The sequence below is a fragment of the [Chlorobium] sp. 445 genome (assembly GCA_002763895.1).
Classification (GTDB): domain Bacteria; phylum Bacteroidota; class Chlorobiia; order Chlorobiales; family Thermochlorobacteraceae; genus Thermochlorobacter.
On the sequence record NSLH01000015.1, the window covers coordinates 1 to 57671 of the forward strand.

43 protein-coding genes, 1 other RNA gene and 8 pseudogenes (1 of these 52 running past the window's edge) are annotated in these 57671 nt (G+C 45.7%); 26 read left to right on the forward strand and 26 right to left on the reverse strand.

Annotated elements, in window-relative coordinates:
* Window positions 1-92 precede the first annotated feature (92 nt).
* Window positions 93-953 (forward strand): annotated as a pseudogene (gene metX / locus CMR00_07405) (homoserine O-acetyltransferase).
* A gap of 254 nt (window positions 954-1207) precedes the next feature.
* Here the strand turns inward: metX and CMR00_07410 are convergent.
* Window positions 1208-1396, reverse strand: a complete 189-nt coding sequence (locus CMR00_07410; GenBank protein ID PIO47927.1) for a hypothetical protein — start codon at window positions 1394-1396, stop codon at window positions 1208-1210.
* Between the two features lie 59 nt (window positions 1397-1455).
* On the opposite strand from CMR00_07410, the gene CMR00_07415 reads away from it, so the two are divergent.
* From CMR00_07415 to CMR00_07425, 3 genes and pseudogenes are all read left to right on the forward strand, one after another.
* Complete coding sequence (locus tag CMR00_07415) at window positions 1456-3867, forward strand: ribonucleoside-diphosphate reductase subunit alpha (protein ID PIO47928.1); 2412 nt, start codon at window positions 1456-1458, stop codon at window positions 3865-3867.
* A 143-nt stretch (window positions 3868-4010) separates the two neighbouring features.
* Window positions 4011-5378: a DNA methyltransferase gene (locus CMR00_07420; GenBank protein ID PIO47929.1), complete on the forward strand. Its 1368-nt coding sequence runs from the start codon at window positions 4011-4013 to the stop codon at window positions 5376-5378.
* A gap of 13 nt (window positions 5379-5391) precedes the next feature.
* Window positions 5392-6398 (forward strand): annotated as a pseudogene (locus CMR00_07425) (ribonucleoside-diphosphate reductase).
* Window positions 6399-6475: 77 nt separating this feature from the next.
* On the opposite strand, the gene CMR00_07430 reads toward CMR00_07425, so the two are convergent.
* From CMR00_07430 to CMR00_07445, 4 genes are all read right to left on the reverse strand, one after another.
* A complete protein-coding gene (locus CMR00_07430; GenBank protein PIO47930.1) occupies window positions 6476-7939 on the reverse strand; it encodes a hypothetical protein in 1464 nt (487 codons plus the stop codon).
* 72 nt (window positions 7940-8011) lie between these two features.
* Complete coding sequence (locus CMR00_07435; protein ID PIO47931.1) at window positions 8012-9730, reverse strand: hypothetical protein; 1719 nt, start codon at window positions 9728-9730, stop codon at window positions 8012-8014.
* Window positions 9731-9778: 48 nt separating this feature from the next.
* Window positions 9779-10375, reverse strand: coding sequence for a hypothetical protein (locus CMR00_07440; protein PIO47932.1), 597 nt, complete (start codon window positions 10373-10375; stop codon window positions 9779-9781).
* A 20-nt stretch (window positions 10376-10395) separates the two neighbouring features.
* Complete coding sequence (locus CMR00_07445) at window positions 10396-10914, reverse strand: two-component system response regulator (protein ID PIO47933.1); 519 nt, start codon at window positions 10912-10914, stop codon at window positions 10396-10398.
* A gap of 109 nt (window positions 10915-11023) precedes the next feature.
* Here CMR00_07445 and CMR00_07450 point away from each other — a divergent pair, with 109 nt between their 5' ends.
* The 3 genes from CMR00_07450 to CMR00_07460 all read left to right on the forward strand — a co-directional run bounded on the left by CMR00_07450 (window position 11024) and on the right by CMR00_07460 (window position 12898).
* The gene (locus tag CMR00_07450) at window positions 11024-11503 is read left to right on the forward strand and encodes a hypothetical protein (GenBank protein ID PIO47934.1); all 480 of its coding nucleotides are present in this window, start codon (window positions 11024-11026) and stop codon (window positions 11501-11503) included.
* A complete protein-coding gene (locus CMR00_07455; protein ID PIO47935.1) occupies window positions 11500-12066 on the forward strand; it encodes a hypothetical protein in 567 nt (188 codons plus the stop codon). The genes CMR00_07450 and CMR00_07455 overlap by 4 nt, the downstream gene beginning before the upstream one ends.
* Before the next feature lie 76 nt (window positions 12067-12142).
* Window positions 12143-12898 carry a superoxide dismutase gene (locus CMR00_07460; GenBank protein ID PIO47936.1) on the forward strand — a complete coding sequence of 252 codons (756 nt, stop codon included), beginning with the start codon at window positions 12143-12145 and terminating at the stop codon, window positions 12896-12898.
* 61 nt (window positions 12899-12959) lie between these two features.
* Here the strand turns inward: CMR00_07460 and CMR00_07465 are convergent.
* Window positions 12960-14794, reverse strand: a pseudogene (locus CMR00_07465) (AMP-dependent synthetase).
* Between the two features lie 249 nt (window positions 14795-15043).
* Here CMR00_07465 and CMR00_07470 point away from each other — a divergent pair.
* The gene (locus tag CMR00_07470) at window positions 15044-16216 is read left to right on the forward strand and encodes a hypothetical protein (GenBank protein ID PIO47937.1); all 1173 of its coding nucleotides are present in this window, start codon (window positions 15044-15046) and stop codon (window positions 16214-16216) included.
* Window positions 16150-17667: a hypothetical protein gene (locus CMR00_07475; protein PIO47938.1), complete on the forward strand. Its 1518-nt coding sequence runs from the start codon at window positions 16150-16152 to the stop codon at window positions 17665-17667. The genes CMR00_07470 and CMR00_07475 overlap by 67 nt, the downstream gene beginning before the upstream one ends.
* Window positions 17668-17707: 40 nt before the next feature.
* Here the strand turns inward: CMR00_07475 and CMR00_07480 are convergent, their stop codons facing one another.
* Complete coding sequence (locus tag CMR00_07480) at window positions 17708-18685, reverse strand: peptide ABC transporter ATP-binding protein (GenBank protein ID PIO47939.1); 978 nt, start codon at window positions 18683-18685, stop codon at window positions 17708-17710.
* Window positions 18686-18913: 228 nt separating this feature from the next.
* On the opposite strand from CMR00_07480, the gene CMR00_07485 reads away from it, so the two are divergent.
* A complete protein-coding gene (locus CMR00_07485) occupies window positions 18914-20293 on the forward strand; it encodes a dicarboxylate/amino acid:cation symporter (GenBank protein PIO47940.1) in 1380 nt (459 codons plus the stop codon).
* A gap of 89 nt (window positions 20294-20382) precedes the next feature.
* Complete coding sequence (gene rfbD / locus CMR00_07490; protein ID PIO47941.1) at window positions 20383-21297, forward strand: dTDP-4-dehydrorhamnose reductase; 915 nt, start codon at window positions 20383-20385, stop codon at window positions 21295-21297.
* 8 nt (window positions 21298-21305) lie between these two features.
* Here rfbD and CMR00_07495 read toward each other — a convergent pair whose 3' ends face one another.
* Complete coding sequence (locus tag CMR00_07495) at window positions 21306-21812, reverse strand: hypothetical protein (GenBank protein ID PIO47942.1); 507 nt, start codon at window positions 21810-21812, stop codon at window positions 21306-21308.
* On the opposite strand from CMR00_07495, the gene CMR00_07500 reads away from it, so the two are divergent.
* Both CMR00_07500 and CMR00_07505 read left to right on the forward strand, forming a co-directional pair.
* The gene (locus CMR00_07500) at window positions 21805-23064 is read left to right on the forward strand and encodes a hypothetical protein (protein ID PIO47943.1); all 1260 of its coding nucleotides are present in this window, start codon (window positions 21805-21807) and stop codon (window positions 23062-23064) included. The two genes, CMR00_07495 and CMR00_07500, sit on opposite strands and share 8 nt — an antisense overlap.
* Window positions 23052-23615, forward strand: coding sequence for a hypothetical protein (locus CMR00_07505; protein ID PIO47944.1), 564 nt, complete (start codon window positions 23052-23054; stop codon window positions 23613-23615). Before CMR00_07500 ends, CMR00_07505 begins: the two co-directional genes overlap by 13 nt.
* Window positions 23616-23722: 107 nt before the next feature.
* On the opposite strand, the gene CMR00_07510 is transcribed toward CMR00_07505, so the two are convergent.
* Window positions 23723-24160, reverse strand: a complete 438-nt coding sequence (locus CMR00_07510) for a DUF4440 domain-containing protein (protein PIO47945.1) — start codon at window positions 24158-24160, stop codon at window positions 23723-23725.
* A 22-nt stretch (window positions 24161-24182) separates the two neighbouring features.
* Between CMR00_07510 and CMR00_07515 the strand changes: the two genes are divergently transcribed.
* Window positions 24183-24590 carry a 6-O-methylguanine DNA methyltransferase gene (locus CMR00_07515; GenBank protein ID PIO47971.1) on the forward strand — a complete coding sequence of 136 codons (408 nt, stop codon included), beginning with the start codon at window positions 24183-24185 and terminating at the stop codon, window positions 24588-24590.
* Window positions 24591-24633: 43 nt separating this feature from the next.
* Here CMR00_07515 and CMR00_07520 read toward each other — a convergent pair whose 3' ends face one another.
* From CMR00_07520 to ffs, 4 genes and pseudogenes are all read right to left on the reverse strand, one after another.
* Window positions 24634-24840, reverse strand: coding sequence for a histone H1 (locus CMR00_07520; GenBank protein PIO47946.1), 207 nt, complete (start codon window positions 24838-24840; stop codon window positions 24634-24636).
* Between the two features lie 31 nt (window positions 24841-24871).
* Window positions 24872-25543: a fructose-6-phosphate aldolase gene (gene fsa, locus CMR00_07525; protein ID PIO47947.1), complete on the reverse strand. Its 672-nt coding sequence runs from the start codon at window positions 25541-25543 to the stop codon at window positions 24872-24874.
* A 52-nt stretch (window positions 25544-25595) separates the two neighbouring features.
* Window positions 25596-26653: pseudogene (locus tag CMR00_07530) on the reverse strand (deoxyhypusine synthase).
* 74 nt (window positions 26654-26727) lie between these two features.
* An RNA gene (gene ffs / locus CMR00_07535) (signal recognition particle sRNA small type) lies at window positions 26728-26827 on the reverse strand.
* A gap of 363 nt (window positions 26828-27190) precedes the next feature.
* Between ffs and CMR00_07540 the strand changes: the two genes are divergently transcribed.
* Together CMR00_07540 and CMR00_07545 are read left to right on the forward strand one after the other, a co-directional pair.
* Complete coding sequence (locus CMR00_07540) at window positions 27191-28663, forward strand: potassium/proton antiporter (protein PIO47948.1); 1473 nt, start codon at window positions 27191-27193, stop codon at window positions 28661-28663.
* Between the two features lie 103 nt (window positions 28664-28766).
* The gene (locus CMR00_07545) at window positions 28767-29978 is read left to right on the forward strand and encodes a tetracycline resistance MFS efflux pump (GenBank protein PIO47949.1); all 1212 of its coding nucleotides are present in this window, start codon (window positions 28767-28769) and stop codon (window positions 29976-29978) included.
* A gap of 3 nt (window positions 29979-29981) precedes the next feature.
* Here the strand turns inward: CMR00_07545 and CMR00_07550 are convergent, their stop codons facing one another.
* The 3 genes from CMR00_07550 to CMR00_07560 all read right to left on the reverse strand — a co-directional run bounded on the left by CMR00_07550 (window position 29982) and on the right by CMR00_07560 (window position 32285).
* Window positions 29982-30896, reverse strand: a complete 915-nt coding sequence (locus CMR00_07550; protein PIO47950.1) for a universal stress protein UspA — start codon at window positions 30894-30896, stop codon at window positions 29982-29984.
* Window positions 30897-31043: 147 nt separating this feature from the next.
* Window positions 31044-31643: an alkylhydroperoxidase gene (locus CMR00_07555; protein ID PIO47951.1), complete on the reverse strand. Its 600-nt coding sequence runs from the start codon at window positions 31641-31643 to the stop codon at window positions 31044-31046.
* Between the two features lie 75 nt (window positions 31644-31718).
* Entirely contained in the window at window positions 31719-32285 is a 567-nt protein-coding gene (locus CMR00_07560; GenBank protein PIO47952.1) for an alkyl hydroperoxide reductase, read from the reverse strand.
* A gap of 279 nt (window positions 32286-32564) precedes the next feature.
* Here CMR00_07560 and CMR00_07565 point away from each other — a divergent pair, with 279 nt between their 5' ends.
* Window positions 32565-33158, forward strand: a complete 594-nt coding sequence (locus CMR00_07565; GenBank protein PIO47953.1) for an NUDIX hydrolase — start codon at window positions 32565-32567, stop codon at window positions 33156-33158.
* Here the strand turns inward: CMR00_07565 and prmC are convergent.
* Window positions 33155-34045 carry a protein-(glutamine-N5) methyltransferase, release factor-specific gene (prmC, locus tag CMR00_07570; GenBank protein ID PIO47972.1) on the reverse strand — a complete coding sequence of 297 codons (891 nt, stop codon included), beginning with the start codon at window positions 34043-34045 and terminating at the stop codon, window positions 33155-33157. The two genes, CMR00_07565 and prmC, sit on opposite strands and share 4 nt — an antisense overlap.
* 244 nt (window positions 34046-34289) lie before the next feature.
* Between prmC and CMR00_07575 the strand changes: the two genes are divergently transcribed.
* On the forward strand, window positions 34290-34958 hold the full coding sequence (locus CMR00_07575) for a hypothetical protein (protein PIO47954.1): 669 nt from the start codon (window positions 34290-34292) through the stop codon (window positions 34956-34958).
* A gap of 4 nt (window positions 34959-34962) precedes the next feature.
* Here the strand turns inward: CMR00_07575 and CMR00_07580 are convergent, their stop codons facing one another.
* Entirely contained in the window at window positions 34963-38418 is a 3456-nt protein-coding gene (locus tag CMR00_07580; GenBank protein PIO47955.1) for a hypothetical protein, read from the reverse strand.
* Here CMR00_07580 and CMR00_07585 point away from each other — a divergent pair.
* The 3 genes from CMR00_07585 to hisN are packed head-to-tail and all read left to right on the forward strand — an operon-like array spanning window position 38391 to window position 40382.
* Complete coding sequence (locus CMR00_07585; protein PIO47956.1) at window positions 38391-38645, forward strand: hypothetical protein; 255 nt, start codon at window positions 38391-38393, stop codon at window positions 38643-38645. The two genes, CMR00_07580 and CMR00_07585, sit on opposite strands and share 28 nt — an antisense overlap.
* The gene (gene rfaE1, locus CMR00_07590; GenBank protein ID PIO47957.1) at window positions 38605-39594 is read left to right on the forward strand and encodes a D-glycero-beta-D-manno-heptose-7-phosphate kinase; all 990 of its coding nucleotides are present in this window, start codon (window positions 38605-38607) and stop codon (window positions 39592-39594) included. Before CMR00_07585 ends, rfaE1 begins: the two co-directional genes overlap by 41 nt.
* Before the next feature lie 17 nt (window positions 39595-39611).
* Window positions 39612-40382, forward strand: a complete 771-nt coding sequence (gene hisN / locus CMR00_07595) for a histidinol-phosphatase (GenBank protein PIO47958.1) — start codon at window positions 39612-39614, stop codon at window positions 40380-40382.
* Window positions 40383-40409: 27 nt separating this feature from the next.
* Here the strand turns inward: hisN and CMR00_07600 are convergent.
* The 5 genes and pseudogenes from CMR00_07600 to CMR00_07620 all read right to left on the reverse strand — a co-directional run bounded on the left by CMR00_07600 (window position 40410) and on the right by CMR00_07620 (window position 46898).
* Window positions 40410-41287 (reverse strand): annotated as a pseudogene (locus CMR00_07600) (capsular biosynthesis protein).
* A gap of 51 nt (window positions 41288-41338) precedes the next feature.
* Window positions 41339-42331: pseudogene (locus CMR00_07605) on the reverse strand (hypothetical protein).
* Window positions 42332-42948: 617 nt separating this feature from the next.
* Window positions 42949-44013, reverse strand: coding sequence for a hypothetical protein (locus tag CMR00_07610; GenBank protein ID PIO47959.1), 1065 nt, complete (start codon window positions 44011-44013; stop codon window positions 42949-42951).
* A 19-nt stretch (window positions 44014-44032) separates the two neighbouring features.
* Window positions 44033-45091: a glycosyl hydrolase gene (locus tag CMR00_07615; GenBank protein ID PIO47960.1), complete on the reverse strand. Its 1059-nt coding sequence runs from the start codon at window positions 45089-45091 to the stop codon at window positions 44033-44035.
* 47 nt (window positions 45092-45138) lie between these two features.
* Window positions 45139-46898: pseudogene (locus CMR00_07620) on the reverse strand (sodium:proline symporter).
* 303 nt (window positions 46899-47201) lie between these two features.
* Between CMR00_07620 and CMR00_07625 the strand changes: the two are divergent.
* The 3 genes and pseudogenes from CMR00_07625 to CMR00_07635 all read left to right on the forward strand — a co-directional run bounded on the left by CMR00_07625 (window position 47202) and on the right by CMR00_07635 (window position 51246).
* A complete protein-coding gene (locus tag CMR00_07625; protein ID PIO47961.1) occupies window positions 47202-48242 on the forward strand; it encodes a D-alanine--D-alanine ligase in 1041 nt (346 codons plus the stop codon).
* Between the two features lie 47 nt (window positions 48243-48289).
* Window positions 48290-49858 carry a hypothetical protein gene (locus tag CMR00_07630; protein PIO47962.1) on the forward strand — a complete coding sequence of 523 codons (1569 nt, stop codon included), beginning with the start codon at window positions 48290-48292 and terminating at the stop codon, window positions 49856-49858.
* 24 nt (window positions 49859-49882) lie between these two features.
* Window positions 49883-51246, forward strand: a pseudogene (locus tag CMR00_07635) (DNA-binding response regulator).
* Window positions 51247-51339: 93 nt separating this feature from the next.
* On the opposite strand, the gene CMR00_07640 reads toward CMR00_07635, so the two are convergent.
* From CMR00_07640 to CMR00_07650, 3 genes are all read right to left on the reverse strand, one after another.
* The gene (locus CMR00_07640; protein ID PIO47963.1) at window positions 51340-52677 is read right to left on the reverse strand and encodes a hypothetical protein; all 1338 of its coding nucleotides are present in this window, start codon (window positions 52675-52677) and stop codon (window positions 51340-51342) included.
* Window positions 52678-52771: 94 nt separating this feature from the next.
* Window positions 52772-54634, reverse strand: a complete 1863-nt coding sequence (locus CMR00_07645; GenBank protein PIO47964.1) for an aminopeptidase — start codon at window positions 54632-54634, stop codon at window positions 52772-52774.
* Between the two features lie 57 nt (window positions 54635-54691).
* Complete coding sequence (locus CMR00_07650) at window positions 54692-55288, reverse strand: 3-methyladenine DNA glycosylase (GenBank protein PIO47965.1); 597 nt, start codon at window positions 55286-55288, stop codon at window positions 54692-54694.
* 207 nt (window positions 55289-55495) lie between these two features.
* On the opposite strand from CMR00_07650, the gene CMR00_07655 reads away from it, so the two are divergent.
* Both CMR00_07655 and CMR00_07660 read left to right on the forward strand, forming a co-directional pair.
* Window positions 55496-55969 carry a hypothetical protein gene (locus CMR00_07655; GenBank protein ID PIO47966.1) on the forward strand — a complete coding sequence of 158 codons (474 nt, stop codon included), beginning with the start codon at window positions 55496-55498 and terminating at the stop codon, window positions 55967-55969.
* A 165-nt stretch (window positions 55970-56134) separates the two neighbouring features.
* Window positions 56135-57671, forward strand: the 5' portion of a protein-coding gene (locus CMR00_07660; GenBank protein ID PIO47967.1) for an excinuclease ABC subunit B. Its footprint extends 518 nt past the window's final position; only the first 1537 of its 2055 coding nucleotides appear in the window; its start codon is at window positions 56135-56137; its stop codon lies off the right edge, out of view.

The following is a 57671-nucleotide window of genomic DNA, read 5'->3' on the forward strand; positions in this document are numbered from 1 at the left end:
TTGTCACGGTCTTACAGGCTCTGCAGATGCAGATGAGTGGTGGGCGCCACTTTTTGGAGAAGGTCGCGCATTTTGATGCTTCAAAAGATTTTATTGTCGCCAGCAATGTGCTTGGGGGATGTTACGGTACAACAGGCGCCACCAGTCTCAACCCACACACTGGCACATGGTATGGTGCACAGTTTCCGCTTGTTACGATTCGTGATATGGTTGCAGCACAAGCCTTGCTCATTGCTGCACTTGGCATCAAGCAACTCAAGCTCGTGATTGGTGGCTCTATGGGTGGCATGCAAGTCTTGGAGTGGGCTGTGATGTTTCCCGACAAAGTCAAAGCCCTTTGCCCGATTGCTGTCTCTGGTCGGCACTCTGCGTGGTGCATTGCCATTAGCGAAGCCGAACGCCATGCAATTTACGCTGATGCACGCTGGCAGAACGGCAACTACTCACCTGATGATCCACCGATAGCCGGGCTTGCTGCTGCGCGCATGATGGCAATGATTTCCTACCGAAGCAAAGTCAGTTTCGATATCAAATTCTCGCGTGCGCTGCAATCTCCTGATGCCGATATGTTTGCTGTTGAAAGCTATTTGCGCTATCAAGGCAAAAAGTTCATTGAGCGCTTTGATGCAAATACCTACATCACACTCACCAAAGCTATGGATACGCACGACCTTGCACGCGGTCGCGGTGATTACGAACAGATTCTTCGCTCGATTCCACAGCCCACACTTGTCGTTACCATTCCCTCCGACATTCTCTATCTGCCTGAAGAACAAGCTGAACTTGCGCGTTACATTCCTTGCGCTGAACTTGCCACACTTCACTCGCCACATGGACACGATGCATTCCTCATTGATATGGATCAACTCAATGAGCTTGTCGTAGCTTTTCTCAAAAAACTCGAATCTGGCTATCCTCTGCGCCGCTGCGATGATGACGATCTTGCCTCGTAGCACGGGCATTTCTCACCTGCTCTCTTTTTCTCAAAATGAGAAAATCTCTTAACTGTCCTTGAATTCTGAGAAAATCTTTCTCAAAGTGAAATAGACTTTATTCTGTTATACTTCTTTCAAAAAAATCTTCGAGAAAATTGCGTCGTTTTTTTGCGATACTCCCTACATGCTCCTAAATTATTGTTATTGTTGCATCACACTACGCTTGCCTGTGCTTTTGATGTTCGGACCACATGCTCACGGCACGCAGCAGTCTACGTCATTGCAAGCGTCACTAACACAAAGGCATATGACTTGGCTCGTGCTTTGCACGCAGTCGTTTTTTGAAGTCCAATAGGCTTTTGCGGGAGGCTTTTTTCTTTTTGTTGCTGCGTTATGCTGTTGTTGTAACAAAGTCTGAGACACAGTGCAATAAAGTCAATAAATAATATCGAGTTGATCATGTCGCCATTTGTGCGGCACCTCAATCATCACATAGCACAAGACCTAGGAGGACTTGCTCATGTATGTTGTCAAACGCGATGGTTCGCACGAAGAAGTTAAAATTGAAAAAATTCTGCATGCAGTCTCACGTGCTTGTCGTGGCATTGAGAATGTGGTTGCACTTGAAATAGCAAAGCGTACTATCAACGGTTTGCATGAAGGGAGTACTACAGAAGAGCTTGATAATCTTTCAATTGAGACGGCGGTCATGCTGACGGTTGAGGAGCCGAACTATTCGAAAGTTGCGGCGCGCATGCTTGCCGAGACCATTCGCAAAGAAGCTGGGCGCGATGAAGCCTTCCGTGATTACATCAAAACAGCTGATGAACTTGGCTTGATTGATAGCCGAGTGCGTGTCCTTGCCGAAGAGGATTTTGAGACGATTGAGTATGCAATTGTCCATGACCGTGACGATTTGTTTGAATACTTTGGCTTGCGAACAATTTATGACCGATACCTTTTGCGCCACCCCAAAACGCGCAAAGTTATTGAGCGTCCGCAATGGATGTTTATGCGCGTTGCGCTGGGCTTATCGAACAGCATCACGGAAGCCATTGAGTTTTACGATATCATCTCGAACTTTCTTTACATGCCCTCGACGCCGACGCTTTTTAATTCAGGCACGCGCCATGCACAGATGAGTTCATGCTACCTTTTGACGATTGGCGAAGACAGTCTGGAAGGCATCTACAAAGCCTATGCGGATTGTGCGCAGCTCTCGAAGTGGTCGGGCGGCATTGGCATTGATTGGACGCCGGTTCGTGCGTCAGGTGCGCTCATCAAAGGCACAAACGGTAAATCCAACGGCATTATTCCCTTTCTCAAAGTGATGGATTCGAGTGTTCATGCGGTCAATCAAGGCGGCAAGCGCAAAGGTGCCGCTGCGATTTATCTTCAGCCCTGGCACGCCGATATTGAAGCTTTCCTTGAACTGCGCAACAACACAGGTGCCGAAGAGCGGCGCACGCATAATCTTAACCTTGCACTTTGGGTACCCGACCTTTTTATGAAGCGCGTCGAAGCCGATGCACATTGGTCGCTCTTTTCACCGAGCGATGTGCCCGAACTTCTGAACACCTACGGCGATGAATTTGAGCGCTGCTATGAGCGCTACGAAGCGGAAGGCAAAGCCATGAAACAAGTCGCTGCACGCGCACTTTACGGCAGAATGATGCAAACACTTGCCGAAACCGGCAATGGCTGGATGTGCTTCAAAGACACTTCAAACAGACGCTCCGCACAAACCGGCAAGCCGGGCAACATCATCCACAGCTCCAACCTTTGCACGGAGATTTTGGAAGTCACCTCACAAGACGAAACTGCCGTCTGCAATCTTGGCAGTGTGAATTTGAGTGCATTTGTGCACAGCGATGACACTTTTGATTTCAACGGCTTGCGCAAAGTGGTACGCATTGCCACGAAGTTTTTGGATCGCGTGATTGATATCAATTTCTATCCGACCAAAGAAGCGGCAGCTTCAAATCGACGCTGGCGACCGGTCGGCTTAGGACTGATGGGCTTGCAAGATGTGTTCTTCAAAATGCGTTTGCCCTTCGATTCACCTGAAGCTAAAGCGCTCTCGAATCGCATCTCCGAAGTGATTTATTATGAAGCGCTCAGCACCTCCATGAAGTTAGCCGAAGCGTTTGGAGCATTTCCCGCCTTCAAGGAAACCAAGTATGTCGATGGTAAGCTCGCCGTGCATCTTGCCAAAGATTATGGTATTACGCCAACCTTACACGAAGATTGGGACACACTCGCTGAAGACATTAAAGTTAAAGGTTTGCGCAATTCGCTGCTCATCGCAATTGCTCCAACGGCGACCATTGCTTCTATTGTTGGCTGCTACGAATGTATTGAGCCGCAAATCTCAAATCTTTTTAAGCGTGAGACACTCTCGGGCGAGTTTTTACAAATCAACCGCTATCTCGTTGCAGACCTCAAACGCTTAGGGCTTTGGACACCACAAATTCGCGCCGCTATCATCGAAGGCGAAGGCTCGATTCAACACATTGAGCAGATTCCTGAAGAAGTGCGCAGGCTCTACAAAACCGTGTGGGAGATTTCTCAAAAAGCCTTGATTGATATGGCTTCGGAGCGTTCAGCTTTTATTTGCCAATCGCAATCGCTGAATCTTTTCATGGAATCGCCCACGATCGGCAAGCTCTCCTCGATGTACATGTATGCTTGGAAAAAAGGCTTGAAGACAACTTACTACCTGCGTTCACGCGCCAAAACGCGCATTCAGAAAACCACGGTTGCCAGTGCAAAAGACACTTCACCGATTCAGGAAGTTGCCACAGTGCTTGCCAACGCGGTTGCAACTGGTGGATTCAGTTCTGGCAACGGGCATACATTTTCGGAAAATAACGCTAAAGATGCGGTGTCTTGCTCGCTTGAAAATCCTGATTCATGTGAATCTTGTCAATAATTGCAGCACAGCCTTTTCCATTAGGACTTGAGAAACGCGGTTCAGTGATGCCGATGATTTTGTAGCACTTCTGTAGCACTTCATGATGGCGTTTGTATGCAAGCGGCAGACTGCACGACAAAACATACAGCAAAATTATTTTTATGTCTCATCATGGTGTGTCATTCAATTCACAAATAGCGGCATCTGAGCTGTCATTCAGAAAGGATTTTGGCATTTTCTTTACGCCTGCTTGGGTTGTAGATTTTATGATTAGTCTCATTAGCAGTGAAAAATTCAGGAGTCAGCACCTTTCAATCTTGGAGCCAGCTTGCGGTGATGCACAGTTTTTGCGGGGCTTAAAGCGAAATAAAGTGGCTTTGTACAACAAGGCACAAAAAACTGGCGTTGAAATCAATAAAAGTGTGTATGTGCCTCTTAGAGAAGATGAAATTAAGATTGTTTTCGCTGATTTTCTGCTCTGGGAACCCGGTCAAAAATTTGATCTTATTCTGGGTAATCCACCTTACGGTATCCCGAGTTTATCTAAGCACTATGCTATCAAGGTAGATGACAGCACAAAAGCAAGGTATAAGCAACTTTTTAGTACATGGTATGGAAAATACAACATCTATGGTGCATTTATTGAAAAATCTATTGAGCTACTAAAAGAACAAGGTGAGCTTATTTTTATTACGCCTGCTTCTTTTCTTTTTCTTGATGAGTTTAAGAAGTTGCGTGAATTTCTCGCACGACATGGTGAGACAGTTATCATCTACTTAGGTGATAAGGTTTTCAAGCCTGAGGCAGATATTGCTGCTGCTGTCTTGAAGTTTGTGAACCGTAAGAAACATGCTGGACATCTTTCACTTGGCGAGTATGTTCATCAAAAAATTATTCCGCACCGACACAAAACAAACTGGCAAGGTGAAATTATCACATTTAGAAGTGCCTTTACTGATGCTCTAAAAGAGCATTGCAGTTTTTCGCTTGGGGATCTATTTGACGTTCGCATTTCACCACGGACGCCAGAAATCAAGAAAAATTCATACATTATTTGCAGTAAAAAGCAAATAGACAAAAATTATTTACCGATTTTAAACAGTCGGAATTTACAAGTCGGTAAAATTATTTATGAACCGCTTACATCGTGCTGGATTCACAAAAACAAAACAGGCACACTACGAGCTTATTTTAACAAACCGCATATTGTTGTCGGCTTAGGCTTTCGTGGCGAGCGTCAGATTGCTGCAGCTTTTGATGCACGGGCTTATCCATGGATGGGCGATGTCTATCATCTTATTGCAAAAGAGTGTTTTACTGACATAGAGCTAAGTCCTCAAGATATTGTGCAGTATCTAAATTCTGCAACTGTTCGCAGGTATATTATGGACACTTTTCGGGAAGTAACTTATCATTTAAGCATAACACAACTCAAGCAGATTCCTTTGCCTAAAACTTTTAAGGCACTGCAGCAATTGCTGCATCTTTCTCATTGCCATACGTATCACTCTCAATTAACAGTTAGTTAAAAATTAAAAAGCCATGATTTTATCACCTGATCTTGATCTGACACTGCGCCCAATGAAATACCCACAATTCTTCAAGCTCTATAAAGATTCTATTAAAAACATTTGGACAACGGATGAACTAGATTTTTCACTCGACTATGAGCATTTGCGCGATAAAGTCTCCCCCAAAGAAGCGCATCTGATTAAGCGTCTTGTTGCATTCTTTGCAACAGCTGATAACATTGTTGGACATAATCTTGTCCTGAATCTTTACAAGCATGTCAATTCACCTGAATATCGCATGTTCTTAGGCAAGGTTCTTTTTGATGAAATGCAGCATGTTGAAACTTACCTTTTGCTTGTCGATAGTTACATTCCTGACATTCGCGAGCGACAGGAAGCCTTTGCAGCGTATCAAAATGTGCCGTCCGTAAAACTCAAAGCTGATTTTTGCTTTAAGTATATGGATTCTATTGAGCATCTTGATAAACTCGACACCGACGAGAAGAAGCGACAATTTTTGGAAAATTTAATATGCTTTGCAGCATGCATTGAGGGACTATTTTTCTTCGGCTCGTTTGCTTATGTGTATTTTTTGCGTCATCGAGCTTACTGCCTGGTCTTGCTGCTGCTACAAATTGGATTTTTCGTGATGAAACGATGCACATTCAAGGTGCCATGGAGGTTGTGCATGTCATTCGCGCTGAATATCCTCATCTTTTCGACAGCGCGCTCGAGAGCCGCATACATCGCATGCTCGATGAAGCCATTGCGGTTGAAATGAATTTCTGTGACGACTGCTTGCATCACGGCATCACGGGCATCTCGCCATCTATGATGCGTGATTACTTGGGCTACTGTGCTGACCAACGCTTGGAGCAACTCGGTTATGAAAAAAAGTACAAAACTAAAAATCCATTTCCGTTTATGGTGCTCCAAGATGTTCAGCCGCTTACGAATTTCTTTGAAAAGCGTGTAACAGAATATCAAAAGGGCTTTGATGCCAGTGCGAAAGCCATTAGCTTTGATGAAGAATTTTAAGCACAGTAAGCCCCTTTAATAGCTGACACCTTGAACTGCCATGCACTTGTTCTTCGAAGGGAATAGCATCAGGCAGTTCAGGTATTTTCTGATTCTGTACGACCTCGCTTTAGCAGTGCAGCGATTTTTTTTAGGCTCTCGATTTCGTATTCGCTGTGGCGGCCTTGCCTTGTTCTCGTATCAGTTTGTGTGGGCTCAGTTCGTTGTGATTTTGGTTGTTTCAAATACAGTTGTCTTTGACGCAAGCCATGCTCCACACGGCGACGAAATTCTTCTACAGCAATCAGCAAACTTTCACGCAATTTGCTAACATCCCAAGGTTTTTGAATATGCCGAAAAATTTGTCCTTCATTGACCAGACGTACAATATCCTCAAGGTCGGTGTACCCTGTCATTAAAATTTTTGGCACCAGCGGAGCAATGCGATGGGCTGCAATAAGAAAATCTACACCACTCATGCCGGGCATGCGCTGATCTGAAAGTAATACAGAAATAAGAGCATTAGATTCGAGTACATCAAGTGCTGTACGCGCATCATTACAAGCAATCACATTAAATTCATCTGAGAGCAAATCTGTGAGTGCAGTTAGCACGCGCTTTTCATCATCCACTACTAAGACTTTTGGTTTTCCACTTCGTCCATAAAACACTTCACGGAAGTTACGTAAGTCTTCTAACTCTTCGTTCATCAACGATAGCGATAGCGTTGGCGTTACTGCTTCAGTTGTTTCATTTTTTTCATTTTCACTTTCGGCAAGTGTTTTTTCTAAGAGCGCTATATGCTCATTGAGCTTTGCGAAAAATTCTTCTTCAAAACTCTGGTATTTTTCAACTTCTGCAATGGTTTCTGGTTTGAATGTTGCAAAAAACTCTTCTTCAAACGATGCATATTGTTTCTTACTTTCTTCTGTCTGATTCGATGATGTCTGTGCACTTTGCTGCGTTTTACTTTTATTTACGGACTCTGCATGTGTATCATTTTTTACTATTTTTTCTAATTCGGTTTGCTCCGCATTCGATGGTGTATGCTCTCTTTGTGATGGTTTATCGTTCGGCTGCATTAACCTCTCGCCTGATTTTGACGCAATTGGCGTAACTGGCTCTTTTGTCAATGTAGCTTTGTTCTGTTCACGCAGCATGTTTTGGTTTAGCTTTTGCTTGCGTAACACAAAGGATGCTGCAGCAAGAGAAACAATTGATTTTAGCGTTTCTGGCTGCCATGGTTTGCGTACATAGCGGAAAATTTCTCCCAAATTCACCGAATCTAAGACTGCATCGAGGTCGGTGTATCCTGTCAGAAGAATTCGCATCGTGTCTGGGAGAATTTGTTTGATTTGTTTTAGCAAGTCGACTCCCTTCATTGTCGGCATGCGCTGATCGCTAATCACCACTGCTAAATCCGGGTTTTGTATGGCAAAGTTCAGGGCATCTTCACCACTTCTTGCGGTTATCACAATAAAATCATTATCGAAAAGTTGATGCAATGATTCTAAAATCTGCGGTTCATCATCGACAATCAACATTTTCAGTTTATTCATCATGCCAGATGCCTTATTTTGGTGATGTGAAGTCTTAAGTCGAGATTTTAATCACGAATATCTTACAACATTTCATTATGCATTTTGCATAACTTGAGTCTGTACAGTCTCGTTAGGCTTTATGAAGTCTTGAGCAGGAATTCGAATAATAAATGTTGTACCTTTTCCACTTTCTGTTTCAAAGAAAATTTTTCCGTTATGCTTCTGAATGATGCTGTAAGCGATGGCGAGTCCTAAACCCGTACCTTTTCCAACAGGTTTTGTTGTAAAGAAAGGATCAAAAATTTTATTCTGAATTTCTTTTGGAATGCCCGGTCCATTGTCAGAAATTCGCACTTCAATTTCTGAATTAATCAGTGCAGTGGAGATATGAATTTTTGCATTAGATTTACCTTCTAAGGCATGTACTGCATTTTGCAGGAGATTTAAGAAGACTTGATTAAGCTGTGCGGGATAGCATTCAATCATTGGCAGATTAGCGTAGTCTGTTGTTACTTGAATATCGTTTTGCCTGAGTTGCGGTGCAAGCATTGCTAAACTCCCTTTTAAGCCTTCATGAATATCTGCTTTTTTCATTTCAGCTTCATCGAGGCGTGAGAAATTACGCATACTTCGCACAAGATTTGCCATTTGCTCCAAGCCTGACTGTGAAGCCGCAAGTAATCGCATCACACGCTCCTGTGCTTCATCGAGTTCGGCAATCGTGCCACATGGAGATTCAGCAACAGCTTGCATTTCTTGTACAGCTGCATCAAACTGATCCTCATAAATCAACTCTTGAGCTTTTAATGCCTTGCGTAAGGTATCAGCAAGTTCTATAAAACGCTCGCGCACCAGTACCACATTTGTATTAATATAACCGATTGGTGTATTAAGTTCATGCGCTACACCTGCAACCATTTGACCAAGTGAACTCATCTTTTCGTTTTGAATAAGGTATGCTTGTGTTTCACGCAATTTCTTCAAATTGCTTTCAAGTTCACGATTAAGTTTTTCAATTGTAAGTTTTTCCGTGTTAATCAATTCATTTTGCTCTTTGATTTTTTGATTTTGCTCCAATATCTGCCTTGTACGCTCTTGAATTACCTTATCTTGCGCTCGCAGCGACACTGAAAGTCGAAACACCATCGCTAAAAACACCAGAAAACTTAAAAGTAGCGCACCAATTTGAAATCTTTGCAAAATATTAATTCTGTCTTCAGACAAAAAACCTAAGGTTACAATAAAGTTTCGGTTATACTCTGCAATTTTATTTTTGAGATGCATTAAAATTGGATCGGATACTTTGACAAAGAGCATGGTATCTAATTTTCCTGCTTCAATTGCCGCAGCAAATGTATTGAAGTTTTTCTCAACGGTTTGCCACTCTTTTTGAATCTCTTCAAGTATTTCTTTCAACGCCGGGTCAGTTACAGCTTCAATTTGCAATGTTTTGCCATCGATTTCCAGCGTATCTCCAACACTTAGTGCATTTGTATATCGGACGAATCTGTGCGTGGCTTGCACAGCTTGCTCAAGCCGCCTAATTACATCTTTACCTTCCATATAAAGTTCGTAGTTAGCTTTCTCGAGATGCTCGACAACGCTGACCCAGCTTTTCTGCTGCTGCGTGGCACAAAAAATTTGTTGTGCATCTTGCTGACTTTGCCGAGATAGCAAAATGCTAATCACAAAGGCTGACGCAACAAGGCAAAAGAAGATAATCGCATAGACAATTAATTCGCCATATCGCATAAGCTGAATGCCCCTTGTGTCACCGATGTATATTTTGTTTTGAGATAATGAAGTCTGCATAACTCGAGCATCTTGAGTTGTAAGCTACAGACAGCGCATTTGCCATCTTTACAATTTTTTCTTGCGCACTTCGCCTAGCATTCTAAGTTTATTTGCAAGTTCTGTATTAGCTTGATTATTAGCTTGATTCTGCTCTGGATGTCCTTCGTTGTTTTGGCTCACGGTGCTCTGCGCCTCTGACTCTTGGTTAAATAGCATACGGCCAAACTGTTCTCGTTCAGCAAGATATGTCACCAATCTTTCTTTGTAGAGTTCTACTGCCTCTGCAATTGTAGCCTTGAGTTTGCGTGAATCCCAAGGTTTCTGAATGTAACGATGAATTTGCCCTTCGTTGATAAGGCGTACCACATCTTCTACATCCGTGTAAGCAGTGATAAGAATTTTTGGAATAAGCGGCGCAATGTGGCTCACTTCAATCAAAAAGTCTGTGCCTGTTTTGCTGGGCATGCGCTGGTCGCTAATTAGTGCTGCAATCAAGACATTGGCTTCTAAGAGTTTCATAGCCTCATCTGCACTCCGGCTGGTCAAAACTTCATAGCGATCGCCCAACAGTTCCGCAAGTGAGTTCAGTACAGAGGGTTCATCATCAACCACGAGCAACGTCGCTTTGCCTGACTTCCCTTCTAAGAGTTTCTCGGGTGGAATGCCTTGCTTTAAGCGCTCATTTACCTTTTGAAAAAACGTTCTTCTGCATCTTGCTTTTTTCGAAGCTCTTGCAGTACAGTTGGCGGCAAGAACAGACGTTTTGGCATAGCTTCACGTGGTTTTGGTGGCGTTTTACTTAGCACTTCTGTAATTCTTTCTTTACTCAAATAGGTATTTTCTGCAAGAGACAAAATCGCGGTGAGATTCTCCACATCCCACGGTTTTCTCACATAGCGAAAGACTTCTCCGACATTGACCGAGTCTAAAATGGAATCAACATCCGCAAAGCCTGTGAGCAGAATTCTCATGGTGCGCGGAGAAAGTTCCCGTACAGCACGTAACACTTCTACCCCTTTCATGCCCGGCATACGCTGGTCGCTCATCACAATCGCAATACTTTGATTCCTTACAATTTCCAGCGCTTCCTCGCCACTTGTTGCCGTGAAGACCTTGTATTTTCTGCCGAACAGTTCTTTGAGCGACTCTAAAATGCTAGGGTCATCATCGACAAAGAGTACAGAGAGTTTTTCATTCTGCATTGTTGTTCCTTTTTGTTGATGCGTTTTTGCTTTCTCTTTTGGCTAACTTTTAGCTACGTGTCATAAGCTCGGCGCATCAACACTTTAAAAAATTTTGCCGAATCTAACCGTGATTCGCATCGTACATCGCTTCATGAAGATTTTTATGTGCCTTCTGCTTCTTGCGCTTTCATTTGGCGCAGTTTTGCAACGCGCACCAGATGGCATCTTGGGCGAGTGGCAGTTAGAACCCGCTTACCGTCATCATACGGGGGCTCCTATCTACCTTCGTCTCAAAGAATCTTTACAACGTGATACCATCATTATGATTGACTCCATTAAACTCAAAGATGGCACGATGTTTCGCCAAGAGCTACGCTTGCCACTTTCGCTCTTGGAGCACTCCCCCGAGCACTTAGAAGTGGTCAAATGGTATTCACGCCCAACTTGGCTCCATGTTGAATACTATCAGAAAATCAGTAAACCCGAGCATCTGGCACTCACATTAGATTTTGAGCTTGAAGACGGTCGCTTGCGCCTTCGTAAAACTCGCCGAGAATTTGGCATTGATGAAACCGAAGTATTTTACTACATACCCTTCAAACGATGAACATGCGTCTTGTTATCTTTTTGTTTTTCTTTTTGCTTCCGTGCCCAGTGCACAATTTTCATGTGAGTTACACCAAAATTGCCGTTGAGCAAAATATCGCTGTTATGAATGTACGGTTCTTTACAGATGACTTGGAGCTTGCGCTTCAACGCCGCTTCAATCTTACAGACTTCAAACTTTCTGCAACGCCGCTCTGCGATTCACTTTATCTTTTATACTTCAATCAGCACTTTGAACTCCACAATAATGGCAGTGTCATTCGCCCGACTCTACTCTCCAGTGGCATTGATAAAGATATGTGGTGGTATCAACTGCAATTCTCAAGTCCCCAGCCGATGCAACATCTTTCTATCAAGAACACCCTTCTCTTTGATGTCTTTGATGATCAAAAAATATCGTTCAGATTATGCACTTTCCCTCTGAAAAAATGGAATCCTTCTACTTTATTCACGGCGCAGAGCGCTATCAATTTTCTTGCCCATAATTGCTCAGCTATTTTCACCACTGGACACGGCGCAGCAAAATCAATTTTGTCTCCTGTTTTGTGGAACAAAGTAGCTTGAAGTTAAATTTTAGTCTTGTAGATTTTCTGGTTTGCGACAAATTCTAACAATTTCTTAACCTAACAGCTTACTCTGTATGTCTCGTTCATCCTCTCGCCGTGATTTTTTGAAAACTGCTTCTTTAGCTTCAGCTGGTGCTGTGCTTGCAGGCTTACCTGTGCTTCGTGCCGATGCTGCACCCGCCTTGCATGCTCTTTACCTCTATGAACAAATTGTCGATGGCAGTGGAAAATATGTCTTGCCCGACTTGCCTTATGCTAAAGATGCACTTGAGCCTGTTATTGACAAAGCCACTGTAGAGCTACATCACGATAAACATCATGCAGCTTATGTTGCTGGCGCAAACAAAGCCGAGACTGAACTGCAAAAAGCACGTGAGGCCGGCGATTTTTCTCTTGTCAAGCATTGGTCGCGCGAACTGGCATTTCATGGCTCTGGACATATCTTGCACAGCATCTATTGGACAAACCTTACTTCACCTGCAAAGAGCGGCAAACCCAAAGGGGATCTAGAAAAAGCCATTGCTAGCGATTTTGGCAACTACGACAAGTTCAAAGCGCAACTTGCCAATGCTTCCATTTCAGTTGAAGCCTCAGGCTGGGGCGTCTTGGCTTATCAGCCTTTTGCAAAACGCCTGACTATTTTACAGTGCGAAAAACATCAAGACCTGACAACATGGGGCGCCGTGCCGCTTCTTGTAATTGATGTCTGGGAGCATGCCTACTACCTCAAATACCAAAACAAGCGTGCCGATTATGTCAATGCGCTCTTTTCTCTCATCAATTGGGAGAATGTTAGCGAGCGCTATGAGCTAGCACGCAAACTCGCTTAATTGGTACTGATTGACGCACATCAAAAGTCGTCTGCACGGGCGACTTTTGATGTGTTCACGCTCACTCCGTTTCGTAGACCACGCTCTTGTAGATTTCTTCCAACTCGTTTTTGAACTTTTCTTCGACGATTTTACGCTTGACTTTCAATGTTGGGGTCATCTCGCCGGCTTCAATCGTAAAGGGTTCAGGTGCCAGAATGAAGCGCCGCACTTTTTCATGACTTGCAAGTTCGCGTGAAATTTTTTGAGGTGCTCATCAAAGATTTTCTTTACTTCTTGCTTTTGCAACAAATCTTTGTTCGATTCAAATGGGATTTGGTTTTTCTCAGCAAACGCACGCACGGCATCAAAGTTTGGCACGATGACCGCCGTTAGAAATGGGCGCTTTTCACCTAACACCACGACTTGGTCGACAAACGGGCTATTTTGAATCATGTTCTCAATCGGCAGCGGCGCAATGTTCTTTCCACCTGAATTGACAATGATATGCTTTTTGCGGTCCGTAATTTTCAGGTAGCCATCTTCATCGATTTCCCCAATGTCGCCCGTGTGAAACCAACCGTCAGGCTCAATGGCTTCGCGCGTAGCGGCTTCATCACGCCAGTAGCCTTTCATGATGTTCGGACCACGCAACAGAATCTCCCCATCCGGCGCAATTTTTTGCTCCACATTTTTGATTGGCGGTCCAACTTTGCCGAACTTGATTTTCTCGATTCGGTTCACATGCGTTACAGGTGAGGTTTCGGTCAAGCCATATCCTTCAAGAATCGTAATGCCAATTGCTTCAAAGAATTCTCCTGTTTCTTTAGGCAAGGCGGCACCCCCCGAGACGAAATAACGAATACGCCCGCCAAATTTTTCTCGGACTTTGCTAAAGACAAGTTTGTCAGCAATTGCGCGTTGCAGCGCCAGCAGCGGTGAGACTTTACCTTCACGCTTAGCTTTGGCAAACTTTTGCCCTACATCAATTGCCCAGAGGAAAATCTTCTTGCGTGAAGCTGGACCGGCATCTAAATTTTTGTAGAGTGTCGACTTGATGCGCTCAAACAAACGCGGCACCGTTATCACAATCGTAGGCTTTGCTTCCGTAATGTTGAGACTGACCGTCTCAATGCTTTCCGCATAGTAGATTTCTGCTCCACACGCAAACATCACATAGTAGCCCGCCGTGCGTTCATAGGAATGACAAAGCGGTAAGAACGATAAGGCACGATCGCTACTATCAATCGGCAAACATGAGACACTGGACTTGATGTTTTCACAAATGTTTCGATGGGTCAGCATCACCCCCTTTGGCAAGCCTGTTGTACCGCTGGTGTAAATCAGCGTTGCCACATCATGCTCATCAATCTTTTCCAAGTGTTTAGACCAGTCGGGCATTTTTTCAGCAAAGGCTTTTCCAATACGCTGTGCTTCTTCGAGTTCAATCTCATCAGGCTCTTTTGATTCAATTGCTGTCATTGAGATCACATGCGAGAGCGAAGGGACATCTTTTTTGATTTTGCGAATTTTGTTGAGTTGCAAACCCGTAGAGACCACAATAGCTTTCGCTTCTGAATTTTGCAGAATGTAGGCAATTTGATTCGGCGGCAATGTCGGATACAACGGCACATCAATCGCACCTAGTTTGAGAATTGCCATATCAGCGACAACCCATGCAGGACGATTTTCCGAAAGAATGCTGACTCGATCGCCTTTACGAACACCGATGCTGTGCAAATACGCTGCAAATGCTTCTACCTGATCTTTGAGTTCATCATGCAAAATGCCTTGATATCGCCCATCAACTTTGCGCAGTAAGGCGTACCGATCGCGTCGCCCTTTGTAATGAGCAAACACGCCCTCAAACATTTCGGGCAGGGTCTTGAAGTTCGGATTGATAAGACTGTTTTCCATAGTTTTGCTGCTTTGTCAAGGTTAGTGTTTCACGCTGCGGGCTCGTTGATTTTCCTACATTTTCTGTATTTAGAAAAAATCGTGAAAAATAAAAAGCTGGTGTCTGTGTGCGGCGGAATTTGAGCAGCAGGACAAGCGCCTTCAGTCGAGCAAACTCCGTCCTTGCATAACGCTATGTTTTAGCCCTTTTTACATGGCTTCCTTCACATCCGAAAAGCAATTGCTCCAAAGCATTGTATATTTTCAGAAATGACCCAAGTAATTATGCAGGACGTGCGCATTTTAGTGCTCAACACATCTGCTTCAGAGCGCAGCGACCTCACGCAGGTCTGGCAAGCCACAGGTCGATCAATTGTCGCAAAAGAAGTGCGCACACGTGATGCGTTCTTAGAGGCACTTGCCTCAGAGCCTCCTGACTTAGTCGTCAATCTTTGTCTTTTCCCCGAACTCGATGGTCTTGCTGCCTTGCAACTGGCACAAGATGCTAATCTGAAAGCGCCTTTCGTGATTGTGGGCGAAAAACGTGGTACAGGTGCAGAAGAATGTCTAGCTGCTGGCGCAACCGCTTTCTTTGCAAAAGGCGAAGAAGGACAGCTCGCTGAGTTTATCAGACAGCTCAACAGCGACCAGCCAATGCCATCTAGTACTGCACAAACACCTCTATGCAATGTCGTGCTGTGGATAGAACCTCTGGCACTGCGCTTGAGAGTAGAAAAAATGCTACTGAAATTAAACGAGGTAAAGCTGGTGCCCTTTCCGTATAACACGCTTAGCCCCGTTCATACCCCTGACTTACTTTTTGCCTCACTCAATGAGCTCACACCTGCCATACCCAGCGATTGGTCCAATAAGCCCCTGCTGCTGCTTGTCAGCGAAGAACGCGAAGCCGAAGCGATAGAACTTGTTAGGCAAGGCGCACTGGGCTACATCTTGCTTGAACATCTTTCAGAGCCACGTCTGCACATCGCAATACATCAAGCCCTGCGACAGACGACCTTGCAAAATCAATACATTGACAAAATCAGCACGCTGCAGCAAACCCTGACAGACCTGCAAAGCCGACTCAATGCCACAGAGTCCGCACTAAAAAGACGAACAGCGCCACTCCGACTCCTTGAAAAAACACTCGCAGAGCAAGAACTCACTATTGCAGAACGCACAAAAGCACACGAGGAACATCTACTTAGCTTGCAGCAAACCCTGACAGACCTGCAAAGCCGACTCAATGCCACAGAGTCCGCACTAAAAGACGAACAGCGCCACTCCGACTCCTTGAAAAAACACTCGCAGAGCAAGAACTCACTATTGCAGAACGCACAAAAGCACACGAGGAACTTCAGCTCTGGTACAACGACTTGCAGTTGCATGCAAAGCGTTCTCGAGAACTGCTCGAGCACTCAAGCAGCCTTATTTTGCTTTTAGATGCAGATGCCATCATTACTGAGGCGCTTTCTTCTGCCGCAGAGCGTCTCCTTGGTTACTTGCGTAGCGAACTTGTTGGCAGGTCAGTTTTTGAGTTTGTGTTTGCTGACGATAGAGCCATAGCCGAAGCATTCTTTGCACAACAAGTTGCAGCCCCAGACGCTATACCACCAATGAAAGTGCGCATGGTGCGCAAAGATGGTCAGCCAATTCATGTGGAAATGGCTAGCCACAATCTCTTGCGCAATGAAAGCGTTGGTGCGATTCTTCTTAACGTGAGTGATGCTACAGCGTATGCACAGCTTGAGCAGCAGTTGCACACTGCTAAAAACGATTTTGATGCTCGCCTTACTGAACGCACACACGAGCTTTCCGAGCTCACTCAAAAATTGCAAGAAGAAACACAAGCACGCGCACATCTTGAAGATGCGTTGCAGCGAAGCCAAGATGATTTATGGAAGCTTTTCCGACTTAGCCCATTTGCTCTTGTGCTTTGCCGTGCCGACAATGGCTACACGCTTAATGTCAATCCGGCTTTTACGACACTTTCTGGTATGGCTTGTGAAGATACTTTGGGAAAACCTATAGATGCGTTGGGCATTGGTCTTAGTGCTGAACATCTTCGCGCTGTCGTTTCATTGCCGCCTGAGGCTGACACGCTTAAGCGTTTGAATTTTGAAGCAGATTTTCACACCAAAAGTGGTGAAGTGAAAAATGTAGCGCTAACGCTGCAGCCGGTTCAGTTAGCTCAAGAGCTCTGTATTTTGATTTTTGTGCAAGACCTGACGGCACATAAGCAAGCAGAAAACTTGCTCAAGCAATCGCTAACTGAAAAAGCAAGTGTGCTTGCAGACATTTATCATCAGGTCAGCAATGATTTGCAGGTCGTCTCAAGTTTGCTTTATCTGCAATCGCTCAAAGTGCACGATGCACAAGCCAGAGAGATTTTCCGAGAAAGTCAAAACCGCGTCAAGTCTCTTGCGTTGCTCTACGAGCAATTATGCCACACCCCAACTTCCTCGAAAGTGAACTTTGCTGAGTATCTGCACAATCTGGCTAGCGTACTTGCGGAGTCTTACAGCACATCTGCTGTGATTGAAGTGCAACCGAGCAATGAGCGTTTAGATTTGAGCATTGATTCTGCCGTGCCTGCTGGGTTAATTGTTACCGAATTGGTAACCAATAGCCTCAAATATGCTTTCCCTGAATCATGGCATTCTGCAGACGCACTTCAAAAAATCTCTATCTACACACACCAAAGCAGCGATGGCGAAATCACCCTGACGGTGCGTGATAATGGCATCGGATTAGACCACACTCAATCTATTGAGGCTCCGAAAACCTTAGGCTTGCGCTTGGTGAAGATGCTCACCGAACAACTTCACGGCAGGCTTGAAGCACTTTCAGAGGCGGGGGCAATTTTTCACATTCGCTTTCGTGATAAATCTTAAGTGTAAGTTATCCTCTCACTTGTCAAGTTACACTTAACACTCAGGCAGTTAAGCGCTGTGTATGCCAGCAGGCAGCAAAGTGTGCGGGCTCATATTCGACCAGCGAGGGCTTTTCGTTGCGACACTCCTCTGTAGCAAACGGACAGCGCATCCAGAAGTGACAGCCTTTTGGAAAATCTGTTGCGGGCGGCACGGTGCCTTCAATCACATGCAGTCGCTCTTGGCGCGCGCCTAAACGCGGAATTGACTTGAACAAGCCTTGTGTGTAAGGATGCAGCGGATTTTCAAAAATGTGCTCTACCGAGCCATACTCCACAATTTTTGAGGCATACATCACTGCCACTTTATCACTGACTTCTGCAATCACTCCTAAGTCGTGCGTGATCATAATGACGCCCATTGCCAGCTTATCTTGCAGGTCTGCAATGAGTTCCAAGATTTGTGCTTGAACAGTTACATCGAGTGCAGTAGTCGGTTCATCTGCGATGAGCAATTCTGGGTTGCACGAGAGCGCAATTGCAATCATGACACGCTGGCGCATGCCGCCCGAGAGTTGGTGCGGATATTCACGCGCGCGTTGTTCAGGCGCAGGAATACCCACACGTTTCAGCATCTCTATGGCTTTGTCGCGTGCATCTTTTGCAGAAAGCTTTTGGTGCAATTGCACGACTTCAGCAATCTGCTCGCCACATGTAAAGACAGGATTGAGCGATGTCATCGGCTCTTGAAAGATCATAGAGAGACGATTGCCGCGTATCTTGCGCATCTCTTCGTCCGAGAGTGCTAATAAATTTTTGCCATTGAAGCGAATCTCACCGCCTGCTATCACGCCCGGCGGTGTGGGCACAAGTCGCATAATCGAGAGTGCGCTAACCGATTTGCCGCAGCCCGACTCACCCACTAAGCCCAGTGTCTCGTTTTTATCGACACTGTAACTTACATCATCGACAGCTTTTGCCAGCCCGTCATCCGTCTGAAAGTATGTGCGAAGCGATTCTACCTCAAGAAGTTTAGGCATGGTATTATGTGTTCATCGCCGCACAAAATGCAAAAGTTTTAGCTAGAGAGGAAATTGCATCCAGCACACAGTGAAAGATTCGAGCAAAGCTATGTTGCAGAAGTTACTCCTGATAAGCGATTTGAGCTGCATTAAACTTTTTGAGCAAAAGTGTTATACTTCAAATTCGTGTCAGAAAAAATCATTTGGCAAACAACACCGCTTTGACGCGGGCAGATTAAAAGCACCATGTCGGCATCACTGCATCAAGGAGCGCGTAAAGGACTTGCGCTGCATACACAAATTTTCATTGGCTTATCAGCAGGGTTAGTGGCTGGTCTACTTGTCAATATCTTCTTTCCAAACGATGAGACCGTCAAGTGGATTGCAAAAGAAGTTGCCTATCCTATTGGTCAGATTTTTTTGCGTCTCATTTTTATGATTATTGTACCGCTGATTTTTTCTGCACTGGTGCTTGGGGTTGCAGATTTAGGTGATGTCAAAAAAATCGGTCGTGTCGGCATCAAGACCTTGCTTTTTACGGTAGTGATTACAGCGCTAGGTGTTGTCGTTGGCATTCTCTTGGTTAATCTCTTCCAGCCGGGCGTGGGGCTTTCAGAAGAAAGTCGCAATTTGCTGATGAGCACGCTCTCAAATAATCAAACCGTGAGCGGGATTTTGACCAGTGCCAGCGAAAGCAAAACCTTCACGCAAACGCTGCTGGATTTCATTCCACGCAATCCTTTTGTAGAAGTCACTTTTTTTCTTGACCCGAATTATCGTGGCGGTGGACTCATTGCGATCATGTTCTTTGCGTTGATTTTCGGTATTGCTATGACACTCTGCGACCCTGCTAGAATGGAGCCACTTTTGAAGGTCTTGCAAGCTATCAACGACGTGGTGATGAAAATTATTGACCTTGCCATGCGGCTTGCACCTTTTGGTGTTGCAGCGCTCATCTTTACCGCCACGTCGCAACTTGGCTTTCAAATTATTGCGCTCCTTGCCAAATATGTGTTCGTGGTCATCTTTGCACTTGCCTTTCATCAGTTCGTTACCTATGGCATCATCATCAAACTTGGTGCAAAGCGCAATCCAATTGAATTTTTCAAAGGTATTGTGGAAGTCATGCTGACCGCGTTCTCGACCAGTTCTTCAAATGCTACACTGCCCACCTCGATGCGCGTCTCGGTAGAAAATCTGGGCATCAACCGCGATATTTCAAACTTTGTGCTCACTATCGGTTCGACAGCAAACCAAAATGGCACCGCACTCTACGAAGGCATCACGGTGCTTTTCCTTGCGCAGTTCTATGGCATTGATTTAAGTCTGGGTCAGCAAGTTTTAGTCGTGATGCTTGCCATTTTAGCCGGCGTTGGGACTGCCGGTGTGCCCGGTGGCTCGCTGCCACTGGTGGTACTGGTCTTGCAGCAAATTGGTGTGCCTGTTGAAGGCATCGGTGTGATTTTAGGCGTAGATAGAATCTTGGACATGAGCCGCACGGTGGTTAATGTCACAGGCGATATCACGCTTGCGGCGTGGGTAGAAACCGCAGAACCCGTGCCGCATAGCAATTCGCCCATCGACGGTTTTGCAACAGCGCTGGAAGCCGAAAAAGTAGAAAGCTAAACACATCTACAGGCTTTGCGATGAATCTTTCTATCTTTGCACAAATCGATGCGTAAACTCAAAAAAATGTATTGTCAATGTCGTGTTAAATGTATAAGCGCGTTCTCATTACTGGCGCAAATGGCTTGGTCGGTCAAAAACTCGTCGAAGTTTTCTCTCAGGACCGCAATTTTGATTTGCTTGCCTGCGCCCGTCAGCCTACAGCTTACAACACTTCTGCAAGTTTCGGCTATCTCTCGCTTGATTTGACGCATCGTGGCGCTGTCAAAGACCTGATATGGAATTTTTCACCGAATTACATTATCAATGCTGCAGCTTTCACTGATGTCGATGGTTGTGAGCGCGAAAAAGAACTCTCATGGAAAGCTAATGTCACTGCCGTAGAAAATCTGATTGCTGCCGCTCGGCTTGTTGAATCGCGTGTCGTGCAAATTTCTACCGATTACATCTTCGACGGCAAAAATGGACCTTACGACGAAACTGCGCTTCCCAATCCGCTCAATTATTATGGACGCGAAAAATTAGCGGCAGAAAACGCCTTGCGCACATCAGGCGACAACTGGCTCATCGTACGTACCAATGTTGTCTATGGCATTGCACCAAAGGTCAAGAAAAATTTTGCCATCTGGCTTGCACAAGAGTTAAAGCACAATCGGCGCATCAATATCGTCGATGATCAGTATGGCAATCCAACATTAGCCGACGACTTAGCACGTGGGATTTATGAACTGGTGCGCCGTGACAAACGTGGTGTCTATCACATCGCTGGCGCAGATTTCATGTCGCGCTACACTTTTGCAAAGAAACTTGCAGAGATATTTGGCTACGATACTTCACTTATCGTGCCTATCAAAACCGCTGACCTCAACCAGCTTGCTGTGCGTCCCTTGCAATCTGGCTTGATTACGCTCAAAGCGCAGTCTGAACTGGGGATTAATTTCCTGACAGTCGAAGAAAGCCTCAAAATCTTCAAGCATCAATTTCTGGAAAGCATGGCGGCATGACGCCCTAACTACTCTTCCAACTCAATCTCTCCGTGCTGACGCCATCGCAATTTGCGCACAAGCCGACGCCCTTCATAGCGCTCATACTCTCCGCGTCCATCACGAAAAAGCTCGAGCCGCTCCTCACAGCGTGCATCCGCATTTAGCTCACGCAGTGTGTAGAATGTCGCATCCTCACGAATAGACCATGTCAGCAATCCTCTTGCGTTTGAAAATAGCGTATCAGCATACCAGAGAATTTTGCCACGCCGTGCATCTTTTGCAAGCAAAATCTCGAAAGCAGCAGCGCCAAGTGCATTGGGCTTTGTGAAGATACCTTTGCCGCCCAGCAGTCCTTTCTCAACGCCTGTGTAAAGTGAAGTTTCTTGTGCTTTATGCGAGCGCAGTTGTGCACTCGTATGAATGCTTGTTACAAGTTGATAGAACTTTGCACCAATAGCGTTAATGCGCACGGTTTCAGGATGAGAGTTGCTCAGCGAAGAAATTGTAACTAAATTTGGATGACGTATGAGCAAAAGCAGTTGCTCTGAAAAATCGCTCACCACGTACATTAGCATCGCAATTCCAACGAGGGCTCGCATCTTGGTCTTTCTGGATAAGGTTTTCTTTTCGAAAATTAGAAAGTTAATGATGAAACGATTTGCTCTTTTTGGTTTTGCGTATTTGCAAACACTGTGGCTTGCAACTCTCTCTGCTGTAGCACAACCTGCCTTGACACTTGACCTCACGCTCTCCGATGGTCGCACAGCTATGGACAAAGTTCCGTTCTACACCGTCCGAAACATGGATATGGTTGCCATCGCTGATATTTGCAGCGCTTTGCGCTTTGCGTTCGCGGAAACTTCACAAACCCTGACCGTTGCCACCGCTCAGCGTGATTCTTGTGTGCTTCGCACCGATAATCATTTTGCACTTGTCTGGCGCAATGGCAGTCCCAAAGAAGCTCTTCAACTTGCGGCTGCACCTGTGCTGCACGAAGGCAAGCATTACTTGATGCCGAAACATGTGGGCACATGGCTTGCTGCATGGCTTGGCGTTGGCGCAAGCTATGACCCGACAGCACGCAAACTCACGATGGTCTTCAAACCGATTGCCGATACAACCAACAAACCGCTTGCCACTGCGCCTACGAAAATCGATAGTGCTAAAGTTTCGCCTGCTGCGCCAGCACCGCCTGATACCACACTTGCCACAAAATCCGATTTAGATGCACGATATACCATTCCTATGCTCACGGTTGATGAAAAAGCCAACGGCATCATTATTCGCATTTTTGCCACACAACCTAATGTGCAGTACGAATTTATTCCGCCTGACGCCAATGGCATTGCTTACCTTACATTCGTCAAATCCACTGGCAATATCGCTGCACTGACACAAAAATTTCCAAAGACAAGTTTTCTCAAAAGCATTCAAGCGATTCGATTGAAGTCGGGGGCGCTGCAATTAACTTTTGAGTTAAATACAGCGCGCTATAAAATCAAGTCCAGTGAATTTGCACGTGAGCGTGGCTCGAATCATTTTCTGATGCTCATCTTGCGCGATGTCAATGTCGAGGAAATCTTGGAAAATGAAAAAGTCGAGCGCATCAAAAGTGAGCTGGAGCATGAGCGTGAGAAATGGAAATTAGACGTCATTTGTCTTGATGCCGGACATGGCGGCAAAGACCCGGGCGCAATTGGCTTCAGCGGCACTTATGAAAAGAATGTTACTTTAGGCATTGTGCTCAAGGTCGGCAAACTTATTGAAAAAATATGCCTGATGTGAAAGTTATCTATACGCGCAAGACCGATGTCTTTGTTGAGCTTGATGAACGTGGGCGTATTGCAAATAAAAATAATGCTAAACTTTTTGTCAGCGTGCACTGCAATGCCAGTCTCAATAAGAAAGCAGAAGGTACGGAAGTCTATCTTCTAGGTCTGCACAAAACCGAGGCTGCATTGAAGGTCGCCCAGCGAGAAAATGCCGTCATTGCTGAAGAAGCAAACTATCAAAATCGCTACAAAGACTATACCGATGAAAATTTGATTATGGTTACCATGGCGCAAAGTGCGTTCATGCAGCAGTCAGAAAAACTTGCTGAATTGGTTAGCAAGAATATCGCAGCGCGCACTGGCTTGCAGAACAATGGTGTCAGACAAGCAGGATTCATGGTGCTCTGGACACCGTCTATGCCCAGCATTTTGGTGGAGACGGGCTACATCACGCATGCAGAGAACGAAAAATTTCTTACTTCCGAAGCCGGACAACAGAAAGTTGCTGAAGCGATTTACGATGCGATTTTGAAATTTCAGTATGAATACCACGCACAGCGCTAGGCGTTTTTGTGTCGAGTCTTGATTTTGTAACGGTAGGCGTCAATATACGCGCAGTCATTTAGCCGAACACTCCCATATCACTTCAAGCCCCTTTTCAAGCTCGGGTGTTATATGGGGCTATCATCTTCGTGTTCTTCATCGGGGTTATGTGTGCTATCGGTCGGTCCTGCTTGATGCAGAATCATTTTCCATCCATCATCGCTGAATTCAAAGACATTGGTTGCCGCTAAGACAGCGCGTGCAGGCGTCTCAGAGGTATAGTTTGTTGCAAGCAGATGCTCGCGCAGCGTAACGATGCCAACACGCCCTAACACCACAGCTTCGACACCTTCCAGTTCAAATTGCAGTGCAGTTGTGCTTCGAAAAATCATTCGCCAGCTTTCCATCACATCGTCAATGCCTGAAAGGATATGCCAGCCCGGATGCAAGCATTTGACATATTGCGTCGGATGCCAGATTTTGCGCATTTTCTCGAGGCTTAGTGAGCTAAATGCATCATAGAAGCGCTCGTTGGCAAGCAACAATTCATCGGCTAAGGATTGCATGACAACAGCATCAGTTAAAAAAATGCAGACATTGCGTGCGCCCAAACGCCCATCGGCGAAACGCGCGTCAGAATCGCAAACACAGAACTTCTACACAAAAGTTTATGACTTAGTGCGGCGCGTGCCACCTGGCAAAGTTACCACATACGGTGCAATTGCAGAGGCACTTGGCACAAAACTCTCAGCGCGACTGGTCGGTTATGCCCTCTGTGCGGCAGTTGGTTCTGATGTGCCCGCGCATCGTGTGGTCAATCGCTTTGGTGCACTCACAGGCAAACATCATTTCGGACACCCTGACCTCATGAAGCAGTTGCTGCTTGACGAAGGCGTAACCTTCAATGACGATGATACGGTAAATATGCCGAAGCATTTATACACGTTTCGTCCTTGCTCTAAAGATCATGGCAAGAAAAACAAAAAGGCTACATGATAAAGTAGCCTTTTGCAAGATCTCGCACGGTTGCTCAAGCTGTTTATTCAGATGGGCTCTCTGAACTTTCACTTTGTTTCATCGCTTGCACTTCGTTGCGAATTTCCTGAGCTTTTCGTTTGAGCTCGGACATGTGCTTGCGTACGCGTGTGCCTGCCGCTTTCACACCTTTCTCATAAAATTTGCGGAAGTCCTCTTCCATATCTTCCACCATTTTTTTGAGTTCTTCATATGACTTGAGCGCGCTCATCTTTGACTTCAAATTTAAGGTTTGAACAAGCTTAGATCACGACTTTCTCACGCAGGGCTTTCGCATCATCCATAAACTTTTGCAAGCCACTATCGGTGAGCGGATGCTTGACTAGTTGCTCAATCACCTTGAACGGGATTGTGGCTACATCTGCACCTAATAACGCGCAGTTGATCACATGCACAGGGTGGCGAATGCTGGCAGCAAGCACCATGGTCGGAATTTCGTAATTGCGGAAGATCGTCACAATTTGTTCAATCAAGGCGATGCCATCGGTGCTGACATCATCGAGGCGACCGATAAACGGGCTGACGAAGGTTGCACCTGCTTTGGCGGCTAGCAGGGCTTGATTCGGTGAAAACACCAGTGTCGCATTTGTTTTGATACCGACCGTAGAAAAATGCTTGATAGCTTTGATGCCCTCGAGCGTGAGTGGACACTTAATCACCACATTGTCGTGAATGGCAGCAAGTCCTTCACCTTCAGCAATCATCTCATCGGCTTTGAGTGTTGTAACTTCTGCGCTGACGGGTCCATCAACAATCTCACAGATGGCTTTGATATGGTTCATAAACGCCTCGTAGGTGAGCGGTTTCACTTCCTTTGCAATCAGCGTTGGGTTGGTTGTTACCCCATCCAAAATGCCAAGACTTTGTGCTTGGCGTATCTCGTCCAAATTTGCCGTGTCAATGAAGAATTTCATCTTTCTGAAAGTTTAAGCGTTACATAAAGTCTACTCTCGCACTCTATGCACATTATGCGAAGGCTTCGGTCTTTTTGATAGCGGGCTTTGTTGCCAGCATATCGTTGAAGCGAAATCCTTTGCGTTGTGTCCAACTCTTTTTGTGGTAAGCATAGCCTGCCACCAGTGGGAATGTAACTGTTGCTTCGCCAAAAACCATCTGCTCAAACGACGTATCAACTTTGCCCCAAGAACTGGCTTCTTTGAGTGTAGAGCCTGAGAGCGCACCGTCGCGCTCGTCTGCCACAGTGAGTTGAACAGCATACTTGTGCATTGAGACATTCTCGTAGCCGAGCACTTCTGCGGCAACCACAATATCCTGTGTGAAGTTCTTTGGTACTCCGCCGCCAATCATAAAAATGCCTGTCGTTGGGTTTTCGAGTTTGATGCGTGTTAGTTCCAAAAAGTCTTTGCCTGAATCAAACGATACATGTGCTTCAGGATTATTCCACTGGTGATGCACAATCCCAAACCCTGCCGAGCAATCGCTAAAGGCAGGAATAAAAATCGGTACGCCTTTGCGGTAGCAGGCAAGAATAATGGAATTGGCATTCGGGTGATGTTGCTCAAGGTAGCGACCAAATTCGATCATCAATCACGCGAAGAATAAGGTTTTGGCGGCAGTGATCCAAAAATTTTTGACGTTGTCTCATCGCAGATGCGCAGTTCATCTTCGTCAATGTAAGTGTCGTAAATACGATCAATGTGCAGCTCTCGCAAGACATTGTCATCGACAAACGGCGTACCGATATAGTGCTTAAAGCCGAGTGCTTCGAAGAAATCTTGGTCAATGATGTTTGCACCTGTGGAGACGATAGCATCTACCATATGGTTTTCAACCAAATCAATGATGATCTGTTTCAGTCCTGCGCTGATGAGCGAGCCTGCTAGCGTGAGTATGATCGCACAGTCTTTATCGGCTAGCATCATATCGTAGATTTTTGCGGCACGTGCAAGGTTACGCGCTTGAAACGCCATTTTCTCCATCTCTTCAACCATCGGCACGACATTATACTTTTTGATGTCCAAGTGCTGAATCGTTTCTTTCAAAAAGTCTTGCTTTGTTGGCATGATACAGTTTCTCCTATGAATTTGTAAGTTAAAAGAACTTGAGTAGTCAAGACCAAAAGTGCATCAAAATAAATTAAGGGCAAGCGGACTATATCACACGCTTGAGCAGACTGGATGCTGCTTCCTTCCGGACCTGACATGGTTGAGTCGCCCAGCGTTGTATAGGACTTGCCCAATTTCGTAATGGCGCCCTTGCTAAAACAAGGCAGGGGTGCAAATATAGCGTAATCGAATGGTTTTGTCAAGACGTTTAGCTATTGCTTAGCGTCAGGGTTCTGATCCAACTTGGAACTCTAAGATGATGGGCGTGCTCACCTCCCCAGGAGAACAATGAACTGCACACAGAGCCTCCAAACGGAACGATGAGCCAGATTTTAACGCTCTGATTCTGATTTATATTTATGCAACATGACAGTGCCGATAGTATAGCAAAATTCAAGACGCCACACTAATGGCATCTTGCTCAAAAATGAGATAGCAAGCCGATTTATGGCAAGTATAAGAAATTTATAAAAATAAAACTTATACACCGTAGTAATGACATTAACAATTGAAAACATCATTCTAATTGGATCGATATTACTCTTCATTAGTGTTATTATTGGAAAGACATCTTACAAATTTGGTGTTCCTACACTGGTACTGTTTTTGGCAATTGGCATGTTAGCAGGCTCAGATGGGGTTATAGGCATTCATTTCGATGATCCCAAAATCGCTCAGTTTATTGGCATTTTTTCTCTAAACTTTATTCTATTCTCTGGTGGGTTGGATACTAACTGGTCTTTTGTAAAGCCAGTTCTTAAAGAAGGCATCTTATTATCAACATTAGGAGTTTTGCTTACAGCGATTGTACTTGGCATATTTGTCTGGCTAGTTACAGATTTAACCATTTATGAAAGTATGCTTCTCGGCTCTATTGTTTCCTCAACAGATACAGCAGCAGTTTTCTCTATTTTACGTTCAAAAAATCTCTGCTTGAAAGGTAATCTTAGAGCTACTCTTGAATTGGAAAGTGGAAGTAATGATCCGATGGCTTATGTCCTTACCATCACATTTTTGAGTCTGGTAACTACTGAGGCACAAGATGCAATTTCTGTTGCTAAGTTATTTTTTCAACAGATAATATTGGGCGGACTTGCTGGTTTTGCCTTTGCAAAGCTAAGCAAATTTAGCATCAACGAAATTAAACTTGACTATGAGGGACTTTACTCTGTTCTAGTTATTGCTTTAATGTTTATTACGTTTTCAGTAACAGACTTCTTAAATGGCAATGGCTTCTTAGCAATCTACATTTGTGCAATTTATCTTGGCAATCAAAATCTAATACACAAGAATACCATTCTGAAAATGTATGACGGTTTAGCATGGCTGATGCAAATCATCTTATTTCTCACTTTAGGTCTACTGGTTTCTCCTAAAAACATCGTACCACACATCGGTCTTGGTTTACTTATTTCGCTATTCCTCATTATTGTTGCACGACCTGTAAGTGTGTTTCTTACTTTAATTTTTACTAAACTTGATTTTCAATCAAAACTTTATATCTCGTGGGTAGGCTTACGTGGTGCCGTACCTATTGTATTTGCAACTTATCCATTAATAGAAGGTGCTGAGCAAGCCGAAATAATTTTTAACATTGTTTTCTTTATTTCATTAACATCTGTTCTTATTCAAGGCACAACTTTGCCTGTTGTAGCAAAGTGGCTCAATGTCACTTCACCCAAACCAAGACAATCTATACCTGAAGATGACAACACTCTCCCCGACCTACCAAAGTCATTTATGAAACAATTTAAAATTCATCCCGATTTCTACGCCGTCAACAAAAGAATCGTTGATTTGAATTTCCCAAAGTCTGCATTCATTGTTCTCATTAAAAGAAATGGAAAGTATATTCGTCCTGGCGGCTCTACACAAGTAGAGGCAGACGATGTTGTAATAGTCTTAGCAGATAGTGAAAAAGAATTTGAAAAAGTTCATCAGTGTCTAAGCTACCCTCAAGAGGTATAATTTAGATTGGAATCATACGGAGTGCTTTATTGAAAACTAACACTTTTTGTATCTTAGCAAAACTTTTGCCTCTCAGCAAGGCGCATGTAGCAGATTTGTTTTTATGAAACCATCTCCATTTGTCATTCTCTTCTTCACGGTTTTCCTTGACCTTATCGGCTTTGGAATTGTCTTGCCGCTCTTGCCAAACTATGCGCGTGAACTCGGCGCGTCTCCGCTCCTCATTGGTATCGTAGCGGGCAGTTACTCTTTAATGCAGTTTTTTTCCGCACCAATTTGGGGCAGCATTAGCGATAAAATCGGACGACGCCCTGTTATCCTCATCAGCGTGCTGACTTCAGTTGTCTCATACCTTATCTTCTCACAGTCGCATTCAATTCTGCTGCTATTGCTCTCGAGAATCTTAGCAGGTATTGGCTCGGCAAATGTTGGGGTTACACAAGCCTACATTACTGACATCACCACGCGTGAAGAGCGCTCCAAAGCCCTCGGTATTCTCGGTGCCGCATTTGGCTTAGGCTTTGTATTAGGACCGCCAATCGGCGGCACAATTAAGTCCGCTTATGGCATTGAACAGGTTGGCTATCTGGCAGCCGCACTCACTTTGCTCGACTTTGTACTGGCATATTTTCTGCTGCCTGAATCGCTCAAAGAAAAAAAGGCAGGCAGTATTACTTTTGCGGGCTTGCAAGTAGGAACCTTTATCAAGGCATTTCAGCAACCCGCTATTAGCCGATTGCTGATCATTGGCTTTTGCTTTGTCTTTGCATTCGTCAATATGCAAATCTCTGTGCCCCTGCTGTGGAAAGAGCATTACAATCAAACTGACCGCGCCATTGGCTATCTCTTTGCATTTGTGGGTATTGTCTCCGTTGTAGTCCAAGGCAGCTTAATTGGCAAAGTCTCACGCAAGTTTGGAGAGCGTAAAGCATTGGTTGCAGGGTTAGCCACCATGTGCGCAGGCATTACACTCATTCCTTTCGTGCCAGAAGGCATGTTGTTCTCATTTGGCTTAATCACCTTAGCCTTGCTTGCTATTGGAAATGGATTAGTTACCCCTCTAAATACTTCTTTGATTTCACTTTATACGAAGTCAGAAGCGCAAGGCGAAATTTTAGGCGTCGCACAGTCTATTGGTGCACTTGGCAGAATTATGGGACCACTTTCAGGCAGTCTGTTGTACGGGCTCGATAGCCATGCGCCGTATTTGGTTGGTGGCATTTGCTTGCTTATTAGCGTTGCACTTGCGCTCTCGCTCTTTACTTTTGAGGTGAGTGAGCATGTGAGCGCTACACCTGATACACAAATACAGTAAGGCTCACATCAAATACGTTCTATCGGCACGACTGAGCTCATATCTAAATGCAGGCGCAGGCAGTTTAATTGTCATGATTGGTACTGGACTGCGCTCTGCCACATTCTCTGCAATGCTGGGGTTGATTAGCTCACTTAGCCGCGTACGCTCGTGCGTTGTCATGATGATTAAGTCTGCTCCAATGTCTTCGGCAAAATTTAGCACGCCTGTCTCTTCGCTTTCATCGTTGTAGATGTTTAGCGTGTAATTTTTGGGTTTTGCTTGCTCGAGAAAGTCTTGGAACACTTTATTTGTGTAGCGTGTAGTCTCAAAACGCGCTTGCGTATTGATACGCACAAGATGCAATTTCGCACCAAAGCGTTCCGCAAATCGCTGCGCATTAGCAAAGGCGTCATACACTTCCCCATAAAAATTTGAGGCAAAAACAATGTTGCGCAGTTCCGCTGGAAAATGTTCGTTCTTGATGCTTAGCACAGGACATGGCGCCTGATGAATCACTTTTTCGGTCGTAGAGCCAATAAAAATTTTCCGAAGACCTGTAACACCATGCGAGCCCATCACAATTAAATCAATAGATTTTTGAGTTGCGTAATCACAAATCATTTCGTATGGTGTACCTTGCTCGACAGCAAACTGCACTGAAAAGCCTGAAAACGGCGGTTCTGACACCATGGATTTAAGTTTTTGGTAGGCTTCACCTGCCAAACGTTGCCGCTCTTCCATATTCCACATTTCGTGCGCAGCACTAAACGCATACTGCGGCACATCTACAACATACAAAAGATGCACTGTTGCACCAGTTTTTTTAGCCAGTGAAAGTGCTGCACGACTTGCCCAGTCAGAGTGCTTTGAAAAATCGGTAGGAACAAGAATGGTTTTCATAACTGCTCTCCGAAGAGTTAAAGAAATGCATGACATAACGCCAGTCCTTGGCGCAAGCGCAATTTGAAAAAAGTTTTGGGAATTTGAAACGGCTTTGCAGGCGGAACAGACAACAGACTTACTCGAACAACAAGAGGCGAGTTGTTCTCGCCTCTTATTCTCTTTTAGCAGTATCGCATGTGTTCATGACGCACTAATCGGCTCAATTTCGTGCATATTGACCGCTAAGCCACGCACAACTGCTGCTAAGCGAATCGCATCAAAAATCATTTCTTGCGAGCCGCCTTGCTCGCGCACGGACTTTTCGTGGCTATTGACGCACACTTCGCAGCCATTGACCGCACTGACCGCCAGAGATACCAGTTCAAAGAAGAGTTTTGGCGTTACAGGTCGTGCCATGATGGTCATCTTAATACCCGCTGGCATTTGCTCATAGGCTTTGTTTTCAGAAAAATGTCGGAAGCGGTAGAAGACATTGTTCGTCGCCAGCAGCGAAGCAATGGCGTGCATTTCTGCAATTTCAGCGTCGGTTGCACCATGTTTACGCGCCTGTTCAGTAAAAGCAAGAATCAGTGGCAGGCTGCGCTCATTTACGGCAACAGCGAGCGCTAGCAAATACGCATTCTTCTTTCCACCCAGCGACGGCGACTCCAACACATTCTTCAAATTGATGCGCAAATCACGAATGTATTTGTAATCGCCCTTCACATAGGCGTCAAGGCTAACAAAGGTACCATCGCTAATGCCTAAATCAGCCAGAAAGTCTTTACGAGTTTCTTCCATGGTTTTATTTTTTTGAAAAGCGTTATCGTCAAAAAAGCAGCAAGGGCGACCGCAGTCGCCCTTACCTCATAAGGCTTAAGCTTCGACCAGCGAACCACCTTCAACTTTGAGCGTCTTTTCACCCTCTTTCCAGTTGCAAGGGCAAAGTTCGCCTGTCTGCAAAGCTTCAAGCACACGCAGTGTCTCGTCGATATTGCGTCCAACATCGAGATTATTAACACTCACCCACTGAATTGTGCCTTCAGGGTCAACGATGAATGTTGCGCGCAAGCAGACTTCTTCTGGACCATACAGAATACCCAGTGCCCGCGAAAGATGCTTGCCATGGTCAGAAATCATTGGGAATTTCAAGTCCCGCAAATCCTCGTGACTCTTGCGCCACGCTAGATGCACAAACGCCGTGTCCGTGCTTGCGCCATAGAGCACCGCATCGTTGTCACGGAAATCGCTGTAGCGGTCATTGAACCCTTTAATTTCCGTCGGGCAAACAAACGTGAAGTCCTTCGGCCAGAAGAACATCACCATCCACTTGCCTTGCTTGCGGTGATCGTTTGAGGAAATTTTGGCGAACTCTTTGCCTTTTTCAAGTGAAACGACGGCATCGAGTTCAAATGCGGGGAACTTGTCTCCGATAGTGAGCATATCGATCCTTTCTGTTTGATTTAGATTGAGTTATAGTTGTTTTTTTAATGAGACTAATTATCATTAGCACTAGATGTATGTCCTATACGGAATGTCAGTGAAAAGAGTTTCACTGAAATGTGCTCAGGAATGTGGTTAAGAAATGCTTGAGTTGATACGCGGCGCAAAGATACAATGCGATCGGCAAGTTTGAAAGCCTGCGGAAAAAAATTAGCCTCGGCACTGCAAAATGTTTATCTTTGCTGCACCTAACCAAATGACGACCAAATGACGATTTGAATGCCGCGCATCTATCCCAACGATCCAAAAGCATGGAAGACTCTTGAGTCCAGGTACATTTTTCAGAAATCACCGTGGCTGATGCTGCGTCAAGATAAAGTTGAGCTGCCCAGTGGCGCTGTGATTGAAGAGTTTTATGTCTCGGAGTATCCCACTTGGGTTAATGTGATTGGGGTTACGAAGGAAGGTAACCTTGTGCTAATCCGTCAGTTTCGGTATGCCATTGGCAAAGTGTATTTCGAGATTCCTGCTGGCGTTGTCGATGAAGGTGAATCACCACTTGAGGCTGCTCAGCGTGAACTTTTGGAAGAGACCGGCTACGGTGGTGGCAAGTGGCAGCCTTGGATGCAGCTTTGTGCAAACCCGTCGATTCAGACCAACACAACGCATACATTTCTTGCGCTCGGGGTCGAGCCATTGCAAGCTCAAAACTTAGAGCATACCGAAGAGATTGTTGTGCATTTGCTCTCTCCTAGCGAAGTTGAAGCTGCGCTCAAAGATGGCGATGTCATTCAAGCTCTACATGCTGCGCCGCTCTGGAAATATCTATTTTGGCTACGCACATCTGATAGAGATAGCTTTCAGAGCCGTTAGTTTGATGCTACCTGCTCAGCAATAGCAATGCGTGTGATGCCTTGATAATCATTCTTGAAGCTAATGTTTTGAAAGCCGCCCTGCTCTAAGATCGCACCGACTTTTTCTTTGCCGTCAGCGTGCAGTTCAAAGTAAAGTTTGCCGCCTGCACGCAAAAGTGAGCGTGCATCGCTTGTGATTTTTTCATAAAACTCAAATCCTGAATTGGTAAAAAGCGCAAGATAGGGTTCGAAATCGCGCACTTCTCTTTGAAGACTTTCTTTCTCTGAAAGTGGAATGTAGGGCGGATTGGAGACAATAACATCAAAGGACTTTGAAAAGTAAGACACAAAATTAGGGCTCAGTGCATCCAGGCATAGAAATTCAATGCGCGCTTGCACATCATGGCGTGCCGCATTGCGTTGAGCCACTTGCAGCGCATCGTTACTGATATCAATCGCCGTGAGTGTTGCCTGCGGTAGAGATTTAGCAAGTGCAACGGCAATTGCACCGCTGCCTGTGCCAATGTCCAAAATCGATGGTGCATTCGCTGCAAAATCATCAATTACTTGCTCCACCAACAGCTCTGTTTCTGGGCGCGGAATTAACACTGAAGGATTGACTTCGAACTTTAAGCCAAAAAATTCTTCTTGACCGAGAATGTATTGCACTGGTTCGCCCGATAGCCGGCGGCGAAAAAGTGTGCGAAACTGCTCTAACTCTTTTTGAGAGAGGGGTTGCTCAAAGTTCATGTACAGTTCGACGCGTTGCAATCCAAGCACAGCGGCAAGCAGCAACTCTGCGGTTAGGCGCGCATCGCTGAATCCTTTTTGTTTGAGAAAATCTGCACTCGTTTTTAACAGTGAGATCACCGTCCATTCTTTTTCTGAAGAACTTACTGAGCTCATTGTCTTGACAAATTTTTTATGACAGTGAAGATGTAAGTCAGACACCAATGATAGCGCAAAAGACGCTTGCGACACAAAAAATGCAAACGAAAAATCAATCAAGTATGTTGATTTGAATGTATGAGCGTCATACAACCCAAACAACATTGCCTGTGCCAAAAGCGTTTGCAGGTCTGACTGTCAATTGCTATACTCTACGAATATCAGTTAATCTTTCCCAAGCGCTTAAATTTTTTGCTTGAATATGATACGCAAAGCATTTGAGCATCTGTTAATGTTTCTTGCCATGTTTGCTCTTTCCATCTTTCTCGGCATGCTCGTGCTCATCAATGCCACTTGGATAAAATGGGCACAGGCTGAGCGTCCTGAATTGGAAGTTGCCTTGATATTAGGGAATCGACTTGAAGATGGGAAACCTTCTCCTACACTCATGGCGCGCATGGAGAAAGCCCGAGAACTTTATGAGGCAAAACTTGTAAGCTATTTCGTGCTCAGTGGTGGTGTCTTGGATGATGGGCAGACCAGCGAAGCACAAGTGATGAAGACATACTTGCTTCAGCAAGGCATGCCCGACAAGCGGCTGATTCTCGAGACGCAATCGACCAACACAATCGACAATCTTTACTACAGTAAACTTTTGATTGATAGTCTCAACTGTGAGACAGTCTATTTGGTTACCAGTAAGTCGCATTTGTGCCGTGCGATGATGATTGCTGAGCGTTGCGGGGTTGAAGCGCTTGGTGTGCCTGCAGAGATGGCTGGGAGTTTGCCTGAAATTTGGCTAGAATATGCCTTTGAAGCCTGTCGCACCTTTTATTTTCTTGCCTTTGAGCAGTGGGATTTAGTCAATCCTGACGAAGTACCTGATATGCGTCCGGAGTTGCGCTATGCCATGCTTCTAAGGCACTTTTGACTTACTATCGCACCAGACCAGCCACACGGCGCCGTGCGTTATCGGTAGTAAAATCAAACTCAAAGAGCACTCCGAAGTGAAACATCCACTGTCCGCCGTATGTTACGAAATTGCTACCGTCAGCGGTAAAGAAGCCTTGGCGCAAGGGCTGGGTAAATTGGTCTAATCCATAGGTTGCACTTGCAAAGAGCCGCGTTGGGAAGAGGTAGAAAGACGGCGCTTCCAAACGCAACTCAACACCGACATCACGCCGCCACTCGGAAAGTTTTGGAATGCCGCCTTGTGACCACGCTGTGCCAATGTCAAAGTAGGCGGAAAGATAAATTTTGTCGAAGTAGAATTGCGCAACTTGCCAGTTAATATGCTCGGCAAGGGGGAATCGGTATTCAAAGTGCAAGAATGTGGCTTTGTCTCCGCCAATGGCAAAAAATTCATAACCGCGCATGCCGAGCAGACCTGAAATGAAATTGTTGAAGAACAGATTGGTTTCGCGCGGTGTAAAGTTCAGCGCGCTGTATGAACGCACGGTCAGCGTATGGCGAAACTTTGGACTAAATGTCGGTAGCGGCATGTGAAAATTAAGGTCTGCAGTCAAGCGCAAGAATGAAAAATTTTGATACTGCGGAATGAGCCGTCCTGCACCTTCGCTAAAGACCAGTGAATCTTGCAAGCTACTGTTTTCATAATCAAGATGAAGGCGTGAATAGAATCCAATTGGATTGATTTCAGCATTCACTGTATGCGCACGCAAGTCCATTGCCCAAGCAAAGGTGAGTGTGCGACCAATGAAATACGTATCGGAGCTTGCTGGTAAGGTCTGCCCTAACGGTTGCCAGAAGAACGAGCCTACTTTTGAGGAATACGGACTGAACGAAAACGTCAAACGGAACTGACTTGCACGAAAAATCCAATGCTCAATTGGCAAGCGAAAACGCAAGGAGAGATCGAACTGTGTGAGCGTGTAGAAGACATTTGCTGTTGCGCTATCAATACCGATTTTGATTTGTGCGCCATCTTGCACATTGCGCGTTTGGTGATAGATGTCCAACGACAGGCGCGGCAAGAATGAAGCAGGGATGATACTTTGGTCTGTATATTCAAACGAGAGAAAGGCATCGCGCTCAAGTTCCAGCAATCCTGCAAGTCCTGTTGAGCCGCCAGCAACGCTCGAGCCTGGTGCAATTGCAATTGAGCCAAAGAAATTGAGCCGTCCGAGCAGTTCTGCGGAGTTGAATGCGACACCGAACTTTGCGGCGCGCCACATATCGCGCAGAAAACTGCCTTGCGTGCGTGCATAAGCATCAAAGCGCAAAAGAGGTAAAATCGCAAAGTTGCCAAATGTCGTAGTGTATTCGCGCACCTCGAAGTGAGGGGTTTGGGTGTCGTCGTAAGTTGCAAGTGCCGCAGCTAGTTGTTTTTGTTTTGCACGCTCGCTCGTATCAGTCTGAACTGACGCTATCGGCTCCAATGAGGCAAAGTTGGATTGTGAAGCCAGCTCAGAAGAGTCATTGATGGCATGAACAGTTTTTACAGGACTTTGCTCTCGCACATACTTTGCATTTGGATTCGCAATTGCTGCTGCATTTTTAATCAGTGCGATTTTGTAGCCATCTGCCGTGAAGAGCGAATAGACCAGATCACCTTGTGCATTCACTTGTGGCATAAAGGCTCCGCCAATCACATTCGTGAGTTGTTGAGTCTCTTCAGTCTCTAAGTTTTTGCGGTAGATGTTGAAAATGCCGGTGCGGTTACTTGCAAAGTAAAGGTATTTGCCGTCGGGTGATAAGGCTGGATCACGCTCATCGAGTCCTTCGCTTTCAAGCGTTGAGTCTGTTAGTTGCTCCAGCTTTTGTGTTTCAAGATTAAGGCTCATTAGCTTTCGTGTATTCTTGATGCCCAAGGCGAAAATGATTTTTTTGCCATCGGGTGAGTATATGGGCAACTGAACTTGTTCTCCATGTTTGAACTGCGTGAGCGCTCGCAGTGAGAGTTTTGCACTATCGCCTTGTGCGGTCAGGTCAAAATTCCCTTCTACCAAGTTTTGTGTGCCATCTTTCTGATGCACCGCTACAAAGGTTTTTCCATCAGGTGCACAGGCGGGTGTTTCTAAGCGCGCTTGGTAGGTCAGCCGAATTTCTTCTTTCTTTGAGAGGTCGTAGGCAAAGAGGTCATTATACTTTTGAACTTGAAAGTTTGTGCCTGTGTAGCGCGAATAGAAAAGGTATTTGCCATCTGCTGTAAGTGTGAGGCGCGATGCCACGCCGCTTTGTAGCACATCACCATTATTACTTGCAAGTTGCATGCCGCACATCCTGCAGATCATTTCGTTTTTGCGGCTCTGGCTCAGTTGGAAGAGTTCCCTAACAGTTGGCACGTGTGAGAGTTTTCCAGGCTCATGTTGCAGCGAGCGCTCAATGATAGCATGCCCGCCGAAATCTGCGTTGAGATTTGAGATGTAGTAGAGTTTTGCACCATCGGGTGAAAAAATCGGATAGAGATTAGCGTAGCCTTGTGTCTCAATTAGCTTGCCTTCAACTTTGTCTTGCAGCACACTGGCAATGCGCGCTTGGTAGTCTCGTTCCACATACGTTCGCCACTCGCGGTAGAGTTCGGTTGAGGGTTTGCCAAAGGTAGTTTCCAGCACAGCATGCACATTGAGCGCTGTAAGTGAGGCAAAGTTTTTGCATAGAGTCTCGAGTTTTTCTTCGCCGTACCGTTCTGCAAGAAAGCGTGTGAGTGCAAAGCCCGAGTTGTAGGTAAATTCAAAATCGATACTGCGCTTTGAGACAAAATTTGAGAGTTCATCGAGGTCGAAGAGTTTTTTTTCTAATGCCAGACTGCGCAGAATCATATCGCGGTGTGTATCCCAATTTTCATAGCGTAGTTCAGGGCGCTGATACTGTGCGACACCTTCCGCTAACCAAAATGGCACGTTGATGCCTGCAATCGGATAGGAGACCAAAATGTTTGGGAAGCCATAAAGAATATCAGGTCGGCGCACTTGCTCATAGCCAAAGGCTTGCAGATACAGCGCAGGTATCTGTGCACCAAATTTTTGTGCGGCGGTGAGTGTAACGATGTGCGTATATTCGTGTGTGATGACATTGCGTAGCCAATTGTGCTGCCCGCGCAAGTTAAATTCTAATGCAGGCGCCCAAATCTCGATTTTGTTTTCAAAAAAATATGCCCCGCCGTTTGAGTAGTCGTCCGTGTCTTTGATGATGATACTGACTTTGCCTGGGTCGTGATTGTACAGTGAGGTAATGGGTGTATAAATCTCCTCGGCAATTTTTGCGGCAACTTTTGCAGAGCGTTCTGCGCCTTCGTGGTAATGAATTGCAAAATGCTCGGTCTCGATGGTACACCAGCGCAGTTCAGGGTGGCTATAGGATTCGGGCTGCGCGATAGCAACATTTGAAAAGACTATCACGATTGCGCCGCATTGCGCAATCCAGCTCATCAGGCTTTTCAATGCTTTGTGGATTTAAGATTCTTCAAGACTTTTGCTGCAAGAGCGTTCGTATGCTTGCAGGTTACAGCATGCAATATGCCGAAGCCTGCACAATAAAACAATTGACGCAGTTTTCTCTTACTCCAATGCTTTTGATGCTATATTTGCGCGCTTTTGAAACTTATATTTTTCTCTATGCATGCAAAAAAACTTCAAGAGATTTTTCGTTCTTTTGAACGCCAGCGCATCGCGGTGATTGGCGATGTGATGCTTGACCGATATATTTTTGGCTCCGTTTCACGCATTTCGCCAGAAGCTCCAGTACCTGTGGTTGATGTGAGCAGTATTTCGTATCGGCTTGGCGGTGCAGCAAATGTAGCAATGAATATCCATGCGCTTGGCGCACAAGCCTTGCTCTTTGGCGTGATTGGACGCGATGACGATGGCTCGATGCTCATCTCGGAGATGAATGCAGAAGATTTCTCCCCTGAGTTTTTAATTGTCGACAGCACTCGTCCCACGACCTGTAAAACGCGTGTCATTGCACAAAATCATCATATCGTGCGTATTGATTCCGAACTGCGCAAGCCTATTTCTGACGAGATAGAACAGAGCCTCTTTAATAGTCTTGCAGCTCACATTGAGGAGATTGATGCAATCATCTTTGAAGATTACAACAAAGGGGTGCTCACGCCCTCACTCATTAGCCGTGTTACGACGCTAGCACGAAAGCATCACATCCCAATTGCTGTTGATCCCAAACGCGATAACTTTTTTGCTTATCAACGCTGTACGCTCTTCAAGCCCAACCTAAAAGAGACTTCGGACGCACTTGGCGAAAAGTTCTCTAATACAGATGAAGATACATCTCGCGCCTGTGCCCTGCTACGTCAGCGTTTGAAATCTGACTATGTCTTACTCACGCGCAGTGAAAAAGGGGCAACGGTCTACAATGGTGAAGCGGTGCATATTCCTTCAGTTGCCTTAGAAGTTGCTGATGTCTCTGGCGCTGGGGATACGGTTATTGCGGTTGCCACCATGGGACTTGCTGCAGGGCTTGATATCTTCTTGGCTGCACGCATTGCAAACTTTGCAGCGGGCATCGTCTGCACGGAAGTCGGAGCTGTTGCTGTCGATAAGCAGAAGCTCTTTGCCTTTTGCAAAAAGTATCTCACTTCAAACTAACTCTCTGATTGACGCGCATGACCACCGATTTAGAACTTGCGCTTGAGGCGGCAACTGCTGCAGGCAAACTTACACTTCATTACTTTCGCAATCGTACGCTGAAAGTCTTCACCAAGCGTGATCTTTCCCCTGTTACAGAAGCCGACCGTAATGCTGAAAAGAAAATCATCTCGATTATTCGTTCTAAGTTTCCCAAAGATGGATTTTTAGGCGAAGAGTTTGGTGAAAAGCCAAGCAAAAATGCACGCCGCTGGATTATTGACCCGATTGATGGCACAAAGTCATTTATTCATGGCGTGCCGCTCTATGGCGTGATGCTGGGTCTTGAAGTCGATGGAGAGATGCAACTTGGCGTCATTGATTTGCCTGCTCTTTCAGAGACAGTTTATGCTGAGCGTGGCTACGGTGCCTATCGCAATGTTCATCGCTTGTCTGTCTCCGAAGTTGATTCGCTCTCTGAAGCGACACTGCTCACGTCCAGTGAATCGTATCTGATTGAGTCTCGTAGCAAACACGTTTTGGATACGCTCAAGCGTAATGTCAAACTCGTGCGCATGTGGGGCGATTGCTGGGGGCATACACTTGTTGCTGCCGGTCAAGCCGATATTATGGTCGAACCAAAGATGAGCCCTTGGGACGCTGCGGCACTCATGCCCATCATTGAGGAAGCAGGCGGTAAATGTTTTGACTACTCTGGGTCGCGCACCATATATGGCAAAGGATTTATCACTGCAAATGCACGACTTGGCGAAATGCTCTTGCAGCGCTTGCAACGCTCGCAGAAGTAGACTTTGCACTCACTCCCACAATTCCGTTTACTTAATGCCGCTTAATCGGTCAGAGATAGTCTCAAAGAAATTTTTCTTTTTAGGCGCAGTCTTGGACTCATAGTAGTAGTTGTAATAACGGTAATACTTGTAGTATGAGCCATAAGACTTTGTTACATCGAAATTGTTGAGCACATACCCTAGAATTGGGGCATCGACTTTTAGCAGTGCCTGTTTGGTACGCTTTGCTAGTTCCATTTGAGTTTGCCCTGCCGCCAAGACGACAATAACACCATCGGCATATTGAGACATGACTTGGGCATCTGTAACCGCCATTACGGGCGGTGTGTCAAAAAGAATCATATCATATTTTGTTTTCATCTCTTCCAAGAACTCTTGCATGCGTGGTGAGCCTATGAGTTCTGACGGATTCGGTGGAATCGTGCCTGAGGTAATAATGCTCAGATTCGGAATGTTTGTTATGCGTATTATATCTTCAATCTTGCTGCGTCCTACCAAATAGTTTGTGATTCCAGGCTCCTTGTTGTAGCCAAAGACCGAGTGCACGACAGGACGACGCAGGTCAGCATCAATAAGCAATGTTTTTGTCCGCCTTGTCCCAACGTAATTGCAAGGTTTGCAACCGTTGTCGACTTACCTTCTTTTGGTGATGAACTGGTTACAACATAGACCTTTCCTGTTTTCCCATTTTCTTTTGTCATCGCTGAACTTGAAAACAAAATTGCAGTTCGTAGTGAGCGATAGGCTTCAGACACTGCGCTTTTGGGATCTAAGTGTGTAACCAAATGTGAGGCAATTTTCTTGTATTCTGCTTCTGGTCCATCAATGACCTTCACACTTGTGCCAGCTTTATCGCGTACGGTCTCATCATAGGTTTCAATCACTGGAATCGTGGTTAGCAGCATTCCGAGCTTTTCTGCTTGCTCAGGGGTGTGAATGCTCTGGTCAAGGAATTGTAAGACAAGTACAACCCCAACGCCTGCAATCAAGCCAATCACGGCGCCCAGCAAAATGTTGTTACGCCGATTGGGTCCAACTGGCAGCGGGTTTGGGATAGCCCAGTCAATGACTTCCACGCCACTTGGAATTTGCTCCTCGGCAATTAAAGCTTCTTGATAACGCTTTTCAAGTAGCGAAAAGAGTTCCTCGAGTGTCTTGTTATTGCGTTGCAAACGTGCAAATTCAATGTTCTTGCCCGGAGTTTTGAGGAAGGCTTTGTCATATTCTTCGGCAAGCTCTTTGTAGGCTTTCAGCCGCGTTTGCACGGCTACGATTTGCAATTCTGTATCTAACTTCTTTTTGTAGATTTCGCGGAAGTACTCGGTATTGTTGGTATTGGCTAACCCCTGTTTGACTTGCCGGTCATAGGCTTGTTGCAATTTCTTTTTGTAGGCTTCGATTTGGTCTTCATACTGCTTGACACGCTCTTGCGCGCTGAGGTTGAACTGTGTGCCCGGGTCTGCAAGCGCTCGATCGCGCTCAAACTCAAGTCGTGCAATTTCTGCTTGAAACTGTTTTGCATAGGGGTCAATTGCAGCTTGAACAGCAGAATTAGAGAGTTTAGGCTGCAGTGCAGCAAGTTCTTCGTTGTAGGCTTTGAGTGAGGCATTCAGACCGTTGAGCATCACTGTCGCTTCATCCATTTGTGCGATCGCCTGTGAGTACCGCTGAATCATTCGGTTAGCTTCTTCATTGAGCGCTACGATGCGGTTTTGCTCCATATACGTTTGCAGTGCGCGCTCACTTTCGGCTAACTGGCGCTTTTTCTGAGCCAGTTGATCTTCAATAAATTGACGCAATGTGCGTGCTGCATTGTTAGCGGACTTGCGCTTGCGCTCTTGAAAGACCTCAGTAATTGCTCGTGAGACGGTCGCTGCCTCGTAGGGATTAAGTGCCCGAAAGCCTATCGTAACCATATTGCTCGGCGCCTTAGCTGGAATGACAAACATTGATTGACGCACTCGCGCCGCAATCTCATCGACGCTTGCAATTTTACCATCAACTGTGCGAATGATATCGAGGGTATCTGTCTTTGCACTCGGATTTTTGTAGACAATCTGTAAGAGTTTGTAGGCAACTTCCTCTGAGACGGTTCGGCTTTTGAGAATTTCGATATCATCGACATTTGATTCACCTCGTTGCTGTGTAACATCAAGGCTGATGATCACCGATGCGTTGGAGCGAGAATTGTTGATGAGTGCGGTCGTTACGCTCTCGTAAATATCTGGTTGTGAGTAGCCAACAAGGTAGCCAATGAGCACAGAGGTAGAAAAGATGATGAGAACAATCCATTTGCCTTTGGAGAGCGCGCGCAAATAGCGATAGAATAAATCTGTGTTATCATCTTCTTCTTGCAAAGCCTGTTGCAGCGCACGGTAGTCGAGTATCGGCGTCTCGCCGTTAGCTTTATATCCGTTGGTTTTGATATTTGGCATCTTCTATCTGCGTTTCAACTCCTGTTCTAAATTGGTGTTTATCGTGCTTTGCTGAGCAGATTAAGGGCGTCTGGAAATATACAAACTTTATCTTCGTCTGTCATGACCTGCGTCATTACCTTTTCTCTGGCTCACGAAGCAATTTTTTCGCTAGCTATTGTGCTTGGTGCAACATCTTTTGTTTCATCCTTGAGTTGCATGAAAAATGCCGCAGCGCCAAAGCCTGCATTGGTGAGCGTCTGCAATGCAAATGTGATGAGTGCAAAACCTGAAGCTTCTACGCGTGCCACATCAAAGATTTTTTCAAGTGTCGTCTGACAGGCATATTGATATGTGCCTGCACCTGCTGGTGTAATCAGTTGTCCAAACCCAGAAATGCTTAGCGTGGTTAGTGCTTCCAACACACCAAGCTGATAACGCTCATGCAATGACAGCGCATAAATTGGGAACAGCATCCCTAAGAGATACAGCGTCCAAATCACGAGCGAAGAGAGTACGATTTCTGCATATTTCGTGCGGTTTTTCAGCGAGGCTGTACCTTCAATGAAAGATTTCAGCGCCTCTGAGATCCGCTCTGCCCATTTCTTTGAGCGTTTTTCCAGAAACTTCTCGGCAAGCTGTGCAATCTTTTCGGGATAAAGCGAGAGCACAGCAAAGAAGCCGAGCAACAGAAGCGAAGCCAGTAGAATCAAATACGCAGCAATCTCAAACGATACATGCATGCCCCAAAGTTGAACTTCCCCGAAGACCTGGTTCATCTTTACACGGAAGATAAAGGCTGATAGCGCCAGCAGCAGCGCAAACATCAACGTATCCAAGATGCGCTCGATTACCACAGAGGCAAGGACTTTCTTTGTATCTACTTTTTCTTGACGCGCCAAATTTACCGACTTAGTCACCTCCCCTACGCGCGGCAACGCCATATTGACTGCATAACCAATCATGGTCGCATTAAAGAGATTTGTTAGCCGCATTTTTTCTTTGACGGTCGAAAGTAAGACCCCCCAACGCCATGCACGGATTAGGTGACTGATTACCATTAAGACCACTGTTACAGCAAGCCAGAGGTAATTTGCGCCAAGAATCATGCGCCAGAGCTCTTCGACATCGCGTTGCGTGAAATCTTTAAACGCTAGCCAGAAGAAGACGCCAGCAATAACTACAGAAACCGAATACTTGAGAACTTGTTTCAGCATCTACCAGTTAAGTTGAGTTCTAGCCAAATATCACTTTTTTGAGCACAACACAGCCTCCAGAGTTTTTGAAAATGTCTTTATCGGCTTGTCGTCTCATAGCTTGAATGTTGCGGCGCTTTGCTAGCGTTTTTGTAAAGTTTTGCACATTCCACCACAGCGCACGCCACGCATAGCGCACATAGTCGCCTGCATAGAATCTGTAGTACAGCAGCGCAGCTAGTTCCAGAATTATCCGTACTGGCAAGAGCCACAGCAGGCGTCCAAGTGATGCGTTTTTTACAATCATCATCAAGTTATTTCGGTGATTGAGGTAGATTTTGCGCGGATTGCCTGCTGCTAAGGTCGCGCCGCCGTAGTGATAGACTACGGCATCGGGGACACATACCACACGATAGCCTGCCAACTTCATTCGCCAACAGAGGTCAATTTCTTCCATGTGTGCGAAAAAATCGTCATCAAATGCACCGAGTTCTTCTACGACGCTTCGGCGCACCATCATCGCTGCACCTGACGCCCAGAAAATTTCTGTAACAGTGTCATATTGACCCCTATCGTCTTCAACCGAATTAAACACGCGCCCGCGCGCATAAGGGTATCCTAATGCATCAAGCATACCGCCTGCAGCACCTGCATAATCAAAGACTTTTTCGCCACGCTGCCGTGCTTGCATTGAGAGCAATTTAGGTTGTACAGCTGCAATACGGTCATCTTTTTCGGCGACTTCAACCAATCGTTCCAGCCAATCAGGTTCTTGCTCTGTATCGTTGTTGAGAAACACGGCATATTTGCCACGCGTGCGCCGAAATCCAAAATTGCACCCACCCGCATAGCCTAAGTTTTTACCCGCGCTGAGAATCTTGATACGCTTGTATTTTTCAGACGCAAGTTTGAGACTTTCATCGACCGTGCCGTTGTCGACAATAATCACAGAGAGGTTAGGATAGGTTACTTTTTCTAACGATGCCAGACACTTGTCTAGAATCTCGACGCCATTGAAGTGCGGAATAATCACATCTACGGTAGGCGCGTTTGTGCTCACGCTGCTGGCTCGGCGACTATGTTGTCTAAGTGTATCGATAATTGTGCAAGTTGTTTAAAGCCGCAATATACGACGCTTTCTAAAATCTATCTCAAGCCTGTCCAGCCGCGCCGACTGAAATCGTTGTAGATAATCAGCGCAGCAATAATGCCCACCGAGATGAGAAAGAGCCCATAGAGCACCTGTCCGAAAATTAACTTACCGACACCAAAGAGAAATGCATAAACCATTAGCACACCAAAAACCAATTCACCAAGAGCGAGAAGTAGTTTTCATCGGCTTTGACTTCAGGAAGTTCTTTTGCGACTTTCCTCCAAAGCATTCCACCTACACGCGTGCGGGCATAGAAGGCTTTAAGATGCTCCATGCTCTCGGGCTTTGTAAGGAATGTAACAAGTAGCGTCAAAACAATTGTAACGCTGGTGATGATGAAAAGTGACTGCGGAAAGAGTGCACTGCCTGTCAGTTTGAGCACTGTATAAGTTAGAAATGGTACAATCATGGATGTAATTTCAGACCAGGCATTGAGTCGCCACCAGAACCAGCGCAAAATCAAGACAAAACCTGTTCCTGCACCACATTCCAAAATGAATGCCCATGCCCCAGCGATGCTCTCGAGCACAAAGAACGTTAGTAGCAGCGAGAGTATCATCACGCCGAGCGTGAAGAGGCGAGCTACGCTAACATAATGCACTTCACTTGCATTTGGTTTGAGCAGGCGCTTGTATAAATCGTTTAGGATATAGCTTGCGCCCCAATTCAGATGTGTCGAGAGCGTGGACATATAAGCGGCAAGAAACGCCGCAAAGAGCAACCCTTTCGCTCCGTTTGGCAGCACATCACGCATCACATAGACAAACCCGTTTTCTTTTTCTGAAAACGGAAGAAGCGGAAACATGACGACGCTGACCAAGCCAACCAAAATCCAGGGCCATGGGCGAATGCAGTAATGAGCCACGATAAACCACAGCGTTGCAAACAGTGAGTGTTTTTCATCCTTAGCGCTCATCATTCGCTGTGCAATGTAGCCGCCGCCACCCGGTTCTGCACCCGGATACCATGATGCCCACCATTGCACACCTGTAAAAGCTAAAAATGCTCCAATTGTCAATTCCATTGCGCCGCCTGCTTGGCTATCAGTTGGTTCTTCTACTAAAGTTGGCAAGAATTGAAACATCCAATCCGGCAACTGTTGTAACAATCCACCGCCGCTTGTGACTTCGGGACGGTTGATTGCTACAATCGCTAACCAAATACTGCCCGACATTGCAATCACAAATTGAATCGCATCTGTAATCGAGACACTCCATAACCCGCCCAAGCCCGAATACAGTGTCGTTAGCAGTGCAATTGCAACGATTGTCAGTTCTGCATTCCACTCTGGCAAAAGAATTTTAACGATTTTATACATTGCTAAATTTACCCAGCCCATAATCACAGCGTTCATCAATACCCCGAAATAGACCGCCTTGAAACTGCGCAGATACAGCGCTGGCTTGCCACTATAGCGCAGCTCGATAAACTCAAGGTCGGTGAGCACTTGCGCTCGTCGCCAGAGCCGCGCAAAGAAAAACACTGTGAGCATGCCGCCTGCCACAAAGGACCACCAAATCCAATTGCCAGCAATACCGTTTCTTGCAACGATACCTGATACCGCCAGCGGCGTATCGGCTGCAAAGGTTGTCGCTACCATGCCTGTTCCTGCAAGCCACCACGGCAGTTTTCTACCTGAGAGAAAAAATTCTGTGGTGTTCTCTGAGGCACGTTTCGTGAAAATGACACCTATTAGACCGCTGATGAAAAGGTAAGCCGCTACAATGATGAAATCAGTTGTCGAAAGATACATTTTCAGTTTTTTTGCTGCTTTGCTGTTTTGGAATTGCAAGAATGTTGAGTAGATGTAGATAGAGTATGCGTGTTACTCTGTTCTTCTGAACAGCACGTCGTGAAGTCCTCAACCTTACCTCTGTCCGTAACTGCAGTGCAAAGTGTTTCTCTTCCTGTGCATGGTTGAACAGACTGGGCAGATCGTTTTGCTTTACATTTTGATGCAACCTCCTTTACTTATGCTGCATCAAAATAGTTTTTTTCATCAATTTGTATCTTTTCACTCATCACTAAAGCCTTTGCGGGTTTAACTTAATTTGCTATGGCTCATTTTGTTGTCATCTACAACAGTGTTCCTGATAGACATTCTCTCTCGCACGATTTGAAGTCTGAACTTGGCTTGCTGCAAGTTGCGCAGGGGGTCGCAGAAGCCCTGCGAGAGTATCATCAAGTCAGTCTTTTGCCGTTTATGGGCGATGTCATTTTGCTTGGCGAACACCTGCGTGCCCTAAAGCCTGATGCGGCTTTCAATCTCTTCGAAGGTGCATATGGCTTTTCGAAGTCGGAAGTCTTTGTGCCTATCACACTGGATTTGCTACAGATTCCTTACACAGGCTCATCAGCTCGGACGCTTGAGACTTGTGTGCAAAAATCCCTTACCAAGAAAATTCTTTTGCGCCGCGGTGTTCCCACACCACGCTTTCAAGTCTTTGACATCGGCACTGCTATTGAGACAGAGCTAACTTTCCCAATTTTTGTTAAACCTGAATGTGAAGATGCAAGTCTTGGCATCTCGAATGATTCAGTTGTCTATACACAAAGTCAGTTAGAGAAACAGGTAGAGACCATCTGGCAGAAGTTTTCTCAGCCGGCATTATGTGAAGAGTTTATTGACGGACGAGAGTTCAATGTCGCAATACTCGGTGATTCGGACTATGAGCAAACTATTGGGCATCCTTTCGCACCGAAGGTCTTGCCCATCTCAGAGATTAGCTTCACGACGCTGCCTGACGGCTACCAACGCATTGTCAGTTATAATGCCAAATGGGAAGAAAGCAGTGTCGAGTATCAAGCAACTCAACCGCTTTGTCCTGCACCGATTGATCTCAAACTTGAACTTGAACTCAAACAACTTGCCCTGCGCGCGTTCAACGCTTTGGGCTGCCGTGATTACGCACGCATTGATTTTCGCTACTCTAACGACGGTAAACTCTACGTAATTGATGTCAATCCCAATCCTGACATTTCACCTGATGCTGGACTTGCGCGCTCTGCTCAAGCAGCTGGCTACGACTATAACCGCCTCATTCAAACTATCGCTGATTTTGCTTTGAACCGAACCTGTCGACTGCGCAGGGATTAAAATTTTAGACGAACTTTTAGAGATCAAACCCTCTATCTTCGGAGGCTATGCGCAAAGAAGTTGCTGTGCTTCAAGAGTCTATTGCTGACCTTGCTCGTGAAGCGGTCTTGCTGCTCAACGACCCCACAGGGGTTTATCAGATGAATTTTTCACTTGAGACCTTCACGGAAAAGGAATTGCGTGATTTCTTCAAAGTTGCGCTTACCGATTTATGCAACGACCTTGCTGATGAGACTACAGACAAGCTCAAAAAGCATCTGGTTCGCATGAGCGATTTTCTTTCCGAGCTAAGAATCGATGAGCGGCTTCGGCTTTTACTTTCAATGAAGAAGGTCTTGCTGCAAAAACTTGCGTCACTGACGCTCTACACGACCCCTACAGCTATTCGGCTCTCGCAAATTATTGACGAATGTATGCTTGAAATGGCATATAACTATGAAATTGAACTCATGAAATCGGAGACCACCGATATGCTGGTTGCCGATGAAATTGCTGATGAACTTTATCGCACGCGCAAAAAACTCGAAAAGCAAAAGAATTTTATCACCTCGCTGATTGAAAACTCACCGGACGCCATCACGCTGCTTGACTCAAAACGGCGCGTAACGCTGTGGAATAATGCTGCAACAGAGCTGCTTGGCTATAAGCAAACGCAGATTGTTGGCAAAAGTCTGGATAAAATTGCACTGGAGGAAGGTGATCTGCGCTCTATTCTGCGCGAAGCAGAAAAAAAAGGTAAACTCTTCGGTGCAGAACTTACACTCAAAACCCAAGATGAGCGGCATTTGCCAGTTTCAGTCTCCGTTTCCACGATTGACTCTACTTCGGAGAAAGAGCCGCATTTTGTTGTCGTCATGCGTGATGCTTCTGAACTTCGACAAATGCGCGATCAAGTTATTGATGCCGAGCGTCTATCGGCGATGGCAAAAATTGCAGGGGCTGTGGCACATGAAGTTCGCAACCCGCTCAATTCGCTTCTACTCAATCTTGATTTGCTTGAAGATGAACTGTTGACAAACGCTAGCCAAAAAATTCAGCAGCAGCTCATGATTCTGCGCGAGGAAATTGAAAAACTCAACGATATTGTCAGTAACTACCTCTCGCTCTCGCGTCTTAACAAGGCTGACTTTGCAGTGATGAACATTAGCAATGTGCTTGAACAAATCATAGAAAAAAGCGCTGCAAACTTTACATTGATGCGCAAGCAAGTCACATTCAAACGGCACTATGCAGACTCAGCTGCCTCACTTTTTGCATACATCGATGAGCGGCAGTTTTCACGCGTCTTCGTCAATCTCTTTCAGAATGCTTTGGAGTCCGCTCGTCCTGATGTGCCGTGCGAAATTGACATTGCACTCTATCAAGAGCAGTCCTCAGCCGTCATTGAGGTGTGCGACAATGGCGAAGGACTTGATGAGGAGACGCTTGAGAAAATTTTTACCCCATTTTATTCTACTAAGTCGGGCGGTACGGGACTTGGACTGTATATTGTGCGTGAGATTATGCAGGCGCATCGTGGCGATATTGAAATCAAAAACCGTACAGATGCGCGCGGTGCTATAGTGCGTTTGCTTTTGCCTCTTGCAGAAAAAACAATTCCAGAGGTCGTTTCATAACTTTGCTCTGTAACTTTACTCAGTATGATCAAAATTCTTATTGTCGATGACGAAAAAAATACCCGCGACGCCTTGTGCGATGGGCTTCAAAAACCGGATGAACGCAAACTTTATGCAGCTGAAAATGCTCGCGAAGCCCTTCGCATTATGCATGAGGAAGACCTTGACCTTGTCATTACAGACCTCAAAATTCCCGATTCTGACGGCGTTAAGCTGCTCAAAGACATCAAGAAGCATGACCCGAACATCGTCGTTATTGTCATGACCGCTTATGGCACGGTCGATAGCGCTGTTGAGGCTATGAAACTTGGCGCTTACGACTACATTCAGAAGCCATTTCGCATGGGCGACATTCGGCGCTTGGTTTCGCGTGCCCTTGAGACCCGTCTGCTGCTGATGGAAAATGCTAAACTCCGTCAGCAACTTGGCGCAAAGTATTTGCCACACAACATTGTGGGCTTTAGTCCGCTTTTCCGTGAAATACTTGCCACTGTCGAGAAGGTTGCACCCTCGCGCGCAACGGTATTGCTTCTCGGCGAAAGTGGTACGGGCAAAGAAGTTATTGCGCGTGCAATTCACGAGATGAGCGGGCGGCGCGATAAGCCCTTCATTAAAGTAAACTGCGGTGCACTGCCCGATTCACTTTTGGAGTCCGAGCTCTTCGGTTATGAAAAAGGCGCTTTTACAAACGCACTAAGACAAAAGAAAGGACGCTTTGAACTGGCTCATGGTGGCACCATTTTTTAGATGAAATTGCCGATATGCCCACACCGCTCCAAGTCAAACTCTTGCGCATTTTGCAAGATGGCGAGTTCGAGCGCCTTGGCGGTGAAGAAACATTCAAAGTCGATGTCAGGGTGATTGCCGCCACAAACAAAGATATTGATAAAGAGATTGAGCAAGGTCGATTCCGTGAAGACCTCTACTACCGGCTTAATGTCATTAAACTAAAATTGCCGCCGCTTCGACAGCGTCAGGACGATATTATTCCGCTGGCTCAACACTTCCTAGAAAAATATGCACTGCTTAACGCAAAATCCATTAAGGGCATTTCACCCGAAGCTGCTCGTCTTTTAGAAGGGCATCAATGGCGAGGCAATGTGCGTGAACTTGAAAATGTTATTGAGCGTGCAGCTGTGCTTTGCTCTGGCGATATGATTCAAAAAGAGCACTTACCCGACTACATTACAGGACAAGACAGCACAAAAGTTGTCTCATTTCGTATTGGCACCACACTCGAAGAAATTGAAGAAGTGATGATTGCGCGCACATTAGAAGCCACAGGCGGTAGCAAAGAAGAAGCTGCACGACTTTTGGGCATTGGCGTTGCGACACTTTACCGCAAACTTAAGGATAATGCGGAAGCTAACTCCACTGCAAAGGACTGAAACTGGCTCTGTGTTAGTCAAAAGCCAAAATGATGAAACAGACAGCAGTATGCGTGAAATGCGTTTCTGAATAGCGTCAAACTCTGCTATCGCTTAGCGAATGCGATTTCGTGCATCCCACTCTGGGCGTAGCAAGCGATAATTGCCAAAGCCAGAGACATCGACGAAGATAAGGCGCAAATTGTGCTGCTGATACTCCCAGATTTCGTACGGACGCTGATTCATCATTGGTGGCTGGCGCTCAATAAAGTCAGGCATGCCGTACTTGATGAAAATCCTGCCCATATCTGTTCGCCAGCCTTCTGCATAGCTTGCAAAATTTTGATTAGCATATTCTATGCGTGAGTAATACTCCGTCTGAAGTTCGTTTTCTTCCGTGCCCGGCGAAGGATCGTACTTTTTCCAAAATTCATTAAAGAGTCTGATTTTCTCGTCCGCTGTCTTGGCTTCACGCATCTTCGAGATTTCTTCCCATGTAGCGATATACTCAAGCTGCTCGATGGCTTTGTCAATATCTTGAATCAAGAAAGAGGCGCCTTGCACGCGCGCAAAAAACGTGATGACAGACTCATCAATGATGGTGTTGTTTTCTTCTATGCCAATCTTGAGCACATAGTCCCCACCCCTAATGCTTTGACTATTGAGTGTATCCAAGATGCGCGTTTGTTTGCCGGCTGGCACCAGCGTTCTGTGGTAAGTATCCACAACTTGCTCTCGTCGTGTGCGATGTGTAATGACATATTTTAGCGTAACCAGATCGCGCGTCTCCGCATTGTAAATTTCATAGTAAATCTGCGGTCCTACTTCCTTTGGATTGAGCGCTACAACAGATGAGAGATTTGGTGAGTACTCCACTTTGCCTGTGCTATCAAACTCCGTTCGCACAATCATAATCGAGGAAATTGTCGGTACATTACGCTTGAAGTCTTTGACCGCCACAGTTCGTTTTTGTTCTGAACTGCGTCCTGATTCTTTGTCTCTGAATTGAATAATAGCGGTATAATTGCCCGGTGGCAAATCCACATTAAAGCTCATCTCGCGCGCAAGGTCTTTTGAGACCGTCTGTGCATAGTATGTCGTGCTTACAGTGTCTGTCCAAAGTTTTTCACAGACCATTGTGCCTTTTTCATTCAGGAAACTTGCAATCACTTCATACATCGCTGTAAAAGTATTGCCTTGCTTAGCAAATGTGAGTCGTGAGTACTTGACGCGCACATAAAGCGTGAGCAGGCTCTCGCCTTTTTCGCCTTGAAAGTTGAATAGATTAGCTTCAAAGTCGGGCTGCGCCTGCATGTTTGTTGGACGACCTTGCGCACCGCCCTCAATCGAGAAACTTGCAATGATAAGTCCTAATAGACAGAGCATTCGGACAGCTTGCGTCAGCATCGGATATGTCCCATTTCTTCTCATACTCACGTTCCTCTTTTTCATTTTGTCAGATTTGTTATTATGAGCATCTCTGCGTGGTCAGCAGACGATGCACCGATTCTTGATTGCACTGCGCACAGAGCAGGCTGATTGTGCCTTACTTGGTTTTGCTTGGAAACTCTACGCGCAGTGTTACTTTTTCGCTGCCGCGCATCACAACAATATCTACGCTGTCGCCCGGCTTTGTTTCACGAATGGCTTCTGTGTAGTCATAGATATTGCGAATCGTACGCGCACCAAATTGTACGATAATATCGCCCGCTTTCAATCCACTTTTCTCTGCTAAGCTGCCTTCACGCACGCCGTCGAGCTCTACGCCATTGACTTCCTTTGCATAATTTGGAATGGTGCCCAGCGAGACCCGAAAGCCTGCGGACGTCGAGCGCGATGACGAGACCAGACTATCCGCAACTGCCTTAGTGAAGGTTAGACGTGTCAGACGCTCATCGATTCTGTCAATGATACGCGAGATGTACTTCAGTGTTTGTGCTTGCGCCTGCGCGTTGATTTTCTCCCACGTGTCAGTTGGCTTATGGTAATTTGCGTGATTACCTGTGAAGAAAAACAGGACGGAAATGCCTTTGCTATAAAAACTGCTGTGGTCGCTTGGACCGTATCCGTCTTGCGTTAATTTGAGTTTGAATTCGCCATTATTTTCTGCCTTACACACTTCTTCAAGTTCTGCTGCTGTACCAACTCCACCTATTGCCAGTGCTGAATCTTTCATTCTTCCAATCATATCCATATTGATCATCACGTTGATTTTCTCGAGCGGGAATAGCGGATTTTGCACAAAATGTGCTGAACCCAAAAGCCCCATTTCTTCTGCACCAAATGCGATAAAGACAAAATTGCGTTTGATCTTGTTGCGTTGTGCGGCATAGTAGCGCGCCAGTTCAAGCAGTCCCGCCGTGCCACTGGCATTGTCATCTGCACCGTAGTGAATCTTTCGCTCATTTGGTGCCAGCGACCCACTGCCTGGTCCACCATAACCTAAGTGATCATAATGGGCGCCGATAACGATATACTCATCGCTGACCAGTGAATCGTTTGCAGGTAAGTAGCCAATCACATTTGCGGTTTTAGCTTTTTCACGAATGAGGTCTACTGAAATAGCCACATCTTTCTTTAACACGAAGGATTCCGGCTTGCGCGTCTGATTTATTCGGGCTTGGAGCGTCTTCAACTCTTCTTCACTTTTGCCCAGCAAGGCTACTGCTACGGCTCGTGTTACACTCAGCGCAAGAATGCCTGCATCCGCCGCAAGTCGATCGCGCGTGAGTTCAATGAGCGCATCTTCTTCAAAATCTACAGCGCCTGAAAAAATCAGAGCTGCCAGTGCACCTTTTTCTCGAGCTTGTGTGAGCTTGCGATACAGTGAGGAGGCTTCATAAAATTCACTGTGCGGGTTGTTTCCATCTGGATTCTGACGCATCATCACTACCACTTTGCCTTTCACATCAAGCCCTGCATAATCGTTATAGTTTTCTGTTGAGAGACCGTAGCCGACAAAGACCACTTCTTTTGCGCTCACTTTGCCAGATGACGAATAGCCCAGTGGCAAGAAATCTCTTTCAAGTTTTGCCGACACTTGTCGCCGCTTGCCTTTAGCTTGAAAGACCAGAGAATTTTTTTTGCCCAGCGATAAGGCTTTGGGGACCCAGAACTCCTGCCTGTAATCTTCACTGAAGGCTTTCAGACCTAAAAATTTGAAATAGTTTTGGATGTAGGATGCTGCAAGCTCACCGCCTTTTGTGCCTGCCGCACGTCCTTCGAATTCATCGCTGGCTAAAATTTTGATATGCTTGAGGAGTGTGTCGGGAGAAATTTTCTGTCTTGCACTTGGCTCGTCTTCTTTTAATACAGCGCTGCCCACAGACAGCATTGACAGACTTGCGAAGACAAGTAAAGCAATTAAACTCTTTAACTTCATTGCAAAAAAAAGACTTCGTTTGTACAACTTTAGTGCATTTTCGCATAAAGTTAGAAAAAGTCAATGAATCGCAACACGATGACTCTATGCTGCAGGTTTGCCTTTTGAGACAAACAGATTGCCTCTGATAAAATATCGCCAAGGTAATTCTCTTGCTTGTGTGATGCCCACGCGCGCCGAGACCCCGATTTGGCTTGCTGGCACAGTTTCACCTTCTGCAATGAAGAGTTCTTGGCTTTGAAAACTTATGCCGTTTTGCGCTCGTGTGATGTTCAGTGCTTGTGTGAGTTTTCCCGGTCCGCTCAGCAAATTGGTAATGTCTTCTATGGGTCGGAACTTCTGCATCATTTTGATACCTTCTATTGGCTCCAGCGCACGAATGAGCACCGCCGCCGCTTCACCTTCAGGTTCAGTTACCACATTGAGCATGAAGTGATTACCGTAAGCAAAATAAACGTAAGCGTGTCCTGCTGCGCCAAACATGACGCGGTTGCGTTCTGTGATACCACGATAGGCGTGGCATGCCGCATCGATTGAGGCAATGTAGCCTTCGGTCTCCACGATTTTTCCAACCATGACGTGTTTGCCGATGCGTCGCACCAAGTATTTTCCCAAAAGAGCTTGGGCAACTTCAAGCGTTGGCTCTGCATAAAATTCTGGCGGCAACTTTTGCCAGTTCATGCTTCGTTTTCTTTGAACAAGTTGACTAGACGGAAGATTTTAGATGCATGAAATTTGATGTTTTGTTTCTTACTGCACAATGCTCAAATTTACACTCAGTATGCAGTTCTGTGCATTTGATTTGTTTGATTTTCTCTCGGTCTTGCAATTGAGACTTGGCGCAGGCGTGGTATATTGGAACTTTCCAACGCTACAACACACTGGACTATGCGGCATCTCAAGCCGATACTTCTTGTCTTCTCAGCGCTGATGATTGGGAAAACCGTGTTAGCTCAACAAGCGCAATCCGATTTCAAAGATGTGGTAAGTTTGGATGCAATTCTTGCGGCACTTTACGATGTGATTTCAGGTGACGCTAGTAAGCCGAGAGATTGGGATCGCTTTCGCTTGCTCTTTGCACCGGGCGCACGCCTGATGCCCATTGTGCGACTCTCTTCTGGCAAAGACACACTGCGTGTTATGACCCCAGACGATTATGTCGAGAGCAGCAAAAAGCGATTTGCTCAGAGAGGTTTTTTGAGAAGGAAATTGCGCGGCGCACTGAGCGCTATGGTAATTTGGTTCATGTATTTAGCACCTATGAAGCGCGAGAGCAAGCAAGCGACGAAAAGCCCTTTATTCGCGGTATCAATAGTATTCAATTGCTTTACGACCGTACCCGCTGGTATATTGTCTCTGTGATGTGGCAAGCTGAAAGTGCAGAGCTTCCACTACCCGAGAAGTATCTGAAAACCGTACCCTAGCACTGTGGTAGTGTGTTATTTGCGTGTAATTTCAAGGCGCACACCGCACCAGTAATTGTCGCTCATCATTAAAAATATCACCACAAAAAATTAGTCAGCTGTGATGAGTAAACTTGCTCTGAACCGAAAGTTTGAACTTGTCTCCGACTACAAACCCATGGGCGATCAGCCCAAAGCTATCGCTGAACTTACTGAAGGTGTCTTACGCGGCGATAAGGCACAAACACTGCTTGGTGTTACAGGCTCAGGCAAAACCTTCACGATTTCAAATGTAATTGCTAATGTCAATAAACCCACGCTTGTCATCTCGCACAACAAAACGCTGGCTGCGCAGCTCTATGGTGAGTTCAAGCAGTTTTTCCCGAACAATGCCGTAGAGTATTTCATCAGCTATTACGACTTCTATCAGCCCGAGGCTTACATTCCTGCAACCGACAAATACATTGCCAAGGACTTTCGCATCAACGATGAAATTGACCGACTGAGACTGCGCGCCACAAGTGCTTTGCTCTCAGGACGCCGTGATGTTATTGTCGTCAGCTCGGTAAGTTGCATCTATGGCTTAGGCTCGCCTGAAGAATGGGCGGCGCAAGTCATTACAATTGAGCAAGGTGAAGCCCGTACGCGCAAAAGTCTTTTGCAAGAGCTGGTCTCTATTCACTACACGCGCAATGACAGCGAGTTTACGCGCGGTAAATTTCGTGTGCGTGGGGATAGCATTGACATTGTGCCTGCCTATGACGACTATGGCATTAGAGTTGAATTTTTCGGTGATGAAATTGACGCTCTTTATTTGCTTGACATCAAAACTGGCAATGTGATTGAGCAAGTGGAGCGCATCACTATCTACCCGGCCAAGCAATTTGTAACGATGGAAGAAAATTTGCATCGTGCCATGCGCGACATTCAAACAGAATTGGCTTGGCGGCTCAGTGTGCTGCGCGATGAAGGCAAGTATGTCGAAGCGCAGCGCTTGGAAGAGCGCACTAAATACGACCTTGAGATGATGCGTGAACTTGGCTACTGCTCGGGCATTGAAAACTACTCACGTCATCTTTCTGGACGCAAAGAAGGTGAGCGTCCGTATTGCCTTTTTGATTATTTCCCAGACGATTTTCTCGTGGTCATTGATGAATCACATGTAACGATTCCGCAAATTCGTGCCATGTATGCTGGCGATAGACAGCGCAAAATGGTGCTGGTAGAGCACGGCTTCCGCCTGCCGTCAGCGCTCGACAATCGCCCATTGAAGTTTGAAGAATTCGAAGCGCTCTGCCCGCAAACTATTTTTGTTAGCGCTACACCTGCCGAATATGAACTGCGTCGATCAGGCGGCGTGGTCGTCGAGCAAATTATTCGTCCCACAGGCTTGTTAGACCCTGACATTGAGGTGCGTCCGGTCAAACATCAAATTGATGATTTGCTCGAGGAAATTCGCCAGCGAGTAGAACAGGGCGATAAAATCTTGGTGCTCACGCTCACGAAGCGTATGTCGGAAGATTTGCAGGATTACCTCGATCGGCTTGGTATACGTTGTCAGTATCTACACTCTGAAATCAAAGCTTTGGAGCGCGTGCAAATTTTGCGTGACCTGCGCATGAATGAATTTGATGTGCTCATTGGCGTCAATCTTCTGCGTG

Bases quoted from the DNA above. Each gene is read 5' to 3' on its own strand.
- CMR00_07410 (PIO47927.1), bottom strand. From the start codon at position 1,396: ATGATCAACTCGATATTATTTATTGACTTTATTGCACTGTGTCTCAGA.
- CMR00_07415 (PIO47928.1), top strand. From the start codon at position 1,456: ATGTATGTTGTCAAACGCGATGGTTCGCACGAAGAAGTTAAAATTGAA.
- CMR00_07420 (PIO47929.1), top strand. From the start codon at position 4,011: ATGTCTCATCATGGTGTGTCATTCAATTCACAAATAGCGGCATCTGAG.
- CMR00_07430 (PIO47930.1), bottom strand. From the start codon at position 7,939: ATGATGAATAAACTGAAAATGTTGATTGTCGATGATGAACCGCAGATT.
- CMR00_07435 (PIO47931.1), bottom strand. From the start codon at position 9,730: ATGCAGACTTCATTATCTCAAAACAAAATATACATCGGTGACACAAGG.
- CMR00_07445 (PIO47933.1), bottom strand. From the start codon at position 10,914: ATGCAGAATGAAAAACTCTCTGTACTCTTTGTCGATGATGACCCTAGC.
- CMR00_07455 (PIO47935.1), top strand. From the start codon at position 11,500: ATGAACATGCGTCTTGTTATCTTTTTGTTTTTCTTTTTGCTTCCGTGC.
- CMR00_07460 (PIO47936.1), top strand. From the start codon at position 12,143: ATGTCTCGTTCATCCTCTCGCCGTGATTTTTTGAAAACTGCTTCTTTA.
- CMR00_07470 (PIO47937.1), top strand. From the start codon at position 15,044: ATGACCCAAGTAATTATGCAGGACGTGCGCATTTTAGTGCTCAACACA.
- CMR00_07480 (PIO47939.1), bottom strand. From the start codon at position 18,685: ATGCCTAAACTTCTTGAGGTAGAATCGCTTCGCACATACTTTCAGACG.
- CMR00_07485 (PIO47940.1), top strand. From the start codon at position 18,914: ATGTCGGCATCACTGCATCAAGGAGCGCGTAAAGGACTTGCGCTGCAT.
- rfbD (PIO47941.1), top strand. From the start codon at position 20,383: ATGTATAAGCGCGTTCTCATTACTGGCGCAAATGGCTTGGTCGGTCAA.
- CMR00_07500 (PIO47943.1), top strand. From the start codon at position 21,805: ATGAGCAAAAGCAGTTGCTCTGAAAAATCGCTCACCACGTACATTAGC.
- CMR00_07505 (PIO47944.1), top strand. From the start codon at position 23,052: ATGCCTGATGTGAAAGTTATCTATACGCGCAAGACCGATGTCTTTGTT.
- CMR00_07510 (PIO47945.1), bottom strand. From the start codon at position 24,160: ATGCAATCCTTAGCCGATGAATTGTTGCTTGCCAACGAGCGCTTCTAT.
- CMR00_07515 (PIO47971.1), top strand. From the start codon at position 24,183: ATGCAGACATTGCGTGCGCCCAAACGCCCATCGGCGAAACGCGCGTCA.
- CMR00_07520 (PIO47946.1), bottom strand. From the start codon at position 24,840: ATGAGCGCGCTCAAGTCATATGAAGAACTCAAAAAAATGGTGGAAGAT.
- fsa (PIO47947.1), bottom strand. From the start codon at position 25,543: ATGAAATTCTTCATTGACACGGCAAATTTGGACGAGATACGCCAAGCA.
- CMR00_07540 (PIO47948.1), top strand. From the start codon at position 27,191: ATGACATTAACAATTGAAAACATCATTCTAATTGGATCGATATTACTC.
- CMR00_07545 (PIO47949.1), top strand. From the start codon at position 28,767: ATGAAACCATCTCCATTTGTCATTCTCTTCTTCACGGTTTTCCTTGAC.
- CMR00_07550 (PIO47950.1), bottom strand. From the start codon at position 30,896: ATGTCATGCATTTCTTTAACTCTTCGGAGAGCAGTTATGAAAACCATT.
- CMR00_07555 (PIO47951.1), bottom strand. From the start codon at position 31,643: ATGGAAGAAACTCGTAAAGACTTTCTGGCTGATTTAGGCATTAGCGAT.
- CMR00_07560 (PIO47952.1), bottom strand. From the start codon at position 32,285: ATGCTCACTATCGGAGACAAGTTCCCCGCATTTGAACTCGATGCCGTC.
- CMR00_07565 (PIO47953.1), top strand. From the start codon at position 32,565: ATGCCGCGCATCTATCCCAACGATCCAAAAGCATGGAAGACTCTTGAG.
- prmC (PIO47972.1), bottom strand. From the start codon at position 34,045: ATGAGCTCAGTAAGTTCTTCAGAAAAAGAATGGACGGTGATCTCACTG.
- CMR00_07575 (PIO47954.1), top strand. From the start codon at position 34,290: ATGATACGCAAAGCATTTGAGCATCTGTTAATGTTTCTTGCCATGTTT.
- CMR00_07580 (PIO47955.1), bottom strand. From the start codon at position 38,418: ATGAGCTGGATTGCGCAATGCGGCGCAATCGTGATAGTCTTTTCAAAT.
- rfaE1 (PIO47957.1), top strand. From the start codon at position 38,605: ATGCATGCAAAAAAACTTCAAGAGATTTTTCGTTCTTTTGAACGCCAG.
- hisN (PIO47958.1), top strand. From the start codon at position 39,612: ATGACCACCGATTTAGAACTTGCGCTTGAGGCGGCAACTGCTGCAGGC.
- CMR00_07610 (PIO47959.1), bottom strand. From the start codon at position 44,013: ATGCTGAAACAAGTTCTCAAGTATTCGGTTTCTGTAGTTATTGCTGGC.
- CMR00_07625 (PIO47961.1), top strand. From the start codon at position 47,202: ATGGCTCATTTTGTTGTCATCTACAACAGTGTTCCTGATAGACATTCT.
- CMR00_07630 (PIO47962.1), top strand. From the start codon at position 48,290: ATGCGCAAAGAAGTTGCTGTGCTTCAAGAGTCTATTGCTGACCTTGCT.
- CMR00_07640 (PIO47963.1), bottom strand. From the start codon at position 52,677: ATGAAAAAGAGGAACGTGAGTATGAGAAGAAATGGGACATATCCGATG.
- CMR00_07650 (PIO47965.1), bottom strand. From the start codon at position 55,288: ATGAACTGGCAAAAGTTGCCGCCAGAATTTTATGCAGAGCCAACGCTT.
- CMR00_07655 (PIO47966.1), top strand. From the start codon at position 55,496: ATGCGGCATCTCAAGCCGATACTTCTTGTCTTCTCAGCGCTGATGATT.